Origin of the sequence: Nonomuraea endophytica (assembly GCF_014203235.1) — a bacterium.
Taxonomy (GTDB): Bacteria; Actinomycetota; Actinomycetes; order Streptosporangiales; family Streptosporangiaceae; genus Nonomuraea; species Nonomuraea endophytica.
In genome coordinates this window covers 489,428-545,508 of sequence record NZ_JACHIN010000006.1, presented here as the reverse complement: position 1 = coordinate 545,508, position 56,081 = coordinate 489,428, and the positions used below count along the sequence as shown (strand labels likewise).

The following is a 56,081-nucleotide window of genomic DNA, read 5'->3' as shown; positions in this document are numbered from 1 at the left end:
TTCTGGCGCTGTTGAGTTCGGTCTACTTCGCTTTCCAGCAGGTGACATCTATGAAGCGCGCCAATTACGTTCCTGCGTATCTGGCGTTACTTGACGTCTTCCGGTCGCCGACGTTCCACGAACACCATCGGTACGTCGTTCAGCGGCTCGGTGCCGAACACGATCCCGCTCTCGGTATCTCCGGCCTGCCCGCGGAAGCCCAGGAAGCCGTCTACGACGTCGCGTTCTTCCTGCACAACTTCGTCATCCTGGAACGGCTCGGCATCATCGACGACCGTTACCTGATGACGCTCAACGACAGGGTCGTACGGACCTGGCAGGCCATCGCTCCATTCGTACACCGGGAACGCGAACTGGTCCCACTACCTCACCTGCTGCAGATTCTTGAGGACCATGCCGCGGTGGCCGCCACGATCCCGCCCAATTCCGGCCGAAGCCTGCTCCGACCCTTGAACAAGTAACTGCGAAGCTCGTGTACGGCGGTCGCCGCTTGTCGTTTCACGGGTTTCCCTAGTATGCCGCGCATGACGATCATGTTGATTGGCCTCATCCTCCTCGTCACCGCGCTCGGGTGTCTGGTTTGGCGGTAAGGGAGCGGCGCGTGGTCTCCCGGTTACAGCGGTACGGCGTGCACGGGTCCGGAGGGATCCCGTGCTCACTCCCGCGCGGGCGGCGACCGCTCGCACGCTGAGCCTCGCCCCGGGGTCATCACATGAGCCTCCGCCTTGCTCGTTCTCCATCACTATCGCACTGTACTAGCACGCTGTGATAGCTTGGCCATGGAGTCGCTAGCACAGTGTGTTAGTCGGGGTTGTGGTGAAGCGATCCAAGGAGCATCGGCCGGATTGGCCGGGGAGCGGAGGCGAACATGGTGAAGGCATGGCGGCGCAATCGGGCGATCCGGCGGGTCAAGCAGGGCGACGGGCGTCCTCTGCAGCGGTTTCGCTGGTGGCAGTTGCCGTTAGGGCGTGCGCTGTTCCACCTTCGGCCATCATTCGACGGCCGGCGGCCGGGGGCATATGCCGTCGACGTGCGGCGGCCGGGCGGCGAGGCCACGGCACACCTCTACCTCGACGGCCGCCATCACGCGCAGTCCAAGATCCCCGCCGTGTTCCCGGTGGAGGGCGGCGTCATCGAGGTCGCGACGAGCAGCTTCGGGATCAAGCGCTGCCACTACGTCACCACCACGGGCGAAGAGCACCAACTCGTTCCCGACCCGAAATCGCGCGAGGGCAGGCGGGCCCGTCTCGAGCGTGATCATCCGACGGCGAGCCGCATGGTCGCCGCAACCTCGGTCGTGATGCTCGTGATCGGCGTGGGGCTGAACCTCCCGCAGATCATCGGGCCGATCGCGCAGGTGCCGCTCATCGCCGAGAACCTCGGCACCTTCACTTCCCCCATCCACCTGCCGCTCTGGCTCAACATCACGCTCGGCCTCGGCGCCGCGCTGGCCGGCACGGAACGGGCGCTGCGGCTGCGTTACCACTGGCTGCTCGACGCCGGTGGCAACTGACCGGCTACCCAGGCTGCGGGGCCGGGTGCGCACGCAGTGGTAACCCCCAGAGTCTGCTCCGGCAGGCGATCACCAGAGAAACGGACACGAGACTCATGAACCGCCTTCGCCGACCGTTCCAGATCATCCGTGCCGACATGCGCGCGTACCTGCTGATCAATGCCCTCGCCTACGGCGTGCTCCTCCTGGGCATGGCCCTGGCTGTGATCTTCCCCGATCTCCACGCCGCGCGTACGTCCTCGTTCGTCGACGGCGACCAGGGGGCGCTCGTCAACACCGTGATCGGCAGCCCCTGGACTTTCGGCGCGACCATCTTCTTGGTCAACGTGTTCGCGACAGCGCTGCTGCTCATCGTCCTGCCGTCGCTCGTGATCCCCTTCGCGGGCCTTCTGGCCTTCGTGATCAAGACGATCGACATCGGGATCATCCTCGCGCCCGTGAACCGGACATCGGCCCTGATCCTCATCCCGCACGCCCCGACCATCCTGATCGAGTTCCAGGCCTATGTACTGGTGATGTTCGGCGCCTATCTGCTGGGCAGGGCCTGGCTCCGGCCGGCGACCGTGGGTGCCACCACGCGACGACAGGCTTATGTGGGCGGTCTGAGTCGGCTTGGCTGGCTCTGGCTTCCGGCGCTTGTGCTCTTCGTCATCGGCGCGGGCTATGAGGCTGTCGAGATCTACTTCCTGGTACCGCTGGTGCTCGGCGCCTGACTGCCCCCATGGAAGGTGGGGACCGTCAGCTCGCGGGGACCACGGTCAGGGTGGGGTGGCAGGTGATCGGTATGGGCGCACATGAACCTCGTCTGGAGACGCTTCTCGTCACCGAGGTGACGAGACGTAGCGGCGGCCCGCTCCCGCTGGAGGCGATCGGGGAGCAGGTCGTCAACGCTGACCAGGCTCAGCGGAACGCGTTGAGGTTACGGGTGGCCCAGTCGGCGAAGGGGTGTGGGGCGCGGCCGAGGACCTGCTGGACGTCCGGGCTGACGCGTAGCTCGGCCGGGTTCGGGGAGGCGAGGATGTCCAGAGTGTCGTCGGCGAGTTCCGCCGGCATGCTCGGGGTCATGGCGGCCTTGGCCTCGTCGCGGGTGAGCTCGTGGAACCTCACCGGCGAACCCAATGCGGCGGCGATCGCCTCCGCCTGCCGGCGTGGAGCGATCACCTCCGGGCCGGTCGGCTCGTAGACGGCGCCGGTGTGCCGGTCATCCAGCAGGCAGGCGGCCGCCGTTCGGGCGCAGGTGGGCTCGGGACGGTGTCGGTAATCGACCGTCCGCGATCGCGGCGACGCGTTGCGGTGGGCCGGGCTCGAGCGGGAGAACCTTCCTTTGCACGTCGCCCTCGAGGATGTCGGACAGCGTGGTGGGGATCGGCCCAGGTCCCGTCATGGCCAGCTTGCCGATGACCTTCAGGCAGATCGGGTCGAGGGCGTCGTGCTGCTGCCGTGTTCTGGGGTGTTGCGGTTCCAGATGGATGCTCCCGCGCCGATCAGGCCGATGAGGAGTGGATATACGGCGCAGCGTTCGACCAGGCCGATGAGGACGTTGGTGCCTGAGCCGGCTAGGGCGAGGAATCCCACCAGGGCCACGAGGCCGAACACGCCGAGGACGACCATGGCCTTGCCGGTCTTCGCAGTGATGTCGACGTCTCGGCGCAGCCGTCCAAGAATGATGATGAGCACGTTGCCGCCGACGATGCCCGCGAAGGCGCCCAGTGCGTGATAGTCGATGGCCGCGTGCGCCGTTTCGCCGGATCCGGGGAAGAAGGCCAGCAGGACGCCGCCGACAGCCAGCAGGGCTGCCGGTGTGAGCACTGCCCAGCGGCGCCGGCCATGCAGCCCCCTGAGCATGGCGGCGCCGACGAACAGTGTGATCCCGAAGAGGAAGAAACCGGTGTTCATGACCCACGCGAGCGGCGAGTACATGAACTGCCCGAATGCCTCCGAGGGGCCGCGGACGCCGAGGTTGCTGATGTAGTGGTGGGTGTAGCTGTACGGAGGATTCGTCCATGCCGCGGCGGCGATGAACTCGGCGAGGAAGAAGATCGCTCCTCCGGCGATGAGTACGGCGCCGGCATAGCGACGTTGCATCATCCGATTGCCGCCTGGGGTGAGCGGCTCGGCCTTTACGTCGTTCACGGTTGCCTTCTTTCGTGTACTCACGATGATGTGCGTGGCTTTCCGGAGCACGAACGCAGCCGAATCTGGGTCCGCGGGTCCGAGGTCATCGCCTGATTGCTTCCGTCGACATCCGGTTTCTCGTACCTGGTGTCACTACATGACTGTACCGATACCAGTTTCGGTGTCAAGCCAACTATTGGCTGGATCCAGTACGATGACGGGCATGAGCGATGTGCACCAAGCGGGGCGGCGGGAGCGCAAGAAGGCCGCGACCCGGGCGTTGATCGTGGAAGCCGCGCACGAGCTGTTCCTTGAGCGTGGGTTCGACGCTGTGAGCGTGCGCGAGATCGCCGACAAGGCCGATGTGTCGCCGACCACCGTCTTCGCGCACTTCCCGCAGAAGGAGGCGCTCGCGTTCGGCGACGAGGACGAGCGGCATGAGCAACTCGTGGTTGCGATACGTGACCGAGCGCCGGGGACCTCGATCTCCGCCGCGCTGAAGGCGCACTACCTCGCTGAGATCGCCGCGCTCGGGTCCGAGCCCCAACGTCAGCTCCTCGCCCTGATGGAACAGACACCCGCCCTCATCGAGTACGCCGAACGGATGTGGTTCCGCCACGAGGACGCCCTGATCGCGGCGATCACCGAGGAGTTCGGGCTCGCCGAACCGAGCGACGAGATCCGCTTCTACGTCCGGTTCGCCCTCCAGATACAGCTCAACGCCACCCGGGACGCCGATCCGGAGGCGACGATCGATGCGGGGTTTCGACTCCTCGATGAGGGCTGGGCGCAGTACCAGGGCGAGGCCTAGATCCATCCACTGGCCCCTGTCGGGCATCGCCGTGGCCCTGCCGTAGACCCGCGCGGCCGGCCGCAACCGAGGGCTACTACTAGCTGGCTGCGATGGGTAAGGACGAAGCCGATTGCGATCCTGGCATGACCGGTGCCAGATTCAATGGTGTGGCATGAACTGTGCCGTCTTTGCCAGAATCGCCCGGTGCGATTGTGGACAGTGCAGCACCGGGCGATTCTCGACTCGCTGAAGACCGACGGCGAGCTGGTCGGCGACTGGGACCGCCTGCTGGTCTCGTCGTACCGGCCGGCGTACGAGGAGATGGTGGCGGAGATGACCAGGCGCGGCCTCGACTGCCGGGGCCGCCCGCCGGTGTGGGCGTGGCTCGGGCGGGACACCCGCGACAACGCGGTCGCCGTCACGGCTGAGCTCCTCCTCAGCCCGGAGACCGACGAGGAGTATGCCCGTTACGTCGTCCTGGACCTGGATGTGCCGGACGAGATGGTCGTGCTCAGCTCGTACGGACGCTGGAACGACTTCATGGAAGCGATTTTCCTGGGCGAAGGGCCGGCGACCATGAACTGGTCGATTGATCGGGACGAGCTCGCCGGTGTGCAGGCGTGCTCGCCACGCGTACTGGCTGGACATGTGCGCAGTGCCCGCCCTCTGGAACCGTTTGATCCGGCGCAGGACTCCTGACCTCGCGGCCGCGAGCGTCTCACGATCCGGCAACAGCGCCGCGACCACGGCGGCGCTGGGTGTCGACGATGGTGAGGGGATGGCCAGTCCGGCCGCGATCAGCTTGGTTCCGCCAGATCGGGTCCTGGCCAGCCCACCCCGGCGACTACGGCAAGCGGGTCAGAGAAGCGTCAGCGCCTTGGCCACGCCCGGGTCGCGCCCGGTGGCCAGGTCGAGGGCGGTCATGGGGGCGTAGTGGTCGACCGGCACGCCGATCGTGTCGATGATTTCGCGGGCGGGCCCGAGGTGGCGGACCCTGGGCAGAAGCAGGACGCTGCCGTCGTCGAGAAGGTACCCCTCGCCCGGTCCGGAGATGGCCCCAGCGGTCCGGGTCCCGACAAGGGTGCCCAAGCCGATGTCCCTGACCACCGCGCTGAAGTCCTCACAGGCCGAGGCGCATCCGCGGTCGGTGAGGACGACCAGGCGGGCGCCGAGCAGCGGCACGCTGTCGTCGGTCCGGTTGGGCACGCAGTCGCCCTTGAGCGGGCAGAAGTAGCTGGTGATCTTGCCGTGCGCGAACGCGCCGAGCAGCCGCGTCACCTCGCGAGGCGACCCGCCGCCGTTGCCGCGCAGGTCGAGTACCACCGCCTTCGGTTTGTCCCGCAGCTTGGCGAGGACCTGGTCGGCGGCGCCTTCGTAGAATCCGGGCAGCTGGATGTACGCGACGCCGTCGGCGAGCTTCCTTGACGTCACCGCCGGAGGCTGCCGGGTGATGGGCCCTCTTCGAGGTCGACGGTGCGGGTACGTCCCGTCGTGGGGCGCTTGAGCGTGAGCCGTACCGTGCCGGAGGCGAAGGCGTCGAGAATGCCCCGATTCACGGTGTCGCCGATGAACGCCGGCACGCCGTTGACCTTGACGACGATGTCACCGGCTCTGATGTCGGCCTTGGCGGCTGGGCTGCCGGGCAGCACGCGGGTGATGAACATCGGCGGCCGGGCCGCAGGGTCGAGCTCCGGTCCCTGCTGGGCCGAACTGCCCACGATGCCCGTTCCGACCGGCCCGCCCTCCTGCGGCGCCGGCCGTACCCAGCGAGCGTGGTTGTCTTGCAGTCCGGCGACCATGCCGGTGATCGCGGCGCGCAGAGCGGCGGGATCACCGGCGCCGAGGACCTTCGCGAAGGCGGCCCAGTCGGTGTCGCGGTTTCCGGTCAGGGCGGGCAACTGTAGGTCGGTCCGGTCGGCGCCGCGCCGCATCAGGTTTTGGGTGTAGGCGGCGAAGGCGCTCTTCAGCAGCGCCCTCGAATCCATGACCGGGCCGCTGTAGTAGTTGTCGAGCACGCAGAAGTACGCCTGCCGGAGGGTGTTCACCGACGTCGGCGGTGCCGATGGCGGCGGCGGCGCCTTGATGGCGGTGCAGCCCCCGCCTGGGGTGGTCGCCGGCTTCGGCTGGGGCGTCGGGGCGGCTGCGAGCGCGGACGTGGAGCAGGCCGTCACCAGGACGGCGGCGCAGAGAGCTCTGATCATGGCCGCCAGCGTGGCCTGAAGCCGGTCTCACGGCCGTGAACGGATGCGTAACGCCGTTGTTACCCCGGTTCGGCTAGGGCTCCGAGATGCTTAACGACTCACCCTGTGACGACACTCAAGCACTGAGGGCTCGCGCGACCGTGAGGCTGTCCTCGTAGATGTGATAGCGAATGATGAGTCCTTCCTCGACCGTGAGATGTAGCGCGAACGGCGAGGTGTAGGCGGCGCCATTGGCCCGCACCGTCTGCACGATCTCTCCGAGCACGACGGCATCCGCGCCGTCGACCAGGATCCGGGCCACCGACGTGCCGTTCAGCTCGGGCACGTGATGGGCGCTCAGCGACCGGAAATGGTCCGCCACATCGGCCCGGCTCGACCGCGGCCGGATCCACGGCACCGCCGGATGCCCATCAGCAGGCCAGTCAAGCCGCCAGTCCAACTGCTCGGCGAACAACTCGGCGGTGCGCTCATGATCGCCCTCGGCGATCCGGCGAAGCAACTCTTCCACTACGGCACGGGTGTCACGACTCATGACAGGAGTCTTTCCGGTCCCGTGCGGCCTGTCGATTACCTCCCACGTAAGCGAGACCTTGTCATGGGCGGGCACCGTCCGCGATTAACCCGCACGACAGGCGCAGGGCGCGGGCGATGGCGTCCAGGACCCTGTCCGCCAGCCGTCCCGTTTGATCAGGTCGCCGGGTGCCGCCCGTCGATCCACGACTGGCCGATGCCGCGATGTTCCTCGACCGTGGAGGCCGTCGCGCACGGGGCTGGTGTAGAGGCGGTTGTTCAGGTGGTCGAGTTCGTGGGCGACCGGCGGGCCCAGACGAGCTTGCTCTCCTTGGCCGCCATCGCGGATCAGCCGATTGGTGGTGCGAGGTATTCCAGCGCATAACCGTCGCCGGAGGGGGTCACGCGGGCGATGCCGGGTGAGTCGAGGTGGGCGCCGGCGACGAAGTGGTCAGGTTGGGTCAGTTGTTCGAGGAGGGTCGCCCGTGCGGCGCGGGCCTGGGACTGGTTGCCGTCGAGCTCCCAGGACACGTTCGGCCGCTCGAACTGGAGGGTGGGAACGTGAACGGTGTCGCCCCAGATGAGAAGGTGGCCGGTGCCGCTCCTGACGTCGTAGACGGTGTGACCGGGTGTGTGGCCCGGTGTCGGGATCGCGGTGGTCCAGTCGTTGATCGCGACCTTCTCCGACACGGGTACGACCCGGTCGCGGACCGGCTCGAGTCGCCCCGTGAACACCGAGGTGTCGCCCGCGCCGATCCACACGCGTTCGAGGTTGGTGAACGCCTCGGAACCGTCCGGCGCGATCAGGCCGCTCACGTGGTCTTCGTGCTTGTGGGTGATGGCCACGTCGGTGACCTGCGCGCGGTCGATTCCCGCTTCGTCGAACGCATCGTAGATCAATCCCATGGTGGGGTCGTGCCAGGCGTTGGACGCGCCGGTGTCGATGAGAACCGACCGCGTGCCGTCGGTGACGAAGAAGGCGTTGACCGACAGCCGCAAGTTGTCGCCGGCCAGCGGGACGGCGGCCGGCAGGTCATCGAGCGTGTGCCCATCCTCGTCGCGGAGCCGTGTCGGCGGCATGTCGATGTACCCGTCTCGCAACGAGATCACCTGCAGATCGCCGAATTCGAACGTGGCATGGTGCCGGCCACTCGAGATCAAACGCATGGAACCTCCGTAGTGTTGGGCGCACATCGCGCGTCTCCAATAGAAGACCATATCTTCTTTAGAAGAAACCCTACACTGTGGGCGGTGAGGACCAAACGATCGAGGAGCACGGTGGTTGACCAAGACGCGAACGCGGCCGAACCGCAGCACGGTGACGACCTGGCCGGCGCGTTCGGCGGCAACGTACGGCGACGCCGCGAGGAGGCGGGCCTGACGCTGGAGCAGTTGTCCACGCAGTCGTCGGTCAGCCGGGCGATGCTGTCCAAGGTCGAACGCGGCGAGAAGAGCCCGACGATCGGCGTCGCGTCCAGGATCGCCCACGCGCTCGACGCGTCGCTCTCGGACCTGATCGGCGCGCCGGCCGCCGCCGCGAGTGGTGTGGCCATCGTCATGCGCAAGAACGATCGCCCTGTTTTCCGTGACCCGGAGACCGGCTTCGAGCGGCACATCGTGTCAGCGGCCCCAGGCGCGGGAGGAGCCGAGATGGTCGCTCACTACCTCCCCGCGCAGGTCTCTACCGGGCTGCTGCCCGCATATCCGCCGGGTACGGAGAAACAACTCGTGGTCCTCAAAGGCACCCTCACCGTCGCGATCGGCGGGATCAGCGAAACCCTGAACGCCGGCGACTCCCTGTTCTTCCAGGCCGACGCGGACCACGGCTTCGCCAACCGAACGAACGCTCCCTGCGAATACATCATGGTCATCTCGCGCAGAACCTGATCGGTCGCAGCTTGCTCGCCTGGGCAAACCCCGCCAGCGGCGCTCCGGCGGCCAATGGGGAAAGTATGGGCCCAGCTTCGGGACGGCCACGTCGATCGAGTCTGCGGGGATGTCACCTGTTCGCCTACAGCGACGATGACGTGGTACGCGCCCGGTGGACGAGCGGTGCAAGCCGGGATTGGGGCCCAGGATGCTAGTGCTGAAGATCGGAAGTGGGGTTCAACCGTGCTCACGCGGCCCGGCATGGGGGAGTCCCGACCTTGCAAATCTACATTGTAAAGGCGGTCGCTGACGGAGCCAACCGGATCGCCGTCCGCCAGGTCCGTGGCCACGCTGGAACTCCTCGCGCCGCGAACCACCTCTGCGACCCCCTCGGAGGTGAGCGGTTCATCGCGCAGGGCTCAGGTGATCTCCTGGGTCAGGCGCGGTAGATGGCGCGATTCCGTCAGGCAGACCTGCATGGCTGTCTCCATCGCTAGCGACCAGGCGCGACGCCGTCCGGAAAACATCAGTGCTCAGTGTGAGTGTCGGCGGCCTATCATGCGCTATAAATGTAGCGATACAGATGTAGCGAATGGAGGAGTGTCATGTACGACGTCGTCATCGTGGGAGCCGGTCCCACTGGGCTGATGGCCGCCTGCGAGCTCGCACTGGCAGGCGTTTCATGCACGATCGTGGACAAGCGCGGCAGCGAGTCCAACATCACGAGGGCCTTCGGTCTGCACGCCCGAGCCCTGGAGTTGCTCGACGCCAGAGGTATGGGGGACGAACTGGTCGAGGCGGGCAATCCGCTCAGGACGGTGTATCCCGCCTACGCCTCACGGGTCGACTTCGGGCGGCTCGACACGCGGTACCCGATGCTGCTGCTCGTGCCCCAGAACGGCACCGAGAAGCTCCTTCAGCGGCGTGCCGCCGAACTCGGAGTGCAGATCCGCCGCAACGCCAACGTGGTAGGCCTCACGCAGGACGCCCAATCGGTACGGGTGAGGCTTGAGGACGGAGGCGAACTGGAGACCAGGTACGTCATCGGGGCCGACGGCGCGCACAGCACCGTCCGTGACCTGGTCGACGTGGGCTTCGCCGGTGCGGCCTACAGCATGCCCATGTTGCTGGCCGACGTACGCATCCCCGCCGGCGAGCCGCCCATCACCCAGGTCGGCACGCAGGGGGTGGTGGTGACGCTCCCGTTCGGTGACGGCTGGTTCCGGGTCGGCGCGTGGCTGCGCGAAGAGCGGAAGGACGCGGACTTCGCCCAGATCCGCGGGGCCTTCCGCCAGATCGCCGGCACCGACTATGACATGAGCGAGCCGCGCTGGTTCTCCCGCTTCACCGCCGAACGCCGCCAGGCCCGCAGCTACCGATCGGGCCGGGTCTTCCTGGCCGGGGACGCAGCCCACGTGAACTCGCCCATCGGCGGCCAGGGCATGAACACCGGTATCCAGGACGCCGTCAACCTGGGCTGGAAGCTCGCCGCCACGCTGAACGGCTGGGCCCCGCCCTGGCTGCTCGACACCTACCACGCCGAGCGGCACCCGGTCGGCTCCGCCGTTCTGGCCATGACCGATCACCTCACCGGGCTGGTGCTCAGCGGTTCGCGCGTGCGCCTGGAGATCAACCGGCGCATCATCGCGACCCTGCTCCACACCGCTGCCGGCCGTCGCCGCATCCTCGGCAGACTGTCCGGCCTGGAGTTCGCCTACCCGCCCGGCAAGCCGCACGCGCCCGGCAAGCCGGACACGCCCGGCAAGCCGCACACGCATGGCGGGCAGCCCGGCGAGCCGGACGCGCACCCGCTGGCCGGGCGCCGCGCCGCAGACGGCCCGACGGATGCGGGCCGGCTGTATGAGGTGCTGCGCGCGGGCGCGTTCGTCCTGCTTTCCGACAGGGGAGTGCCGACCCCTTGGCATAATCGGGTACGGCACGCCAGACCCCTCAGCGGCACCAGGCCGGAGGCGACGCTGATCCGCCCGGACGGCTACGTGGCCTGGGCCGGAGATCACACCGGTATCCAAGCGGCTCTGCTGAAATGGTGTGGCCCGGCCGACCACGTCAACAGGAAAGGAAACCGTGCCGCCGCCTAACCCACAACGCCGCGACCACCTGGCGGACGCGGCCATCACGGTGCTGGCCGAGCAGGGCTCACGCGGGCTGACCCACAGAGCCGTCGACACCGCCGCAGCCGTACCGGCCGGCACCACCTCACGCTACTTCCGTACCCGCGACGCGCTGCTCAACGGCGTCATCGAGCGGATCACCCGCAGGCTCGGCGAACGCGTGGACGCCTACACCGTCCGCCCGATCTCGCCGGCCGACCTGGAGGAAGCGCTGGTCGCCGTCCTGACCACGATGCTGGCCGACGACCGGCACGACCCGCTGGCCCTGTTCGAGCTGCACCTGGAGAGCACCAGAAACCCCCGCCTGCGGCACACGCTGACCGACGCCCTGCACGGCCGCAGCGACCTCATCATCCGCCAATGCCGCGCCGCCGGCATCGACATCAGCCAGGACGACGCCATGCTCCTGGAGATGAGCGTGCTGGGCATCCTCTTCACCGCTCTGACCACCGGCGTGCCCGAGTCGCCGAGCCGGCTGATCCGCACCGCCGTACGCACTCTCCTGGACCACCACCAAAGGCACACCAAGATCACTGCAGGCTAGGGCTCCCAGTGAGCCTCCATCCAGACCGCGTCGGCGCCGGTCAGCGCTTCGACGCGGACGCCCCGCGCGGCCGGTGCCGACACGTCGATCTCGTCGCAGTCGGCCACCACGCTGACCGACACCGACGCCGCGCTGCCCACGACCGTGACGCGTGCGCGGCTGGTCGCGGTGGCGAGTGCGACGAGGGCCGCGTCGGTGAGGTCGCGCCGGACGGCCACGGGCGGCGTCGGCCACTGGCCGCGTGAGTCCAGTTCCACCACGACGCCCTTGCGGTCAGCCACGTCGATGCAGTGGCGCAACTCGTGCAGCAGGGGGTTGGCGGCGCCGTCGGACTCGGCGAACAGCCTGCGCATGCGGGCCGCCTCGATGGCGCAGCGCCGCTGGACCAGCGGGTCCTCGGGGCGCAGTGAGCCGTCGGCGAGGCCATCCAGCAGCGGGACCGTGGTGGCCGACAGTTCGGCGAAGCGCGCCTGCCTGCGGTCGTGCGTCTGCGCGGCTACGGCTTCCGCGACGCGTACCTGTTCGAGCTCTCGGCGCGCGGCCACCGCGGTCGTGCCGACTCTGTGCAGCGCGCTCGCCACCACCGCCAGGCACAGCGGGAAGCCGGCCACGGTGACGGACCCGGTCGCGAACCGGGCCAGCGTCACCGGCGTGGCCCCTTCGAGCACGACCAGGTGGAACAGCGCGGTGAGCTCGTGGCTCAGCAGGAACAGCGCCGCGGCGCGCAGCGGGCGGTCCAGCACCACGACGAGGCCCGGCCAGGTGGCGGCGGCGAACATCCAGTCCTCGCCGGTCGAGGTGCGGCCGTCCGGCATCGTCACGTACGCCAGCATGGACGCGGCGAGCACGGCCGCGATGACCGGGACGCGCCACCGGCCCCACGATCGCCCGCGCACGAGCAGCACGGCCTCCGCGATCAGCACGACGCCGAGCACCGCGAAGGCGCCGATCTGCGCGAGCGGCGTCTGGTAGGTGGGGAGGTTGGCCACGAGGGTGGCGAGCGCGACCCCGAACACGCACGCCATGGCCACGACCAGCGTCGCGATCCGCATGCCGCGCCCGAGCCGGGTTCGCGCCGACTTCTCGACGGCGTCGTTGACGCCGGCCCAGCCCGCCGCGGGGCCGCGTTTCGCCCCGCCGTCGCGCGCCGCGCCGTCGCCGACGGGGGCTTCTCCCTCGGCGCGCCATCCGAGCCGGACCCGGGTGCCCTCGCCGACGGCCGAGGTGATCGTGGCCGTGCCGCCGGCGCGCTCCATCCTGGCGCGGATGGACTCGCGTACGCCGCGCCGCGTCCCGGGCACGTCGTGCGGCGCGAACCCCTTTCCCCGGTCGGCGATGTCGAGGTGGAGCGCCCGCGCGTCGCCGCCGAGCCGGACGGTCACCTCGGTCGCGCCGGAGTGGCGGCGCACGTTGGTGAAGGCCTCGCCGGCCGCGTCGGTGATCGCGCGGGCGACGGGGTACGGCAGGCGGAGCCGTTCGGGACCGTCGAAGTCCACGGTGAGATGGGTGAGGGCCAGATCGGCACGCAGCAGGTCGACGAGGTCGGCCTCTTCGGGGGCCCGTCCGCTGACGGTACGCAGCCTGGCCAGGTCGCGCCGCGCCTGCGGGGCCAGCCAGCCGGCGTCCGAGCGTACCTGCCCGAGGCCCACCATCAGCAGGGTCGTGGCCGCGGTGTCGTGCAGCGAGTTGACCTGCTCGCGTTCCTCGGCGCGCACGCCCGCGGCCAGCAGGGCCTCGCCCCGCGCGCGCAGGGCCTGTTCCGCGATCTGGTCGGACTGTCTGGCGGCGCGCCTGACGAGGATCCAGGCCGCTCTGGCGAACACGGCGCCCGGCAGCGCGTACATCGTCCCGGTGGCGAGGCTGGCGTCCACCTCCCACGCCCCCGCGGCGGTGAGCAGCGCCACCGCCCCGCCGGTACTGACGGTCGCGGCCGTCAAGCCCACCAGCCATGAGGTGTGCCACTGGTAGGTGGCGCAGGCGAAGATGACCAGCAGGCGTAACCAGCCGGTGTTCTTGGCGTCCACGGCGTCGGTCCAGAAGATGGTGCCGAACAGGCCCACCAGGACCGCCACGTCGACGGCGACCAGCGCGCTGCCCCGCCCTGCCCGCAGCCACCACGCGAACCCGCAGGTCCAGGCCGCCGCGACGACGACCACGACCAAGGTGCTCGCCAGGTGCTCGGCGGGGGCCCGGAACGGGGCGATGGCGCAGATCGGGACCAGCGTCGCCAGTCGCACCGCGGCGGCGTACGTGCGGCCGAACCGCACCAGCAGCCCTTCAGCCTCCCCGGCCAACCGCCACCTCTTGAGTCACTCACGCCTCCGCTGTCACGGCAGCCTAACGGATCCTTATGATCTCCTAACATCTATAGATCTAAAGTACTAGGAGACTAGATAAATGGAGAAGCCGGTGATCTTCGTGACCACCCTTCGGACCACCTCTCAGGAGGACATGGCGTGAACGCTGTCCTGCAGGCCCAGGGACTGGGCAAGAAATACGGCAGACGCTGGGCGCTGCGCGAGTGCACGCTCGACATCCCGGCCGGCCGCGTCGTCGGGCTGGTGGGTCCCAACGGAGCCGGCAAGACCACGCTGCTGAAGCTCGCCAGCGGCCAGCTCGAACCGACCTCGGGCGGCATCACCGTGCTCGACGGCCGGCCGGCCGCCACCCCCGCGCAGCTGGCCAGGGTCGGGTTCGTCGCCCAGGACACCCCCGTCTACGCGGGCCTGACCGTCTCCGATCACCTGCGGCTGGGCGCCCGGCTCAACTCGCGCTGGGACGCCGCCATGGCGGGGGAGCGGATCGCGCGGCTCGGTCTCATCCCCGCCCATCGGGCAGGCAAGCTGTCGGGCGGTCAGCGCGCCCAGCTCGCGCTCACGTTGGGCCTGGCCAAGCGGCCCGAGCTGCTGATCCTGGACGAGCCGGTCGCCTCGCTGGACCCGCTGGCCCGCCGCGAGTTCCTGCAAGGGCTGATGGAGGCCACCGTCGAGCACGAGTTCAGCGTGGTGCTCTCCTCCCACCTGGTCTCCGACCTGGAACGGGTCTGCGACTTCCTGGTCGTGCTCGTCGGCTCGCGCGTCCAGGTGGCCGGGGAGGTCGACACGCTGCTGGCCACCCATCACCGCCTCACCGGCCCGCGCCGCGAGCCTGTACGGCTGGCCGCGGACCAGCACGTGGTCTCCGAGAGTCACACCGACCGGCAGAGCACGTTCGTGATCCGGGCCGACGCCCCGATCCACGACTCCGCCTGGACCGTCACCCAGCTCAGCCTGGAGGACCTGGTCCTGGCTTACATGGACAAGCACGAGGTGCGGCGATGATCTGGCTGACCTGGCGCCAGTTCCGCGGCTCGGCCGCGATGATGGCCGCCGCGCTCGGCGTGCTGGCCGTCGCCCTGGCCGTGACCGGCCCGGGACTGGCCTCCACCTTCTCCGCGGGGATCGCCGCCTGCACCGCGGACAACACCTGCGACAACTTCTACAACCGCTTCTTCGGCGAGTACCAGCTCCCGTTCATGGCCATGACCCTCGTCGTGCTGCTCCTGCCCGCCCTGGTCGGGCTCTTCTGGGGGGCGCCGATGATCACCCGCGAGCTTGAGGCGGGCACGCATCTGCTGGTGTGGAACCAGAGCATCACCCGCGGCCGCTGGCTGGCGGTCAAGCTCGGGCTCACCGGCCTCAGCGCCGTGGCCGCCGCGGGTCTGTGCGGCCTCATCGTGACGTGGTGGTCGGGCCCGCTGGACGAGTCGGCCGCCGAGGGCATGGCGCTGATGGCTCCGCTGGTGTTCGGCGCGCGGGGGATCGCTCCGATGGGGTACGCCGCTTTCGCCTTCGTCCTCGGGGTGGTCGTGGGCATGCTGGTGCGGCGCACGCTGCCCGCCATGGCCCTCACGCTGGCCGTCTTCGCCGCGATCCAGCTCGCCCTGCCGACGATGGTCCGTCCCCATCTGCTCGCCCCGGTGACCGCGACGTTCGAGCTCAGCATGGCGAACGTGGACAGCATCAGCATCCCCCGGGAGGGCGGCGCGGCTCCGCGGCTGACCTTGCGGGACGCCGTTCCCGGCCGTGCGGGTTCGTGGGTTCTGACCAACGAACTGCTCGACTCGGCCGGTCGCGTGGTCTCCGCCGGCAGCGGCGGCTCCGGGGCCGTGATCAACGTCTCCTCGACGTCGGGGCCCTGCGCGCCGGGGAGCGCGGCGGCGGGCGGCGGGGACGGCTGCCTGGGCGAGGTCAACCGGCTCGGCTACCGGCAGCAGGTGACGTATCAGCCCCTTGAGCGTTTCTGGCTGTTCCAGTGGATCGAGACCGGGATCTACGCCCTGCTCGCCGTCGGCCTGACGTGGTTGTCGTTCTGGTGGATCCGCAGGCGGCTGTCATGAACGTCATCAGGGCCGCGACGGCCGGGCTCGTGCTCTTGCTGGTCGCGGCCTGTACGGCGCCGACGCCGCGCAGCGAGTCGAGCACGGCGGCGAGCACGGTCTGCGCGGCGCCTCAGGGCCGCATCCCGGCGCAGACGCCCACCACGATCGAGGTCGTCGAGCAGGCCTACCACTGCATCCTCGGCAACTATTACAGCGGCGCCACCCTGGACGCCCGGTCCCTGCTGAGCGCCGGGTTCGCCGCGTTGACGCGGGAGCTCAACCTCAACGGGCGTGACCTGCCCGAGGCGAGCATGCCGGCGCTGACCGGTGACCGCACGGCCGACTGGACCGCGTTCGAGGCCGTCTACCGGAAGATCGCCGACCGGGTTCCCGGCCTGCGCGAACGGCTGGCCGTCGTCACCCTCGAAGCGATGGTGGCCGCCCTCGGCGACAATCACGCCAGGTGGGTGTACGGCAGCGGCGGGCCGCCCCCCGGCTACTACGACGGCGACGGATACGGCCTGGGACTCCAGGCGAGCGTCAACGGTCCCCAGGTGAGCGGCAACCCCGGCGCCGCACTGCCCCCGCTGTTCGTCACCACCGTGGAGGGCGGCGCGGCGAAGGCCGCCGGACTGCGTCCGGGCGACGTCATCGAAGCGATCAACGGATCGGCGCCCTTCATCGACGACAAGCCCACCCCCGCGATCGCCGCCCTCTACCCGCGCTACCCCGAGGCCGGCCCGGTCGAGCTGCGGCTGACGCGGCAGAGCACCGGCCGCCGCTGGAGCGTGACGCTCAAGCCCGCCGTCTACCAGCGGGATCTGGCCGCCCTGCAAGGGGTGACGTCGCGACTGCTGAAAGACGGCATCGCCTATGTCAAGTTGCGCGGGTTCGCGCCCGACGCCGCCGACCGGGTCTTCAAGGCGATCTCCAGGCTGCGCGCCGGCCGTACCCTCGCCGGCGTCGTGCTGGACCTGCGCGGGAACGGCGGCGGCCGCGCCCCCGAGGCGATCAGGCTGGTGAGCGCGTTCGTCCATGGCAAGGTCACCGCCTACCTGTGCACGGTCGACGCCAGGTGCGAAGCCCTGCGGACCGACGACACCGTCGAACCGCTCAAGCTGCCGCTCGCGCTGCTCACCGACCGTAGTTGCGCCTCGGCGTGCGAGCACTTCACCTCCGCGGTCAAGGACCTGGGCATCGGCCACCTGGTCGGCACCAGGACCGCCGGCGTCGTCTCCGGCCCCGCCGAGCCGTTCCAGCTCGGCAACAACACCACGCTGACCTTCCCCACCCGGCACCACCTGGGGCCCAACCGCGAGACGCTCGACCGGATCGGCGTGCCGCCCGACCACCACGTGCCCCCGCTGCCGCGCGACGCCGCCGCCGGGCGCGACCCCGCCCTGGCCAAGGCGCTGAGCCTGCTGGCGAAGTGAAGGGACCTCACGATGAGACAGATTCTGGCCGTCGCCGCCGGACTGGTCGTCCTCGCCGCGTCCGCCTGCACCGCGCCCGCGCCGCCCCGGCCGGCCGCCAGGGCGTCGGCCACGCCCACCGGCCCTGCCGCCCTGCCCGCGCCCACCGGCGACCACCGGGTCGGGACCACCATCCTGCACGTGAACGACAAATCCCGCCCCGACCCCTGGAACCTCGACGTCAAGACCAGAGAGCTCAAGGTCACCCTCTGGTATCCGACCGAGCGGGAGGACGGGCGGCGGGCGCCGTACATGACGCCCAAGGAGTCTGAGCTCTTCCTGAAGGGCTCGGAGATCGCGGGCATGCCGTACGACACGCTGAGCAAGACGCGGACGAACGCCATCGAGGACGCCGAACCCGCGGGGGAGAAACTGCCCCTGGTGGTGCTCTCGCCCGGCTTCACCAAACCGCTCAGCTCACTCACCTCGCTGGCCGAGGACCTGGCCAGCCGGGGCTACGTCGTGGCAGGCATCGACCACACCTACGAGAGCTACGCCACCACCTTGTCCGACGGGCGGGTGGTCGACTGCATCGCGTGTGACAGCGACACCGATCCGGGCTTCGGCCCTCGGGTGGTTCAGGGGCGGGCGGCCGACGTCTCGTTCGTGCTGGACCAGTTGCCGGCCAAGTGGGACGGTTCCGGCCTGATCGACCGCTCCAAGATCGCGATGGTCGGTCAGTCGATCGGCGGGGGCAGCGCCCTGGGGGCCATGGTGAAGGACTCCCGCCTGCGCGCCGGGATCGACATGAACGGTAGCACCTACGCCCGGATTCCGAAGGGCGGGCTGTCCCGGCCGTTCATGTTCATCGGCTCGGAGGAGCATGTCCCCTCCGGCGGCGGTAGCTCGTGGGACCGTGACTGGAAGCTGCTGACCGGGTGGAAGCGCTGGGTCGTGGTGACGGACACCGAGCACCAGACGTTCACCGACATCCCGCTCATCGGGCCCTCCCTCGGCGTCGAGCCCGTCTACGGCATGCTGCCCGCGCGGCGTGGTGCCGAGATCGCCCGCACCCTCGTGGCGGCCTTCCTCGACCGGCACCTGAAATCGCGGCGGCAGCCCGTCTTGGACGAACCATCCTCGCGTTTCCCCGAGGCCAAGCGGTGCCCTGAGGCCTGCGGTTCATCATGAATCACACACCGTGGAGATCGGCAGGCTCACCGTCGCGCGGCGGCGAGGTTGGCGATCAGCTCGGCGCGGGTCTGGTGTTCGTGCGCGGTCCACGCTGGCTGACCGGGGCCGCTGCGCCACGACTCGCTGAGCGGGCTGTTGTCGACGGTGTCGAACCCGAACTGGTCGTACAGCCGTGTCACGAGTTCCACGGCTTCGGGAAAGTCGCTTGATGCCGACAGCGCGATACGGCCGGGGGCGCCCGCCGCTCTGCCCCTGGTGGTGATGCGGGGGCTTGGATGTGGGTGAAGGCCTTGACGATCTTGGACCGGGGAAGGTGCTCTTGGCGTAGCTCATGCACCGTCTTCTCGCCCGAGTCGATGACCGGGATGTGGCCGTCGCGCCAGACCATGTAGTTGTTGGTGTCGAGCACGATCTTGCCTGCCAGTTCCTCGGCGGGCATGTCGTGGACGACCTTGAGGGGGACGGCCACGATCGCGAACTCTCCGGCGGCGGCGATCTCCTCCGGGCCGGCCCGCGGCTGCGGATCGTGTCGTAGAGCCGGTCGAGGTCGGCCAGGTTCGAGATGTCGCCGATCACCGCGGTGGCCGCTGGGCCGATCGCTTCGACGGCCGCGTCGAGTTCGGTCTTGCGCCGGCCGGTGATGAACACGTGTGCGCCCTCGGCCGCCAGCCGTACGGCCGTGGCGAGGCCGATTCCGGTGCTGCCGCCGGTGACGAGCGCGGTCTTTAGCCACTTGCGACCACGTGTCATCAAGATCTTGGCCAAGTACACCTAGGCTCTGGGCATGGCCCGTATCCCGTACGCAGACATGTCCGCTTTACCCGATGACCTGCGGGAGTGGCATGCGAAGTTGCCGCCGAACTCTCATCTGTTCATGATGGTCGCCCACGCCGAGGCGAGCGCGGCGACGCTCATGCAGGTGGGTTTGCAACAGATCAGGGAGCTGGAGCTGTCGGCGCGGCTGCGCGAACTCGCGGCGAACGCCACCGCTTGCGTGCTTGGCGCTGACTATCTGCGCGTTCGGCACAATCCGCCCGGTGTGCCGATCACGGCGGACGAGCGCGAGGCGGTCTACCTCGGCGACCATTCCGGGTTCAGCGGCATCGACCTGGCCGTGCTCACCTTCGCGACGGCTGTGGCGCGCGGGCTGCCGGTGGACGACGCGGAGTTCGCGCCGGTCCGTGCCGAACTGAGTGACCGCCAGATCGTCGAGCTGATTCAAGTCATCGGTTACTACTGGATGTTCGGACAGTTCGCGAACGTTCTGCAGATCGACGCGGAGCCGTACGAGAAATGATCACAGGTCTCCGGGCGATGTGCGGGGCAGCATCGCAGAACTCCGAAACTCCGCGCCTTTGCCGATGAACCTGGCGGTCAGGCCGGGGCGATGACGTGGTCGATGGTGGTAAGTATCGCGTCGCTCCAGGCTTCCTCGGTCCGGCCGCGTGGGTTAGGCCCGGGTGCCGGGCGGCCGCAGGGTCAGGCCGACAGTGAGCATGGTTTCGGCGCACCGAGCTACCCACGGTGATCGACACGACGGCATCGCGGAAACATGGAGCGCACCTGCCCGCAGCCGACACCGGCAGAGTCTGCCTTTCTGCCACCACCGCCAGTGGTATGGGCCGTTGCCCCGGTTGTCCGTCGCCGGTTCCACCGGCGCAAACGGCCGATGCGCCACTGGCGGTGGTCTGGGGTGACGCTACGTCACCGGCTTGTACGTCCATGGATAGCAGGACGACTCACCCGAATGCCACGCCGCGGATCAGGGGTAGAGCGTGTAGGTCTTGGTGTTGTTGCACACGATCGTGCCCGGGAGGCAGCGCTTGGCCCTGATCGTGATCCGGTCGAGGTTGGTGCGGGTCGTGGACCATTTGAAGCTCTTGTGGCCCTTGTTCCGGCCGGCCTCCTTGTATCCGCCGTAGATCTCGTCGCCGTTGCTCTTCTTGAAGGAGACCTCGACCACGCTCGTCCAGGAGTCGTTCTTGGTGTCCGTCACGCTGCCGCGCGCCTCGCCGTAGCCGTTGCTGCAGAGCTTGAGGACGTAGCTGACGAAGCCGTCCTTCGTGTTCAGCTTGCTCCACTTGTCCTTGCAGCCGGCCGAAGAGGTGCTCGAGGAGGCGGTGGTGGTGGAGGCCGTGGCGGTCGTGGCCGGCGTCAGCACGGCGAAGGCCGCAGAGACCCCTACAACGGTGGCGAGCATCTTCGTGGGGGAGAGCTTCCGCATGGAATTCGATCCTTGTCAGTTAGCGAGAACTTCGCGGTGCTCCGCCTGTGGTCAGAGCACCGCGAGTGATGCTAAACAGCGGCGGTATGGCGGTGGTATGTCCACGGCATGTCCTCAGGTCAGGGACGTGGCGTGGGTCGTCGAGCGTGGCGCTGGGTGTGCCTACACCCCTTCGCTGGTGGCCTTCGGTGGCGCCGGCCGTCCTTGACCCCGGCGCCGCCTGCGCTGGCCGCCGGGGTCAGGCCGGTGGTCCGGGGGGTGCCGTGCCGTACCGTCTGGGGGATCTTGTGGTGGGCGGTTGCGACGTCCTAGCTCATACGAAGAAGCCGATGATGCTGCTGATGCGGTCGCCGGTGAACTCCACCACGTCGTAACCGGTGGCGACCGTGCCGAGGCGCCAGAGGAATAGGGCGCGGTCGTGGTGGGTGCTGATCACGGTGTCGAGGGTGAAGCGCAGGTCGCCGAAGGACGGCTGGGCCTTGCCGATCGCCTGTGAGAGTTCCGCGTGCCCATGTAGGCCCGCGTTGTCGGGGTCGGAGTAGAACGAGTCTTCGGTGAGGACGGATCGCATGAGCGCCTCACGGGCGACGGCGTCACGTTCGTTCCAGATGTCGAGGTACTTGAGGATCAGGTCGTTGGTGGTCATTTGGCTACTCCTTCGCGCGTGGGGGATCGGGAGGGTTCGAGGGCCAGGGCGATGAGGCCGCCGGCGATGGTGAGCGCCGCTGCTGTCCAGCCTGCTATGTGCAGGCCGTCGAGGAGGTCGGGCGTGGCGGTGGCGACGGCGACGATGACGGCCAGGCCCATGGCGCCGCCGATCTCCTTGGCGGTGGTGGCGATCCCGGAGGCGACGCCCTGCTCGTGTGGCTCGATGCCGGATCCGGCGGAGGCGAACAGGGCGACGAAGGCGATGCCGCCGAACAGGCCCCAGACGACGGTGCCGGGCAGCAGGGTCCAGAAGCCGCCTGCCGGCGTGGCGCCCATGATCATGAAGGCGATGCCGACGCCGGTGCCGACGGTCGAGGCTGACAAAGTGGTGCGGATCCCCCAGCGGCCCAGCGCCATCGGGGTGATCTTCACGGCGGCGAACATGCAGACCAGCGTGAGTGGCAGGAAGCTCAGGCCCGCCTCCAGGGAGGTATAGCCGAGGACGGGCTGCAGGTAGGAGGTGAGGATGTAGTAGCCGCCGCCGAGGGTGGCCTGGAAGATGGCGATCACGATCATCGTGGTGGACAGGGAGCGGCCCCGCGCCAGCCGTAGCGGGATCAGGGGGTCGCGGGTGCGTGACTCCACCACCAGGAGGGCCGCCAGCAAGAGGGCGCCGGTGACCAGCGAACCGGAGACGCGGGGCGAGTTCCATCCGGAGTCGGGGCCGCTGGCCAGCCCGAACACCAGCAGAGCGGCGCCCCCGGTGGCCAGCAGTGCGCCGGGTACGTCGAAGGAGCCCGGGGTGCGGTCGGGGTCGGCGGGTAGCAGGCGGGGTGCGGCCAGGGCGCAGATCAGTGCCAAGGGGACGTTGACGTAGAACACCCATTCCCAGCCGAGATAGTTGGTCAGTACGCCGCCGAGCAGGGATCCGGCGGCCAGTCCCGCGCTGCCCGCCATGCCCCACGCGCCCAGGGCCCGGTTGCGGGCCGGTCCCTCGGCGAATCCACGGTAGATGAGCGTGAGGGTGGCGGGAGTCAGCAGTGCGCCGCCGATGCCTTGGACCGCGCGGGCGGCAACCAGCAGTTCCGACCCGGTCGCCAATCCGCCGGCCAGCGAGGCGACGCCGTACAGGGCCAGGCCTGTCGTGAACATCCGGCGTGGTCCGATGCGGTCGACGGCCCGTCCGCCGAGAAGCAGGAGTCCGCCGAGACCGATCGCGTAGGCGCTGACCACCCACTGAACCGACGACGGGGTGAAACCGAGCGCGTCCCCGATGTCGGGTAGCGCCACGTACACGATGTTGTAGTCGAGAGCCACGATGAGCTGCGTCAACGCCAGCAACCCAAGGCGCAGTCGAGGTGATTCCATCCGAACCTTCCTACATGCCGTTGATTTACTACACGGCGTTCACCATAGGGCACGGTGTTCAATATTCAAACCCTGTAGGCTGATGGTGTGGAAGCGACCATGAGCCGACGCGAACGGCTGCGCGCTCAGACCAGCGACGAGATCAAGGCGATCGCGCTCAAGCTCATGGCCGAGGGTGGCCCCGACGCGATCTCGCTGCGCGCCATCGCGCGGGAGATGGGTATGACGGCGGGCGCTATCTACAGCTACTTCGCCACTCGCGATGACCTGGTGACGACGCTGATCGGCGACGTCTACACCTCGCTTGTCGAGGCTGCCGAGGCGGCGCGGGACGCGGTGTCCGAGTCCGATGCCGGTGGGCGGATCATGGCGTGGGCGCAGGCCGTACGAGAGTGGGCTCTGGCCAATCCTGAGGGGTTTCGGCTCATTTACGGTGACCCGGTGCCTGGGTATCAGGCGCCGGAGGACAGTCCGGGCATTGCCGCCGGGGTACGCGCTTGCGCCGGTATTACCGGGCTCGTGGCTGCTGCTTGGCCGGTGGCGGGGGTTGTACTCCGGGATTATGACTGGCGCGATTTTGATGCCGGGCTGGTCGCGCACACGCGAGAGGAATTTCCCGATCTGCCTCCTGCGGGGCTGGCCCTGACCATGCGCGTTTGGGGGCGCATGCATGGGTTGGTGGCGCTGGAGATCTACGGGCATCTGCGTGGGCTCGCGCACGATCCGGCGACTGTTTATCGCGATGAGATGCGTGACCTCATTGCGTCGCTCGGGCTTTAGCGTCTGAAGCGCGGGCCGGTGCGGTCGGCTTCTTGGCGTATCTCCGCGCTTGGGCAGGTGTCGGCGCACATGGTTGGCGGGATGTTGTGACGGTGGAGGCTCTTGGGCTGGCTCGTCGCCGTATCTGTTCTGTCGGGCTGGGTGGTGGACGTCCTTTCGGCGGCCCTGCCGAGGTGGTTGGCTGGTTTGGTGCGTTGCAGTCGCAGGACTTCCAGCCGGCGAAGTGGGCGGTCGCTCAGCGGCTCGGCCCCGGTGTCACCGACGCGGACCTCGATCGGGCGGTTGACGACGGCGTCATCCTGCGCACGCACGTACTGCGGCCGACGTGGCACTTCGTGGCCCGCGCCGACCTGCGCTGGCTGCTGGAGCTGACGGCGCCGCGGGTGCACGCGCTCAACGCCTACGCCTACCGGCGGGGCGAGCTCGACGGCGGGCTGCTGTGCCGTACCGCTGACCTGATCGCTGACGCCGTCGCCGGCGGGAACCACCTGACCCGCACCGAGATCGCGGCGTTGCTCGCTCGCCACGGCATCGTCGCGGAGGGGTTCCGGCTGGGCTACATACTCATCCATGCCGAACTGGAGCGGGTGATCTGCAGCGGCGTGCTGCGGGGGAAGCAGCACACGTACGCGCTGTTCGAGGAGCGGGTCCCGCGGGCGGGGAGTATGGAGCGTGAGGCGGCGCTGGCGGAGTTGGTCCGCCGGTTCTTCGCCAGCCATGGGCCGGCGACGGTCAAGGACCTGTCGTGGTGGTCGAGCCTCACACGCGCTGACATCGACATCGGGCTGTCACTCGCCGGCCGGGCGCTGGAAAGCACTGATGTCGACGGCGTCACCTACTGGTTCGCGCCGGGCAACGACGCCGCGACGGCTCCGTCCCCGTCGGTGCGGCTGCTGCAGGCGTACGACGAGTACATCGTCGGCTACCGGCAGAGCAAGTACCTGATTGACCTCGGCGGGCTGATGGCAACGACGCCGGACAAGTCAGGCTTGCCGAACGGCGTCATCGTGGTCGACACGCAGCTGGCCGGTCGTTGGAAGCGCACGGTTCGGGCCGATGTCGTCGTGCTTGAGGCGGTGCTGTATCGGCCGTTCGGCGCTGCCGAGAGCGCCGCGTTGCAGGTCGCGGCCGATGAGCTGGGCGTGTTCCTGGGGGCACGCGTTGTCGTCTCGGCGCGACTGCTGTGAGCCTGGAAGTCGCATCAGCGCCGATCGGTTCGAACTCGTCTCGCTGACGGTGGCGACGCCGGGGAACTGCTGGACTGGAATGCCGCATCTCCCCGCAGCGCGAAGCCGAGGTCGTTCAACGCGTCGCCGTGCTTCTTAGGTCATCGTTGGCAGGCTCAGGCGGGCTGTTCGGCGTCTTTTACGCTCACCCGGTGGCCGATGTCCTCCTCCTCGGCCGCGGCCAGCACCGCTTGCAGTAGTCCGGGGAAGCGGGCCTGCAACTCCGGCCGGCGCAGGATCACGAAGCAGCGGGTGCCTTCCTGGCGGGTGCGGGTCAGTCCGGCATCGCGCAGTACCCGCAGGTGGTGGCTGAGGGTGGACTTGGCCACCGGCGTCCGCAGTTCGCCCCAGCCGCGCTCGCGACCGTCTGCCAGTACCCGCACCAGCCCGACCCGGATCGGGTCACTGAGGGCAGCCATCACCGCGGTCAGTGCGATCTCACCCATTTCGGGATGATGTGCCGCTCTCATTCCTCCATCAGCGACCTGTTCGCACTCAACGTCACCGCGCCCAGCCTGCTCGCCGCCGCCGCACTGGCGCACCTGCGCGCGACCCGTGGCGCGATCGTCAACATTTCCAGCACGTACGGTCACCGCCCGTTGCCCGGCGCCGCCCACTACGCCGCCTCCAAAGCCGCCCTGGAACAGCTGACCCGAACCTGGGCCATGGAACTGGCAGCCGACGGCATCCGCGTCAACGCCCTGGCCCCCGGACCCACCGAGAGCCAGGCCCTGACCGCCGCCGGTCTGCCCGACGCCGCCGTCGAGCAGATCAAGCAGGACGAGATCGCCCGCATCCCCCTCGGCCGCCGCGGCGCCCCCGAGGAAGTGGCTGCCTGGATCGTCCACCTCGCCGACCCCGCCGCCACCTGGATCACCGGCCAGATTCTCACCATCGACGGCGGCCTGGAACTCACCTGACGGCCCTGCTCCGCGCGTACCCTCGCAGGGCGTTGAGCATCGCCCAAACGGGTACGGGGGCTGATGCCCCTGCAGGGCAGGTGATGCTGGTCCCCGCCGCCGCCGCCGGGCGGCTGGCCGACCACGTCCGTAAACCCACCCGAGGCCCGCTGAGCCGCCGCGAACTCGACGTGCTGCGCCTGATCGCCGCCGGAGCGAGCAACTACGAGGTCGCCACCCAGCTGTTCATCAGCGAGACCACTGTCAAGACCCATATCTACGCCTGACTCGACGTCAGGGACCGCGCGGGCGCGGTCGGCGAAGGCTACCGGCGCGAAATCCTCTGACACCCGCATAAGCGGTGGAAGAAGGGGACCTGGCGTCCATAAGACCCCCGGGAAAACCGTGGCGCGTGGCTGGTTCCTCGGGCAGCATCAGGATGTCTGCCACATTTACCCCCTGATCCGGAGCCGCGATGTCCGAGGGGCACGATTTCTCACTGCGGATCACCCCGGCCGGGGCCGGTGTGGATCAGGCAGAGGTCGAGCAACTGGCCATCCAGCTCCGCCGGGACCTGCTGGCGTCGGGGATACCCGGGGTCACGCGCGTGGTGGAGGGGCAGGCTCCCGACGGGACCCGGTCGATCGAGCTGATCGCCACCGGGATCGACTTCCTGGTGACGGGACTGTCCGCGGCGGCGTCCGTGGTGCAGATCACGGACTACGTCCAGCGGTGGCGGGAGGCGCATCCGCGTCGTCGCAGGGTCGTGGTCTCCGTCGAGGCCGGCGCCACGTCCGGTGGTTCGCGTGTTTCCGGTACGGCCGGCCGGCGCACCGCGCTCCTCGTGGCCAACGCGGCCTACCGGGATCCCGGGCTGAGCAGGCTGCGCTCGCCCGTCTCCGACATCAGGGCGCTTGCCGAGGTTCTCGGCGAGCCGGGCATCGGCGCCTTCGACGTCGAAACGCTCACCGATGCCGACGAGTCCGTGCTGCGCCGCCGGGTCGCGGCGCTCTTCGCCGACCGGCAGCCCGACGACGTCCTGCTCCTGCACTTCTCCTGCCACGGGCTCAAGGACCAGCGCGGCCGCCTCTACCTGGCGGCGGCCGACACCGAGCTCGGCTCGCTCGCGGCGACCGGGCTGCCGGCGTCGTTCGTCTCCGAGCAGATGAGCGAGTCCGCGTCGCGATCGGTGCTGCTCGTCCTGGACTGCTGCTACAGCGGGGCGTTCGCGCGGGACACTCCGGTGCGCGCCGACCGTACCGTCTACCTGGGCGAAGAGTTCCGCGGGGGAGGGTCTGGGCGTACGGTGCTGACCGCGTCGAGCGCCACCGAGTACGCGTTCGAGGGAGGCCAGCTCACCTCCTACGAGGCGGAGCCATCCGTGTTCACCGAAGCGCTGGTGCACGGGCTGCGCACCGGAGGTGCCGACCTGGATCACGACGGCGAGATAACCGTCGACGAGCTGTTCGACTACGTCGCCCGGCGCGTCCGCGAGGCCGGGGTCGGGCAGGTGCCGCGCAAGTGGAGCTTCGAGACGACCGGCGCGCTGGTGGTCGCGCGCAGCGTCCGCCCGGCCACGCTGCCGGAGGAGGTCCGCGCCGATCTCGGCAGCGATCGGCCCGTCCTGCGACTGGAGGCGGTCCGAGCGCTGGCCGAGTTGCTCGCCGGGGGACGTGAGGGTTATCGGCGGGCGGCTCGCGAGGCGCTCGTCCGGTTACGGGACGACGATGACAGCCTGCAGGTGCGGCGTGCCGCCGCGGCCGCTCTTGGTGACGTCGCGCCGCCCCGGCCGCCCGCGCCTGCCGTACAACCGCCCGCGATTGAGACGCCCGCGATTGAGACGCCCGCGGTCGAGACGTTCGTGATGGAGACACCCGTCGTGGAGGCGTCCGCGATAGAGACGTCCGCCACCGAAACGCCCGTGATCAGGACGCCCGCGGTCGAGGCGCCCAGGGTCGAGGCACCACCGCGGCCACTGCAGGTACAACAGCCACTACCGTCAGCTCGCGCCGCCCGGGTGCCTGTCATGAAATTTCGGCGCTTGTTGGTCGTTGGCGTGGTCGGCCTCGTTGTCGCCGTCTCCGTGACGATCGCCATCGTGTCCAACCAGCGCCAGAGCTCGGACTCTGCCAGCAGTGGCGGGCCGGGGCTCGGGCAGATGCTGACGTCGGTCACGCTGAGTCACAACGGTTCGATCGAGTACGCCGGGCTGAGCCCCGACGGACGCTGGGCGGTCACGCTCGACGCGCCGAAAGATCGGGCCGCCGCGCAGGTCGCGGGGTTGTGGGACGCGTCTTCCGGTCTGAAAGTGGCGACGTTCGACACGGACCGCGGCGTCGTCTTCAGCCCGGACGGCAGCGCCGTCGCCGTCGCCCACTACGAAGGCAAACGCGAGGTCACCACGGTGAACGGCGAGCAGATGGGCGTCCTCATCGGCGGCACGACGACCGTCTCGCTGCGCAAAACGAGCGGGGGCGAGGTCGTGGCCTCGTTCACCGACCACAAGGGTTCCGCGATCATGGCGTTCAGCCCGGACAGCAAGACCGTCGCCACGGCCGGCACGCTCGCCTCAGAAAAGTCCTTCGCCTCGCCGATCCGCCTGTGGGACGTCTCGACCGGCAAGCAACTGGCCACGTTGACCGGCCACGAGAACGGCATCCAGAGCATGCGGTTCAGCAAGGACGGAAACGTGCTGGTCACGGGCGCCGCCGGCGGCGTGACGAAGGTGTGGGACGTGGCCGCCGGCGAAGCCACGGCGACACTGGACAACGCGTGGTTCCCGGTGTGGGTGAGCCCCGACGGCAAGACATTCGCCGACACGCGGCCGGGCGACAAGGACGGCTTCGAGCTGAGGCGCGTGCCCGACGGGAAACGGCTGGCTCTGGTCACCAAGGCCGGAACGTTCGCCGGCTTCACGCCCGGCTCCGAGGCGTACGCGACCGGCAACGACGGGAACGTCCGCCTTTTCGACCTCGCGACCAGGAAGGCCCGCGTGAATCTGACCGCGAGGGTGGAGGGCGATCCGGTGTTCAGCCCGGACGGCAAGCTCATCGCCGCCGTGACCAAGGAGGGCGCACCGGCCTTGTTCGACGCGGTGACCGGTCAGGGTCTCACGCAGCTGACCGGCCACGGCGGCACCGTCACCGACCTCACGTTCGCGGCGGACGGACAGACGCTCTACACCATCGGGACCGACAAAACAGTGCGAAAGTGGAGCGTGACGCGCTGACCCTGAGGACACGAGGACGTCAGGGAGCGACTGTTCGTCGTGCAGGGTGGCCAGGCGCGTGCCGCCTCCAGCGCCCGCTGAGGCTCCGGTGCCAGGCGACATGGAGGACTCGGCGATCATCAGGGCGTCGCCGCGTGAGCCGGAGCGTTTCGATCGGCACGCCGCCGTGCTGCACCGCTACGTCGACCAGGCGGAGCAAGTCCCGTAGCGGTAGGCCGGTCAAACCCGCGCACCCGCTTTCTGGGTACGCGCCAGGATGAGGCCTACCGCGCCGGCCGTCATCAGGCAGACAGGTGTGTAAAGCACGAGGTTGAGCCAGTAGAACAGGGTGCCCGTGCCGAGGCCGAAGGCCCAGACCAGGCCCAGCAATCCGCGTACCAGCAATCCCGCGAAGAGGGCGAGCACGACCGACTTCGCCGGCCACCCGCCCCGGCCCCTGGAGACCGCTACGATCGCGGTCGCCGCCGCGGTCAGCAGAAGGATCAGTGGCAGCAGGATCCGGGGGGTGAAGGGCACGTCCATGTTGAGGACGGCCATGGACAGCGCACGGGGGTCGGACGCGGGCGCGATGAGCCAGTACAGGTGGGCCAGGGCGTCGACGCCCAGGATGGTGGCGACGAAGGCGGCGAGTCGGGTGGTGTTCATGCCCTCAAGGAGGCGGCGGATTTCCCGATGGTTCCATGGAACCTTTGAGAACTTCGCCGCCTCTGGACGTAAGAACCTGCGCGGGCTGCGCGAGCCCGGGGCGCTGTACGGCTGGGCGCGGGCGATAGCCGTACGTGAAGCGGTGAGAATCGCCAGGCGTGACGGCCGCAGCAGCCCCGCCGAGCTGGCCGAGCTGCCGTCGCGGCAGGACGTGGAGAGCGCGGTGGACATCCGCGACGTTCTGGAACGGCTCTCGCCGGAGCACCGGGCCGTGCTGATGCTGCGTGACCTCGAGGGCCTGGAGGAGGCGGCCGCCGCCCGGCTGCTGGAGGTGCCCGTGGGCACCGTCAAGTCGAGGCTGGCGCGGGCGCGGCGGAGTTTCCGCCAGGCGTGGCAGTCCTGAGAGAAAGCATCTATAGTCATATTCATGAGTAGTCATGGACATGACTAGATGGCTCTCCGGCACGCGGTGCTGGCGGCACTGCTGGACGGCGAGCACAGCGGCTATCAGCTGACCAAGATCTTCGACGTCGGCGTGGCCAACTTCTGGTACGCCGCCCCCCAGCAGCTCTACGCCGAGCTCACCAAACTCGAGGCCGACGGCCTGGTGGCCGGGCGCGAGGTGGTTCAGCAGGGCCGGCCCAACAAGCGGGTGTTCACCGTGACCGAGGCCGGGAGGGCCGAGCTGGTCGCCTTCGCCGCGGCGCCGGGCAGGCCCCTGCTCATTCGCGACGACCTGGTGGTGAAGGTGCACGCGGCCGACGTGGCCGACCCCGGGCCGCTGATCGACCAGTTGCACCAGCGGGCCGAGGAGGCCGCGGTCAAGCTCGCCCTCTTCGACAAGATGCTGGTCAACCTGCGCGGCGGTCTGGATGAGGAGACCTTCCTGGCCAGGGGAGAACGCATCGGCCCCTACCTGACCTGTCTGGGCGGCTGCCGCCTGGAGCGCCAGATGCGCGAGTGGTGCCTGCGGACCGCGCACACGCTGAGCGAACGTGCCGCGCACGACGGAAGGACCCGGCCATGACCACCTATCACCGCTACGTCGCCCTCGGCGACAGCCAGACCGAGGGCCTGGGCGACGGCGACGACGTGCGCGGCCTGCGCGGCTTCGCCGACCGGTTAGCCGAGATGCTGGCCGCCGCCAACCCCGACCTGCTCTACGCCAACCTGGGCGTGCGCGGCCGTCTGGCCGCCCAGGTCCGCGACGAGCAACTGGAGGCGGCTCTGGCGCTCCGGCCCGACGTGGCCACCGTCATGGCGGGCGTGAACGACCTCATCCGGCCGGGTTTCGACGCGGCGGTGGTGGCGGGCGTACTGGAGGAGATGTTCGCGGCGCTGACCGCCACCGGGGCGCGGGTGGTCACCGTCACCTACCCCGACATCGGCAAGATCGCGCCCATGGCCCGCCGGCTGGTGCCCCTGGTGATCGACTTCAACGAACGCATCCGCGCCGCCTGCGCCCGCCACGACGTCATCCTGGTCGACACCTTCGGCCTGGAGTTCGCCACCGACGCGCGCATGTGGAGCGCCGACCGGATCCACGCCAGCCCCGAGGGGCACGCCCGCATCGCCGCCGCCCTGGCGTACGGCCTGCGGTTGCCGCGCAGCGACGACGCCTGGATGGCGCCGCTGCCCGCGTTGCCCCGGCCGCCGGTCTGGCGGGTGGCGGCGACCGAGCTGCGCTGGGTGGCGGGCTTCGCCGGGCCGTGGATCGGCCGCCGGCTACGTGGCCGCTCCTCGGGCGACGGCCGTACGGCCAAGCGGCCCGAGCTGGGCCCGGTGACACTCAGCTGAGCAACCGACCCCGGGGGGCTTCTCGCAAAGGGCTCTGACAGGAATCCGCGCCGCAGACCATGTCGAGGGTACGGCTGAGCGCCGGAGGTCGAGTACCGGTCGGGCTGGTGGGGCGGCTGACGAAGCCGTCCCACCAGGCCGCGTTGCTCAGTCGTCCGGCGGCTCGCAGTAGATGGGCGGGCTGCCGGGGGGTGGGTTGGTGACGCCGCAGGTCTGGTACGGGCTGGCGCTTCCGGTGGGGCGTACCGGCTGGTTGTACTCTTCGACGACTTCGGGGTCATGCGTCAGCCCCGGGTCGTTGCCCTCGGACTTGAAGAACTCGTCCCAGATTCTCAGGACGAGCCGCTTGGCCTGCCCCGGCAGTTTGCTGAGGTCGATGTCGAGCGCATCGACGACCACGTAGATCTGCCCGGCGATGGGGATCTTTTCGAACACTTCGCCGAAGATCGCGCGCATGCATTGGTCGCTGGTCAGGCCGGTGTCGTAGCACTCGATTCCCACGGCGATCGCGCCGGGGATGTCGAGCGGGGTGAAACCGGCGACTGCGGGCAGTTTGTCGGCGAGGGAGGTGACCTTGGCGCAGATGTCGCGGCGGCAGATCTGGAGTCCTACGTCGCTGACGTCGAGGGCGGTGTCGGTTGTCCCGAGGGCGTCGTGGACGTCCTGGACGGCCTCGGGCAGGTCGGATTCGGTCTGCAGTTCCAGCTTGTCCGGCCCGCACGTGGGGTGGTTGCTCCCGGAGGAGCCGGGGGTGCAGATGTCGGAGGGGGGCGGAGTGGGTGTGGCCGGATTGGTCCAGCCGGTGCCGTTGTGCTCGCATTGCATCTCCCCGTTGCGGCAGGCGTCGGGAATCAGGCCGCTGGGGTCGGCGTAGGCGACGGGGTTGCTCAGGCCGTAGGTGTAGGGGTTGATGGTTTGCGGGCGGGTGTAGTCGAAGAGGGGATCGGGGGAGATGAAGCGGCCGATGCCGGCGTCGTAGTAGCGGGCGTTGAGGTAGTTGAGCCCGGTGGCGGTGTCCTCGATCTGGCCGATCCACCCTCGGTCGGTGGTGGTGGTGTCGGTGGTGCGGGGCTTGCCGTAGGGCTGGTAGGCGCGGATCTTGCTGGGCGCGGTCCCGGCGGTGGGGACGCTCAGCTGGACCGAGCCTTGGTTGTCGGTGGCCAGATATTCCACGCCTCCGCTGCTGCGGGTGGCCAGGATCGCGCCGGCGAAGGAATAGGTGCGGACGGCGGCGGTGCCGGTGATCTCGTGCCCGTCGATGTACCTGGTGGTGCCGGCCGGGGTGGTGCGCTGGAGCCGGTTGCCGTCGGCGTCGTAGACGAAACTGGAGTTCCCGGTCGAGCTGAGCAGGCGTTCGGGGCTCCAGGTGAGGTTCTCGGCCGTGCCCGACATGGTACGGCCGGCCAGGTCGCCGTTGGCGTTCCACGTGTAGGTGTTGCCGCCGACGGCGGTGGGGGCGTGCGGCCGGGGGCTGCCCGGTGGCGGGTAGGTGTAGGTGGTCGTGGCGGTGCCGTCGGTGCGCTGTGTCAGGTTGCCGTCGGGGCTGTGCTGGTAGGTCTGGTTGTAGGGGTTGGCGCCGGTGTCGGGTGTGCCCGTGGCGCACGTGCCGTTGGTGGTGAAGGCCCGGGTCAGGCGCTGCCGTTCGTCGTAGCCGAAGCATTCGCGCGCGGTCTGGCCGCCCAGCGTGCTGAGGCGTTCGCGGATGGCGCCGAAGGTGGGGTCGTAGGTGAACTGCAGATCTTGCAGGACGGTGCTGCCACCACCGGCCTTGATGGCCTTGACGCGCTGGTCGGTGTCGTATTCGCGCACCTGCCCGAACGGCACCGTCCGTGATCCGGACAGGGTCCAGGTGGGCCGGGCCCGATCGTCGTAAACGGTCGCCCAGACGTATTCGGCGGCGCCGGTCATCGTCTCCGGCCGGCCGAGTGCGGTGTAGCCGGTGGTCACGGTTTCGGCGGGCAGCCCGCCGACCGCCGGGTAAGTGATCTTGGTGGGGTGGTCGGCGGCGTCGTAGCCGTAGCCGACGCTGTAGGTGGCGCCGGGGAAACTCCAGGCTCGGCCGGTGGGCCGGGCCCGGTCGTCGTAGCCGGTGACGTCGACCACGTAGGTGCCGGTGCCGTCGAAGCGGGTGGATCTGTTGGGCAGGCCGCGTTCACCGGGTGCGTCATACTCCCAGCTGGCCAGCAGCGGCCCGGTGGCGGAGTCTTTGCGGCGTTGGAGCTGCCGGTTGAGCGGGTCGTAACTGGTGTGCACCTGCTGGCCGGTGGCGGAGGTCACGCGGGTGGGGTTTCCGGCGACGTCGTAGCCGTAGGTCCAGGTGCCCATGTCCGGATCGGCCATGCGGGTACGCCGACCGGCCAGGTCGAAGGTGTTGGTGATGATGTTGCCTGCCGGATCGGTGACGGAGACCAGCCGGTCGGCGCTGTCATAGCCGTAGCGGGTGGCCCGCCAGGTGTTCCCCTCGCGTTCCTCGACCCGGATGACGCGGTCGTACGCGTCGTTGACGCTGCGGGTGATGCCGCCGGAGGGCGGATGAGGGGTGCGCGTCGCCGCGTCATGGCTGTACTCGGTGCCGAACGAGCGACGGTAGACGCCCGCGCTCCAGGTGATCTCCCAGAAGGGGCGCTGCAGTTCGTCGAAGGCGGTGGTGATCTCATTGGCCCACCCGGAGCCGGGCTTGGCCACCAGAGCCTGGCCCGCGGCACCGTCGAGGGCCTGGGGCAATGTGGTGGCGGCCACCAGGCCCCGCTCGTCGTAGCGGGTATCGGTGACGATCACCTTGCCCTGGGTGGGGGAGGGGACATGGACCTGGCGGGGCCGTAACCACGCATCGGTGATCATCCAGGAGTCCAGGTAGCGGTTGCCGTCTTGCAGGGTACGCGTGCGCACCACCCCCGGCTTTGCCTTGGCGGGATCGATGTCATAGAGGAACTGGTAGGAGGGCGGGGCGCCGGTGCTCTGTTCGGTGGGGCGGTGCACGGTGGCGGTACGTCCCAGGGCGTCATAGGTGAAACCGGTGCGTTTGCCGCGCGCGTCGGTGACACGTTCCGGCGCCTGGCGGAGCCGGAACCAGGCGGTGCTGGTCACATGTCCCAGGGCGTTGGTGATGGTGGTGGTGGCCGGATAACGGATGGCCGGCGTGTAGGCGGTCGTCGCGGCGTGGCCGTTGGGGTCGGTCACCGTGGTGGGCCGGCCGAGCTTGTCATAGGTCGTGGTGGTGGTCGCCCAGGTGGGTGCGGCGGTGATCTTCACCCGGGTGCCGGTGCGGTCGCCCTTGACCGGGGCGGCTCCGAACGCGGCGCCGTCGTAGGCGTACTCCTCGCGGGTGGCCTCGGCTCCGTCGCAGCTGGCGTTCGCGTATCGGGTGACGGAGGCGGGCAGGTCCAGCAGCCACGCGGAGGCGTTGGCGGTGGGGACGGTGAGAGTGCACCGCTCGTCGCCGGTGGATGCCAGCCACCCGTGTTCGACCACCTTGTCCACGGTGCCGAGCAGGCCGTTGTAGACGGTCTGGGTCCGGCGCCGGGCGAAGGTGCCGTCGGCGGGATCACGGCGCCGGTCCACCACGTCGTTGGCCGCCACGAACCACACGTCGTCCAGCGGGTCGGGTCCGGGCGCGTCCAGGGTCCGCTGCGCGTGGTAGCCGTTGACCCGGCCGGTCAGCACCGTGCCGTCGGCGCGCAGGGACTGCTGATCCAGGATCGCCCCGGCGAGCCAGTTGTCATCGCTGACGTTCACCACGGTGCCGTCGAGGCTGGACGTCCTGGCCACCCTCGAACCCGGGCCGGGGAAGGGGTCGCCGGCCAGCCGGTCGGCGTTCATGCCGCGGAAGACCCTGTATTGGGTACGGCTGGCGCCCTGGCTGACCAGCACGTCGGCGTAGCCACGCCACTCCGACCACGTTTGCACGCTGTTGGTGATGAATTCGTCCCGATCGTGATGCCAGGCGCCGTTGGGCAGCCCGGCGGCCACCGCGTCGCCGTACTTGTAGGTGGTGATCATGGGCGGGCTGCCCGCCACCGGATCGCGTTGCTCGACCTGTGTGACCACGTACTTGTGGAACACGGCGAAGCCGCCGGCGCTCCCCTCGGGGGCATACCAGTGCGGGTAGCAGTTTCGCGTGTTCAGGTGCCAGTTCGGGGGGTTGGGCAATGGGCCGGCGCACGGGTGCGGTTGCCCGTAGGTGACGATCGTCTGGCCGCCGTACTCGTTGGTCACCACCCCGACCCGGTAGTGCGGCATGGCCGACAATCCGCCGCCGACGTCGACCCGGTTGTTCAGCAGCACGGGCCAGAACGTGACCGCCGGCAGGGTGATCGGCGGGCTGCTCGTCCTGCCCTTACGCTGGATCGCCGTCAGGTACAGCTTCTGGTCTCCGGGCCGGTTGGCGTCGGGATCGAGGAATCCCTGGGCCAGGGAGATGGTGTCGACGTCCGCGAAGTCGCCGTTGCCGACCTCCACCTGGGTGGTCAGTGACACGTAGCGCAGGGCGGTGAAGAACGTGGGCGCGTGCGGGGCGCATACCGCGGTGAAACACATCAGGTCCACCGGCGTGTCGGGATATTCGGCCGCGGTGGCCGGAGTGGGCTCCTGACAGCCGGCCGCCAGATTCACGCAGCGGTAGTCGACTTCGAAGTCCACCCTGGCCGAGGGCTCGGTCTCCCCGGGGGCGCGGCGCTTGCCGTACTTGATCATCTTGAGGAGGCCGCCGCGCACGTATTCGGTGTGCTCGAAGCCGGGCCAGCCGTTGAGCGCCGCGTAGTGGTTGACCTCACGCACGTATTCGTACTGCTGCACGTTGTCGTGTGGGTCGATCACCAGGTCGAGGTTCCACCGCCAGGCCTGCCGGCACCAGTTCACCGGTGTCACGGTGTTGCAGGGCTCGCCGGGGTCGTCGCCGAACACCGGGACGGTGAACACGGAGTTGGTGTGTGACCCGACGTCGGGGTTGACGCCCCGGCCGAAGTAGTGCTGCACGCCGTCCGGGGTGGTGACCCGCCAGTGTTCGCCGTCGTTGTCGCCGTTCTCGGCCACGCCGGTCAGTTGCTCGATACGCCAGCGTGGATCGTCTTTGAGCCGCCACTGTCTGGGGCTGGTTCCGGGCATGGGCACCAGTTCTCCCGCCCTGCCGTTGAGGGAGATGGTCGCGTTGTCGGACTTCCAGCACAGGTCATCGGTGCCCTGCCCGTCGCTGCGGCAGGAGTTGTAGCGTCGTTCGATGAAGGAGTCGGCGAACGTGCCCCAGCCGAGCCCGATGGGCCCGCTTTGAGTGTTCTTCCCCGACACCAGGCCGTCCACGGCGCCGGAGGAGTATCCCAGCCGCACCGTCGGTGTCGGCCCGGCGGGCGCCTTCGGGATCGGCACGTCGTAGTTGTAGGAGAAGTCACCCGAGCCGGTCCGGACCTGCCAGTCGTCCGACAGTGCCAGCGGAGTGGCCTTGAACGATCCTTCCTCGCCGTCGGGCGCGGCACTCACCGCCAGCACCACCGGATCGCCGCCGCTGCCGGTCGTCACCCTGGTCAGGTCGTCGATGCCGGCGACCAGGCGGGTCCGGTGTCGCTCGTTGCGGCTGGGCAGGGGGCGTCCGCCGAGGGCGCAGCCGTCCGGGACCGGTGTGGCCGCCGCGCACGCGGGCAGCGCGAGGAGCCGGAGCCGATCGGCGTAGCCCGCGCCCCAGCGCTCGGCATAGGCCGCGTAGTCGACCGATACCGTCACCGGCAAGGGCGCGGCGCCCAGCGCCGCGCCGCCCGGCCCGGAGATGCGCATGGCGAACCCCGCCACGCCCAGGCGCTGCGCGATGGCCGCGTCGAGCACCTCCACGCGCAGCGTGCGGCCTGCCGCGGGGGCTCCGCCCGCGCTCAGCTCGACGGGCAACGCGCCCACCCGCTGGGAACGGCCCGGCTGGCCCATCCGTACCTCGGCGAGCGCCGGGGCGGGCAGCAGCCGCGCGGACGGCGTTGCGGCGCGAGTGCTGGTGACCGCCAGCGCCGACCGGGCCGGGACGAGTGGCGGCGAGGCCGGCGGATCCCTGAGCTCCCGCACAGCGGCGCGCCAATCGAGCGGGGCGGGGCTCGCCTGGGCGGCCGGCTGCCACGCGGGCGCCGCCAGGCCTGACAGCAGTAACGCGATCGTGGTCATCAGGCGGAGGGGGATCGTGTGGGGTAATCGCCTGGACATGGGTTCTTCTCCCTGAGGGTGCGCCGGGCAGTGGGAAGTGCGGGTGACTGGGCGGGCGCGGTTGTCCTCTGGTGACAAGGGCGGTCGCCGCATCTATCAGCTGATCGCTGTACACGGTTGGAGCCCGCTGGCAGGCTGGCCGCGTCACCACCTCCACCGCCTGGTGGAAGTCCTGCCGCGACCCGGACACGCAGGTTCCTGGCCCAGAGCGCGCCCGTCCCAGAGGGCAAGATCGAGATTCGCCGTCATTATCCGCATCCGTCGGCGAACCCGACACGGTGGTGGGCCGCAGCCGGACGGCAGGCCCTGGTCACGGCATGACCGCGGATTTTCCGGACCGGAATCGCAGCGCGGGGGAGGAGGACGGCAGGTGCCATCGGGAGCACGCGCGAGGTTCGCCGAGCGGTTCGCGCTGCTGTACGCCGAGGCCGGAACTCCCCCGCTGAAGCAGGTCGCGGCGGCGGCCTCGCGTGCGCGGCGCGTCGACGACCGTGGCCGTCCGGTGCGTGTATCGGTGCAGCGGGTCAGTGACTGGCGGCTGGGCCGTACGGTCCCGGTCCGGTTCGCCGTCCTGGCCGCGGTCCTGGACGTGCTCATCGGCCGGGCGCGCGACAGCCGGCCGCGCGCGGTGGTGGCGGACCTGTACGACCTGGCGTCGTGGCACGCCCTGTGGGAAAGCGCGCTGGCCGACCCGGCTCTCGCCACAGACCCCGCGCCGGAAGCCCTTGAGGACGCCGATATCCGCCCGTATCCGGGCCTGGCGCCGTTCGGCAAGGACGACGCCCCCTGGTTCTTCGGCCGCGGGCAGGCGACCGGCGCCCTGCTGGACCTGCTGGCCGGCACACTGACCACGGGCGGGATGATCGCGCTGGTCGGCGCGTCGGGTTCGGGCAAGTCATCGCTGCTGCGGGCCGGCCTCCAGACGGCGCTGGCCGAGGAAACACCCCAGCTCCAGGCCTGGCCGGTGCTCCTCATGGTCCCCGGGGCCGACCCGGTCGCCGAACTCGCCGACCGGTTCCCCGGCATGTCGCCCGCCCTCGATGCCGCCCTGCACGCGACCGGCCAGACTGAACTGCCAGACGACCTGGCCGCCGAGATACGCACGGCTGTCAACGCCCGCGCCGGGCCGAACACCCGGATCGTGCTGATCGTCGATCAGTTCGAGGAGACCTTCACGCTGTGCACGGACGAGGCGCGGCGGCGGGTCTTCATCCAGGCCCTGCACGCGGCCTGCAGCGCGGGAGGGCGTGCCCTGGTCGTGCTCGGGCTGCGCGCCGACTTCTACGGTCACTGCCTGCGATACCCGCAGCTCGCCGACGCCCTGCGGGAGCGACAGCAGCTCCTGGAGCCGATGACGGCCGACCAGCTACGGGAAGCGATCCTCGCACCGGCCAGAGCGGTCGGCCTGCGACCGGAACCCGGCCTGGCCGAGATCATGCTGCGGGATCTGGGCGAGCGCTGCACCGACGGTACGGCAGGCCTGGAGCCAGGCGCACTGCCGTTGCTTTCGCACGCGTTGCTGGCCACCTGGCGGCGACGCCACTCCGGCAAACTCAGCGTCGCCGCCTACCTGGCCACCGGCCGCATCCACGGCTCGGTGGCCACCACCGCGGAACGGGCATGGACCCGGCTGCGCCCCGATGAGCAGCAAGCGGCGCACCAGCTGCTGCTCCAACTCGTGCGCATCGGCGAAGAAGGACACGACACCCGCAGGCGGATGCCAAGCTCCGACCTGGCCGCGCGAGCGGCCAACGGCGCCGCCACGGCGCGGGCCCTGGAGGTCCTGGCCCAGCAGCGCCTGATCACGGTGGACGCCGCGGGGGTGGAGATCGCCCATGAGGCCCTCCTCTGGGCTTGGCCGCGGCTGCGCAGGTGGATCAACGACGACCGGGCCGGGAACGTGGCACGGCAACGGCTGGAGGAGGATGCCCGCACCTGGGAACGGCACGGCCGCGACCCCTCCCTGCTCTATCGGGGAACCCGCCTGGACACCGCCCGCCTGCTGACGGACGTGACGCCGGCGGCCCGGCAGTTCCTCGCCGACGCCCTCCGGCACCAACGGCGCACGCAGTGGGGCCGGCGCGGCGCCGTCACCATGGTCGCCGTGCTGGCGATCCTCGCCGTGGGGGCGGCCGCCGTGGCCGTGCACCAGCGGGACGAGGCCACCTTCAGACAGGTGCTGGCGGAGGCCGATCGGATGCGTACCACCGACCCATCGGTGTGGGCGCAGCTGAGTCTGGTCGCGCGGCGCATGCGACCCACCGACATGAGCGTGTCCACCAGGTTGATCTCCACACAGCACGCGCCCCTGCAGACCCCGCTCTACGGGCATGCGGGCGCGGTGTACCTGACCTCCTACAGCCCGGACGGGCGGCTGCTCGCCACTGCCAGCTACGACGGGACCGCGCGATTATGGGACCTGCGCGACCCGGCACGTCCGATGCCGCTCGGCCGGCCGCTGGCCGGGCACCGCAGCTGGGTCACCTCCGCGGTGTTCAGCCCGGATGGCGACACGCTGGCCACCGCGGGCGACGATCAGACCGTCCGCCTGTGGGACCTGTCCGATCCGGCCCGCCCGTCACCGCTCGGCGCCCCGCTCACCGGCCCGCGCGGCACGATCTACCTGGTGGCGTTCAGCCCTGACGGCCGCATCCTCGCCACCGCGAACGAGGACCACACCACCCGGTTGTGGAACGTCGCCGACCCGGCCCACCCTGCGCCTCTCGGCCACCCGCTCGGCGGCCACCGTGCCGCGATCCGCTCCCTGGCGTTCAGCCCTGACGGGCGACTGCTGGCCACCGCCGGCGACGACAAGACCATCCGCCTCTGGGACGTCACCGACCCGGCCAAGGCCAAGCCCCGCGCGGCACCTCTGACCGGCCACCACGCGCTCGTCCACTCCATCGATTTCAGCCCCGATGGACGCCTGCTGGCCAGTGGCGGCAAGGACAAGACCATCCGCCTGTGGGACCTGTCCGATCCGGACCACGCCAGGCCCGCGGGACCACCCTTGACCGGACACGGCGGCCCGGTGTGGTCGGTCAAGTTCCACCCCGATGGCCGGACGCTGGCCTCGGGCAGTGTCGACAGCACGACCAGGCTATGGAACCTGGCCGACCCGGCCGCTGCCGTACAACTCGGAGAACCGCTCACCGCACAGACCGGCATCGTCTTCGCGGTCGCCTTCAGCCCGGACGGGCGCACCCTCGCGACCGGGCACGCCGACAGCTCCGTACGCCTGTGGTCGATGCCCTCGGGCGTCCTCACCGGGCACACCGCCAGCGTCGTGCGCGTGGCCTTCAGCCGAGATGGCCGCACCCTCGCCTCGGCCGGCGACGACCAGAGGATCGGGGTGTGGACCGCCCTGCGCTCCGGACGCCCGGCCGTGCGGTTCCTCACCGCACACGCCGGCCTGACCTACTGGGCGGCGTTCAGCCCGGACGGGCACACCCTGGCGACCACCGGCAGCGACAAAACCCTGCGACTGTGGGACGTCACCGACCCCACCGCCCCCAGCGCCCTCGGCAAACCCATCACCACCCGGCACAGATACGCCGCGCCCGTCGCCTTCAGCCCCGACGGGCGAACACTCGCCGCCGCCGGCGACGACATGGAGATCCGGCTGTGGGACATCCGCGATCGCCACCATCCGATCATGTACGGCCGGCCGCTTTCCGGGCATGCGGGCTACGTCAATTCCGTGGCCTTCAGCCCCGACGGACATCTGATCGTCACGGCCAGCAGTGACAAGACCGCCCGCCTGTGGAGCGTCACCGACCCAGCCTCGCCCCGCCTGGTCGCCAAGCCTCTCGGCGGGCACTCCGGCCCGATCCAGCAGGCCTCGTTCAGCCCGGACGGCCGCATTCTGGCCACCGCCGGCGATGACAAGACCGTCCAGTTGTGGGATGTCCGGCACCCCGAGCGTCCGGCCCCGCTCACCTCGCCACTCACCGGCCATTCCGAGGCGGTGAGCTCCGTTGCCTTCAGCCCCGACGGGCACACCCTGGCGACCGGGAGCTACGACAAGACCGTCCGCCTCTGGAACGTCACCGGCCCGGCCCGGCCCGAGCCCCTCGGCGAGGCCCTCACCGGGCACACCGCCGGAGTCCGCTCGATCGCCTTCCAGCCCGGCGCGGACACGCTCGCCACGGCAAGCACCGACGGCACCATCAGGCTGTGGGACCTCGACGTCAACCACGCCGTCCGGCGAATCTGCGCCACCACCCGCGGCGTGCTCACTCCTCGGCAATGGCGCCGGCACCTGCCCCAAACTCCCTACCTGTCACCCTGTGACTCGTGATCTGGTCAGGGGAGGGGGAGGGAGTCGGCTTGGTGCTGGAGTTCGGGCAGGTGGGAGGGGTCGTTCAGGAGGGCGGTGAAGGCGAAGTCGATGATCTCCGGCGGGCTGACCGCGAACTCCGGCAGCGCCATCGCGTCGAACAGCACCAGCACGAGCCGCGCCCCCGTCACCGGGTTGATCGGCCGCACGTCGCCCTCGCGCAACCCCTGCGTGATCATGTCGGTGACCTGCCGTTCGAGCTGTTCGATCAGCGCGCGTTCGGCCGCGAACCGGTCGCGTTCCAACTCGGGCGTGGTGAGGATGGACGCCAGCACGTACGGCGAGTCGAGCAGGTGCTGCAGCGACTCGCGCAACCACCGATGCAGTTTGACCGCCGCCGGGGCCGCGACGACCTCCAGCGAGGCGGCCACGGCCAGCGGCCGCTCCAGGCCCAGCTTGACCAGCGCGGCCAGGATGTCGTCCTTGGCGGCGAAGTGCTTGTAGATGGCCGGCTGCTGGACGCCGACGGCGGCGGCGATGTCGCGGGTGGAGGTGGCGGAGTAGCCGTGCACCGCGAAGAGCCTGGCGGCCGTGCGGAGGATGCGCTCAGCCGACGGGCTCCATTGCGATGCGGGCATGCGGGCCAGACTAGCCGGTCACAGTTCGGTGGCCGCCCGGATGCGGGCCATCGCCGCCTTGAACTCGGGCGCGTCCATGACCGGCATGAGCGTCATGGCCCTGACCATGCTGCCGGTGAACTTCATCGTGCCCTGGGCGAAAGCGGCCTCCTCGGTCAGTTCGCCGCGCTCGATGCGGACGCTGTCGTCGTAGGTCATGGTGATCGTGTAGTCGGGTTTGTCGAGGGTGCCCAGTGCGACCTCGGTCACCCGGCCGTGCTCCAGCGTCCAGTAATAGTGCACGTCGTTGTCGCCGGTCAGGACGTACTGCAGGCGGGCGTTGGCGCCCCGGCGTTCGGGAAGGTCCCGGGTCTCCTGCAGCACGAGTTGTGTCCATTCCTGGGTGAGATAGCGCGCCATGTCACAGCTTCCCGGGCCAGGCGTCGCCCTCGCGGGTCAGGGCGCGTGCCAGGTTCTGGTAGAAGACGATCACGCCGGGCTCCTTGGGGCTGAGGTGGCCGCGCTCGGCGAAGCGTGAGGTGACGCCGCGCTGCACGGCTTCGAGCCCCACCTTGTCCTCGTTGTTCACCATCGCGGTGATCGTCTGCTGGGCTCGGGCGAGCGCCTCGGGATCCACGGAGGCCACCAGTTCGGGCGGCATGAGCACGCCGCCGACCACCTGGACCCTGTCGATGGACAGCGGGATGAAGCTGAGCCAGACGACCTGGTCGCCCATGGCGAGGAAGCCGCCGGTCGGGAAGGACAGCAGGGCCATCCCGTGCGCCTTCTCCAGCTCGCTCAGGTCGAGCGCCTCCGGCTCGATGGGCGCGGCGAACGGGGTGCGGGCGTGCAGGACCCAGGGCGAGTACTGCTTGATGTGGGGATCGCCGCCGCCGGGCAGGAACGGCTCCAGGGTGTTCCGGTGCAGGCCGATGACGTGGTAGTTCTCGGAGCCGTTCTCCAGCGCGAGCTTCCAGTTCGCCTGCCACTCCTCCGCCACGGTGATCACCTGGACCAGATCGCCGAGCCGGTAGTTGACGAAGTCGGGCGCGGCCAGGTCGAGGTGCGCGCCGATGGGCTCGGCGGCGGCGTCGAGGTTGACGTAGACGAGGCCGTTCCACTCCTCGACCGCGAAGCCGGGCAGCCGGCAGTTCTTGACGTTGAAGTCCTTGTTCCCGCCCATGTGCGGCGCGCCGCGCAGCCGCCCGTCGAGGCCGTAGTTCCACCGGTGGTACGGGCAGGTGAAGGAGTCGGTACGGCCGGCGCCCAGCTCCACCAGCGGCATCAGCCGGTGCCGGCAGATCGGCGACATCGCACTCAGCGTGCCGTCGGCGCCACGGGTGACGACGACCGCCTCCCCGGCGATGGACAGCGCCACGTAGTCGCCGGTCTCGGCGAGCTGGCCGGCGTGGGCGACGAGCATCCAGGAGCGGCCGAAGATCCGTTCCCGTTCCAGCTCCCACAGCTCGGGCGAGGTGTAGGCGCGCGGCGGGAGGCTGATGGCCGGCGGATCCTCGTCGAGGTAGCGGCGGAGCTCGTCGAGGATCTCCCCGGTTCCCTCCGCAGTGATCACAGTCATGGTGAACCCTCTCATCGCGAGGTTATCGGCCGATAACCTCTGAGATCAGGGTATCAGTTGATAACCGCTAGTCAATGGGTGAGAGCGACCCGCTCCAGGAGCGGGTCGCTCTCGCTCCTACTCCCTGACCAGCGGGAGCGTCGCGCAGTGCAGGCCGCCGGGGAAGCGGGTGACTTCCGAGAACTCCACCGGCACCGGGGTGATCCCGCGCCGGGACAGCTCGGCCTCGAGCCGCTCGTGCCCGGCCTGGATGATGAGCCGGTCCGGCCCGAGCGCGACCGTGTTGACCGCGAGCGCCCGCACCTCCTGCGGTGTCACGGTGATCAGCTCGAAGCGGTTCTTGAGGTGGTCGAGGCTCTCGGCGTCGAAGGCGGCGGGGCTGACGAGGCCGACCTCGGGCGAGGCGAGGGTGAAGTGCACGTCCAGGTGGACCACGCCCCGGTGGGTGAAGCGCATCGGCACCACCTCGCGTGACAGGCCGGCGTCGGCGATGGCCCGGCGCAGCGCCTCCACGCCCTCCTCGTTGGTGCTGTCGCCGATCCCGACCAGCACCTCGGAGGGGGTGACCAGCACGTCGCCGCCCTCGATGAAGCCGGCGTCCAGCGCGCGTACCTTCGACATGCGCGAGTGCAGGCTCAGCAACGCCGACTGCTCGCGCCGCCGGGTGGGGGTGGCCGGGCGGGCCAGGAAGAAGACGTCGTCGATGGCGAAGCCCATGTCCCGGGTGTACATCTGGGTGAGGCAGTCGACGGGGTCGGCCCAGCGGACCGTCACGTCGTGCTCCTCCAGCACCGCGACGAGCTGGGCGTGCTGCTTGGCCGCGATCGTGGGGTCGGGGGCCTCGATGGAGTAGCGGGCGAGCAGCTCGGTGATGAGCTCCCGGTCGCCGGCATCGCCGTCGGCCTCCGCCTCAAGCACGAGGCCCTCCAGGGTGAACGCCTTGACCGGGCCCACGATCACGTCCCGGAGCCGGCCGACGTCGCTGGTGACACTGATTTCGAGCATGTTGTCCTCTTCGTGTTGGTGTGGAGGCGGTGATACAGCTCGCCCCAGCCCGGGTTCTCCCGGACGAGTTCGTGGAGCAGGCTCTCGTCGAGGCGGCCGTCGGCCGAGAGCGCGAGGCATCGCCAGAAGGCCGGCTCCCGGTTGCCCGCGCCGAAGGCCCGCTGGGCCAGGTCGAGATCGGTCAGGATCGGCTCCGGCTCGCCGCCCGCGAGCATGGCGGCGATGGCCGAGCGCATCAGGCGGTCGCCGCGCCAGAGCCCGAGCAGCCGCTCCAGCTCGGCCAGCGGGTCGGGGTGGTCGTCGACGCGCAGGTCGAGCAGGATTCCGCCCTCCGGCGTCGCGTCCACGACCCGCAGGCCGGCGGCCTGCCCGCCGCGCACGTCGCCGCCCACGTCCTCGGCGGCGCGCAGGGCGGTCAGCAGCCGGTCGGCCAGGTCGCCTGCGGCGCCGGTGAACCGCTCGACCATGAGGTCCCACACCCCGTCGGCGGTGAGCATGTTGCCCTGGGCCACGACGCCGGCGCCGGCTCCCCATCCCGCGTGGGCCACGCAACCGCCGCCGGTGTGCCCGGCGGTGCGGCCGCGGACGTCCACGAGGCCGATCTGGCGCAGCGCGGCGCCTTCGTCATAGGTCATGGCGAGCTCCAGCGCCATCACCGGCGTCAGGCCGGTGGCCAGCAGTTCCGGCAGCTGCCTGCCGTACCGCTGATCGGTGAGCGCCTGGGCGACGCCGGCGCCCAGGCCCGCGCGGGCCCACGGCACCACCCCGCCGACGGCGAGGGCGTGCGAGGCCACCGCGACGCCCATCTGGCCGGTACGCGCGCAGCGGGCGGCCACGGAGAAGGTCATGACCCGCCCATGACGCCGGGCTGGTGCGGCGAGCCGTGGTAGTGGACCATCTTCCAGTCGCCGTCGCGCCGCTGGTAGACCTCGGTGGCGCGGTAGCGCTGGTCCAGGTTGCCGCCCGCCTCCTCGCCGCGCGGCCCGAAGTCGACGCTCAGCCGGCACAGGTAGCTGACCACGGCCAGCTCGCCGCCGACCGTGATCCGCTCGTCCCACGCCTGCGAGACGACCTTCCGGGGTACGGCTTCGCCCGCCATCGCGATCAGCTGCTTCCACAGCTCGACGATGCCGTCGAGGCCGAAGAAGTTGCTGCCCAGCGTGTTCCACATGACGAAGTCGTCACCGGCCAGATGGGCACGCAGCCAGTCGACGTCACCGGTGCCGTTGGCCGTCACCCAGCCGTCGTGTAGTTCGCGGACGCGCCGCTCGTCGTCGCTCATGTCACACTCCTTCGATTGGTCCGCCGTCAGGTGAGGCGGCGGATGGCCTGGACGGGGCAGGCCTCGATGGCCTCCCCCGTCACCACCTCCAGGGCGGCCGGGACGTCCTCCGGCGTCGCCACGGCGTAGCCGAAGTCGTCAAGGTCGAACACCTGAGGCGCGATCTCCGCGCACAGCGCGTAGGCGGCGCATTTGGTGCCATCGACGTTCACACGCATCTGTCAGCCCTCCTCGGGTTCGATGGGGTGCACCCGGAAGCGGGTGTCGGCGCCCACCGGCAGCCGGGCGCAGCGCGCGCACGGTTCGGCCAGGTGGTTCCGGATCTCGTCGGGGAAGTGGAGCAGGAGGCTGTCCGCGGTCAGGCAGGCGGCGTCGAGGGTGCCGCAGGCGCCGCGGCCGCGCAGCTGCCGCGCCCACTGCGCCAGCCGGTCCACCTGCTCGGCGACCGCCGTGCCCGCGCGCAGCGCCTCAACGGCCCCGGCCATGGCGCCCGTGCCCCGGAAGCAGCTTCCGCACTGGCCGGCGTTGGCCCGGTCGAAGAAGGCCAGCACGTCGGCGGCGGCCGCCACCGGGCAGTCGTCGCGGCCGATGGCCACCAGCGCGCCGCAGCCGAGCGTGCTGCCGATCGCGCGCATGGCCTCGTGGGTCAGCGGCGTGTCGCCGGCCGAGGGCGGCAGCAGGCCGCCGGAGAAGCCGCCGGCCAGGAAGCCCCGGCCGGCGTCGAAGCCGTGGCGGGCGGCCAGGTCGGCCGGCCGTACCCCATGCCGGATCTCCGTCAGGACCGGCGCGCGGCCCGAGCCCGAGAGCGTCACCAGCAGGCCGCCGCGCCGGAACCGGGTCAGCAGCGCCATCCTGGCCAGCGACTCGACGTTGAGCACCAGCGTGGGACGGCCGGCGACGCCCTGTTCGAAGGGCCGGGGCGGCTTGGCCGTGGGCTTGGCTGGGCCGCCGTCGATCGCGCGCACGAGCGCGGTCTCCTCTCCGCTGACGAATCCGGGCTCGGCGTCGAAGACCTCCGCGCATGGCGAGCCGCGTTCGTTCAGCGCCTGCCGGACTGAGCGGGCGGAGGGGGCGTCGGAGACGTAGAGGATCGCCCGGTCGGCCCCCACGAGGCGGCGGGCGAGGAGCATGCCCTCGATCACCAGGTGGGGGCGGGTGCGCATCAGGTAGCGGTCCTTGACGCTGGCCGGCTCGCCCTCTTCCCCGTTGGCGACGAGCACGCGTGGCCCGCTCGCCGCGCGGACCGCCTCGATCTTCGCGGCGACCGGGAAGCCCGCGCCGCCGCGGCCGCGCAGCCCGGCGGCGCGGATCGCGGTCAGCACCGCCTCGGGGGAGTGGTGCAACGCGCTGTCGCCACCTGCGGCGAGGTGCCGGGCGAGGTCCTCCCTGACATTTCCCCGTACGGCCATGCCGCCCCCGTCCGGTACGGCCACGCGGGTCGCGATGTTCATCGTTCAGCACCTCCTGATCGGCAGGCGTTCGAGCGTGCGCAGCGCGCCGGCCGGAGCCGCTCGGACCGGCTCGTCCGGACCGAGCTCGAAACACGGCCAGGCGGCCAGGAGTGCGCCGAGCGCGACCTGCGCCTCCATGCGGGCCAGCGGCGCGCCCAGGCAGTGGTGCATCCCCATCCCGAACGCCAGGTGCCTGCCCTCGCTGCGGGTGATCAGGAAGCGTTCGGGGTCGGGGAACTCGGCCGGATCCCGGTTGGCCGCCGCGTTCAGCAGGACGACCGCGGCGCCGGCCGGGATCGTGACCCCGTCCAGCTCGATCGGCGCGCGCGTCACCTTGAGCCCGAACTGGAAGGACGGCTCGAACCTGAGCACCTCCTCGACCGCGCCGGTCAGCAGCGACGGCGTCTCCCGCAGCAGGTCGAGCTGGCCGGGATGCCCGAGCAGCACGTGCACGGCGTTGGCGATGAGCGCGGTGGTCGTCTCGTGCCCCGCGTTGAACAGCAGCAGGGCGCTGGAGACCACCTCCTGCGGCGTCATGACCGCGGTGAGCGCGGTCAGCAGGTCGTCGCGCGGCTCTGTCCTGCGCCGCTCGACCAGGTCGAGGAAGTAGCCGGTGGACTCGGCCAGCGACTCGGCGGCGGCCTCCAGCACGGCGGGCGGCACGATCGGCGCGAGCGTGCGCCCGGTGATCTCGGCCCTGCGCACGCAGGTGGCGCGGTCCTCCTGGGGCACGCCGAGCAGTTCGCCGATGAGCGTGGTCGTCAGCGGCAGCGCGAACTCCGACACCACGTCCATGGACGTTCCGGCCGCCTTCACCAGCTCAGCCGCCTCCGCCTCCAGCCGGGGCCGGAGCGCGTGCACGGAGGCGGGGGTGAACGCCTGCTGGAACAGCTGCCGCAGGCGCCGGTGCTCGGGGTCGTCCATGAAGACGAACATCGAGCGCTGCCAGCGGGCCACCGGCCCGTCCACCCCGTCGAGGTGCCGCTCGGCCCAGTCCCGGTAGTCGGGCCGGGCCGCCGGGTCGCTGGTGGCGCGTGGGTCGAGCAGCAGGGCCCGCACGTCCGCGTACCTGCTGATCAGCCAGAGGGCGTCGTGGATCCGATGGACCGGCGCGCGCTCACGCAGCTCCCGGTAGAGCGGATAGGGGTCGGGCACGACCAGGCCTTCAAAGGTGTAGGTCATGGCCTGGCCTGCCCGAGCGACTCCAGCAGGCCGGGCACCTGCTCGGGCGGGTTGACCAGGCCGAGCGCGACCTCGTCGACCCCGGTCGCGGCCAGGCGGGCCAGGGCCCGCGGGAGCGTGTCCGGCGTCGCGACGAGGGCCAGTTCGGACAGGGCTGCGGTGGTCAGCAGGTCGGCCATCGGCAGCCGGCCCGTTTCGGCCTCCGCCAGGGCGGCGGGGTCGAACAGGCCGGGCGCGGTCACCGCGTACCCGGCGGCGTCGAACGTCCGCAGGATCGGCCGGAGCATCGCCGCGGCGCTCTCCTCGTCGTCGCCGATCGCGCCGAGCACGGTCGCCGAGATCCGGAAGTCCGAGCGGTCGCGCCCGGCCTCGGCCAGAGTCTTGACCACCGCGTTCACGGCTCCGGCCAGGTAGCCGAGGGAGGCGCCGGCGGTCAGTGACACGCCGTCGGCGACCTGCCCGGCAAGTTCGAGCATGCGCGGGCGTACGGCGAGCAGATCGATGGCCGGCTGTGCGGGCGGCGCGACGATGGCGCATCCGGCGAACCGGTGTCCGGCGAACTCCCCGTCCACCTGTTCGCTGTCCAGCAGCTGCCGCAGCGCGTTCACGTACTCCCCGGCGACGCGCACGCCCCGGCGGTGGTCGCCGCCGAGCATCCCGGCCAGCCGGGCGTCGCCGAGCCCGACCTGGACCCGGACCCGGCCGGGGGCGAGCGCGGCCAGCGAGGCCAGCTCCATCGCCAGCAGCGCGGGATGCCGGGCGATCGGGGCGGGCCCGACCAGGCCCACCTCGATGCGTTCTGTACGGGCGAGCACCGCGGCGGCGGGCACGACGGCGTCGGTGAAGCCGAGGTGCTCGCACATCCACACGCCGTCCAGCCCGGCCCCCTCCGCGGCGGCGGCCGCGCGCAGCGTGGGCGGCAACGGCCCGAACCCGCTGAAGCTGAGGCTCAATCGCACGGTGTACTCCTTCGGCTAACGGATCGCGGTGATCCGGGTGACGGTGAAGGCGGCGCCGGCCATGCACAGCGCGGCGGCGGCGAAGAGGCCGGTGAATCCGGCGCCGGACAGCATCACGGCGCCGAGGACCGGTCCGGCCAGGCTGGGAAAGGTGTTGGCGCTCTGCAGCACGCCCAGGTCGCGGGCGTACTCGTCGGCGCGGGGAAGCACGTCGGCGGCGACGGCGAGGTCCATGGTCGAGTAGACGCCGAACGCCAGCCCGGTCACGGCGGCGACGACCAGGATGCCCGTCCACGTCGGCCAGGCAAGATTGGCCACCGAGCACGCGCTGAGCACGAGCCCGGCGCCGACGACGAACGCCTTCCTGCGCATCAGCCGGTCGGAGACGATGCCCGCGATCACCCCGGAGACCACGGCCACCAGCGCGTACATGGACGTGGAAACCGCGATGTAGCCGGCCACCTCGGCCGGTCCGGCGCCGGGACCGAGCACCTCCTGCACCCAGTAGAGGCTGAAGCCGAGCGAGAGCGCCAGCCCGAGGAAGACCAGGAAACGGGTCAGCCACATCCAGCCGAGGTCGGGGTCGCGGCGCGGGTTGAGCCGGACGCAGGCCAGCCACTCCTGCCAGTCCCACGGCCGGACCAGGTCCGAAACGCTGGACGGCTCGCGGACGGTGACCAGCATCAGGAGCCCGCCGCCCAGCATCAGCACGCCGAGCACCAGGTAGGCGCCGGGCACGTCGCCACCCAGCAGGCTGAACACCCAGGCGCCGAAGACGGGGGAGAGCGCGCCGGCCACCCCGAACACCGCGGAGATCTCGCCCCGCTGCCTGCTCGGCACCTGGTCGGCGACGAGGGCGAGCGAGCCGGCGATCACGCCGCCGATGCCGATCTGGAGCACGCCGAAGGCCAGCATCAGCGCCGGTACGCTGGTCGCCGCGGCCAGGCCGGCCAGCCCGAGCGCCCCGGTCACCGCACTGGCCAGCACCCAGGCGCGCCGCCTGCCGTACCGGGATCTGGTGCGGTCGGAGACCATGCCGACCAGCGGGGCGGCGACCACACCGGCCAGGCCGCCGAGGGAGGAGACCAGCGCCAGCGTGCCCGCCTTGGACTCGCCGCCCAGCTCGGCGGCCTGCAGCGGCAGCAGGATCTGGGCGGGGGTGAGCAGCGCCGCCAGCACGCCGAAGGAGCTGGCGCCGAGGCCCAGCCGGAAGGCCACACCCACGCGCGCCTCGGCGGTGGTCATGCTTCCCATGGCCGAGGCGCCGGCCCTCATCGCCGCCTCCAGGAGCTCGCGATCAGGGCCGCGGTCAGGTCCGGCGCCTCGGCCATGGGCAGGTGACCGGCGCCCGCTACGGTGTGCGGCTCGATGCCCAGCGCCGCCGCCGTCTTCGCGGCGACCTCGTGCGGGCAGGTTCTGTCGTGCTCGCCGCGGGCGAGGAGAACGGGGCAGTTCACCTCCGCCGCCGCCGGGCGGAAGTCGGCGGTGAACCCCGCTTCCAGCAGCCGGGCCACGGTCGCCGGCGAGTTGGCGGCGGCCACCCGGTTGGCCTCGGCCACCAGGCCGGGATCGGCGCCGGGGGCGAAGGTCCACTCGGGGGCGATCGCGGCGAAGAAGCCCGCGACTCCTATGCGGGCCAGCAGGTTCAGGGCCGGTTCCAAGGTCCCGGGAGCCGGGTCCAGCGCGGTGCCGAACAACGTGACCGTGGCCGCCCGGCCGGGGTGTGCGGCGGCCACGGCCAGGGCGAGGCCGCCGCCGTACGAGGAGCCGACGAGGTGGGCCCTCGGCCAGCCGAGCCAGTTGACGACGGCGAGCACGTCGGCCGTCTGACGCTCGACCTCGAAGGAGCCCTCCCGGGTGGAGCCGCCGTGCCCCCGCAGGTCCATCGCGGCCAGCGCGCGTTCGCGCGGCAGCCGCTCGAAAACGGCGGTCCAGACGTCGGCCGAGCTGTTGAGCCCGTGCAGGAACAACACGGGCGTCGCCGCGCCGCCCTCCCGCACCACGACGGCCAGCCGGCCGCCGGGCACCGTGACGATCACCGGCCCGTCTCCAGCGGCACGTAGTCGAGGACGTTGCGCTGGAAGGCCTGGATGCCGCGCTCGTAGCGGTAGGCGATCGGGCCGACGGAGAAGAGCGGTGACTTGATGCCCACCTGTACGGCTTCGCAGCAGAAGACGTCCTCCTCGATCAGGTCGTACCTGCGCTGCTTGCGCAGGAGCCGCCTGGTCAGCCCGCCCACGGCCGCCTTCAGCCCCGCCACGGCGAGCTTGCCGTTCTGGCCGGGCATGAAGCGGGTGCGCATCTCGAACGTGGTGGTCTCGGGGCCGGTGGGGATCACCTCGATGCTCGACCACATGACGGCCGAGGACAGCACGAACAGGTTCGGGAAGAACAGGCCGAACGCGGAGCCGTACCAGCGGGGTTCGGTGGCGATCGGCTTGAGCCCGGCCTCCATGGGGGTCAGCTCGCCCGGCTTCAGCGGCGGCTCGTAGAAGAACCAGTGCCGCTCGCCGCAGGCGTACTGTTCCTGGCGTTTGTGGTCGTAGCCGACGAGCGTGTCCTTGTGCACGTAGCCCAGGTGGTAGTTGTCCAAGGCGTTCTCCATGAACACCTTCCAGTTGGCCTTGATGTCGTAGCGCTGCGGGGCCATCACCTCGGCGAGCTGTTCCGGGTCGTAGGGCGGCATGCGGTCGGGCAGGTCCGCCAGCCAGCCGGTCAGCGGCTCCGGTTCGGGATCCGGGTGGACGAACACCAGGCCGCGCCAGACCGCCACGGAGGCCGGGTGCAGGCCGAGCGTGGAGCGGTCGAGGTGACGATCGACCTCGTTGCGCTGGGTGACGGCCAGCAGGCAGCCGTCGAGCCCGTACGTCCAGTTGTGGTAGGGGCAGACGATCTGCTTGTCCACCACCCCGCTGCCGGACAGGACGGCGGTGCCGCGGTGACGGCAGACGTTGTGGAAGGCGCGCAGCTCACCGTCCTTGCCGCGGACGACGACCAGCGGGTGCCGCCCCACTTGCGTCGACCTATAGGAACCCGGTGTCTTGAGGTCGTCGATGGTGCCGGCGTAGCGCCAGGTGCGGCTGAACAGGTGCAGTTGCTCGCGTTCGTACCAGTCGGTGTTGAAGTAGGCGCTCGGCGGGAGCAACTGCGTCGCGGTGTCCGGCATGCACGTCACCTCTTTCTTGGACCGTTGTCCAATTTCTGTTGCTGAACCTTCGTTCAAAAACAGCCCATGGGGTTGACCTCAGCCGAACAGGCGGTCCAGCTGCCGGTCGACCAGGCGCTCGGCCCTGGCCGGCGGCAGCCCGGCGGGGTCCGCGCAACTGTGCAGCGCCAGCCCGTCGACCAGCGCCCACAGCGACGCCGCCTCCTCGTCCGGATCCCTGTCGCCCGGAATGTCCCCCTGGGCCTGCGCCTGCGCGATGGTCGCCGCGAGGTCGGCCCGGGCCGTGGAATAGACCGCGACCTGCACTCTGCGCAGGGCCGGATTGTTCACTGCCCTGCCGCAGAAGACCTGATAAATCCTGATCTCGGCGGTGCGTTCGTCGTCCAGCGGAAGCAGTTCGAGCAGGCAGCGGCGCAGGCGGTCCTTGACCGGGCCGCCCGCCTCCCAGACGTTCTTGAGCCGCTCCACCAGCCGTGCGCCGAGGAACTCGAAGGTCAGCAGCAGCATCTCGTCCTTCGTCGGGAAGTAGCGCTGCACCAGCCCGACGGAGACCCCCGCCTCCGCGGCGACCTCGGCCACCGTAGGCCCTTCCATTCCCCGGGCCGCGATGACCCGCATCGTCGCCTCCACCACCTGGCGGCGGCGCTGCGCGTGATCGGCGACTCTCGGCATGAGAATAAGTGTATGGCAGTATTTTTATCTTGTCGAGCCCACAGGCCCTGAAGGGAGCTGGTTCAGCCGGTCCACCGCCGACTGGCTCTCGTCGTCCGCGGCGCGGCAGATCATCAGTCGCTGGTCCGGATCCTGAAGTGGTGAGAGCACCTCGAACTGCAGGGCGATCGTGCCGACGTCAGGGTGCCGCAGCACCTTGTGCCCGCGGCCGTTGACCATGACGTCCCGCTCGGCCCACAGCCTCGCGAACTCCTCGTCGCGCGTGATGAACTCGGCGATGAGCCCGGTCAGCGCCTTGTCCTCCGGATGCGCGGCCCATGCGGCGCGCAGGTGGGCGACGCCGTCCCGCACGACGCGTTCGCGGTCGACAGAGAACTCCCGTATCTCCGGATGTATCAGGCACAGCCACATCGCATTGCGCCGCGACGGCGGCAGGGTGTCGAAGTCCAGGAGCAACCTCGCCATCTCCCCGTTCCAGGCCAGGATGTCGAAGCGGTGGTTCATCAGCATGGCCGGCAGCGGCGACCGGTCGGCGACCAGCCGGGCCAGCGGCGGCGCGGCTGTGGTGGCGGGCTCGCCGGCGTCGCGGCGTCGCGGCGTCGAGGAGGTCCTGCGCGGTATGGACGATCTGGTACGGCAGGGCAAGGTCCTCGACGTGGCGATCTCCAACCCCCCGCCTGGCAGGTGTCGCGCATGCAGGCGATCGCCGACCTGCGCGGCTGGTCGCCTCTGGTCGCGCTGCAGATCGAGCACAACCTGATCGAGCGCACCGGGGAACGTGACCTGATCCCCATGGCGCGCGAGATGGGGCTGGGCGTGGTGCCGTACTCGCCGCCGGCCGGCGGGGTGCTCACCGGCAAGTACAGCCGCGCCGACCTGACCGCGCCGGACGCCGTGGCCGGCGACGGCACCCGCAGGGACTTCAACCTCGCCAACGGCGGACTCACCGGACGCAACCTGGACATCGCCGATGTCGTGAAGGAGGTCGCCGGCGAATTGGGTCATACACCCGCCCAGGTCGGGCTGGCCTGGAGCCTGCACAGGCCAGGTGTGACGGCATCGCTCATCGGCGCCCGCACTCTCGCACAGCCGAAGGACAATCTGGGCGCCCCGGAGGTCGACTTCACGCCCGCCCAGCTCGCCCGCCTCGACGAGGTCGGCGCGATCGAGCTCGGCTTCCCGCACGACATGCTCGCCAGTGACAGGATGCGCGCGGCGACCCACGGCGGCCTGAAGGTCGAGACCCGTCGCCGATAGGCAGAGACGATCGGTCAGATAGGTAGCACCTCTTGGACGGCGACCCGGTTGAGCTGCTCAAATCGGTGCCATGCACTTCCATCGTGCCCAAGCTCCTTGAAGGAAAGCATGAGCGTCCCGCTGCCCAGCACGTTCCAGTCACGCACCGTCGACGTGGACGGCGTCGCCATCCACACGGTCATCGGGGGTGACGGGCCGCCCGTGCTGCTCCTGCACGGCTACCCGCAGACGCACCTCATCTGGCACGACGTCGCCCCGGCGCTGACGTCCCGGCACACGGTCGTGCTGACCGACCTGCGCGGGTACGGCGACAGCGCCAAGCCGGACCCGGTCACCGACGACGTCTACTCCAAGCGGGCGATGGCCGCCGACCAGATCGGCGTGATGCGGGACCTGGGATTCGACCGCTTCGCCGTGGTGGGCCATGACCGGGGCGCGAGGGTGGGCCACCGGATGGCCCTGGACCACCCCGACGCCGTCGAGGCGCTCGCCGTCCTGGACATCGTGCCGACCCGGCACACGTTCGCGCACGCCGACGCCGCCTTCGGCCTCGGCTACTACCACTGGTTCTTCCTCGCCGCCGGGAACGGCATCCCCGAGCGGCTGATCGGCAACGATCCCGAGTTCTGGATCCGCAGCCGGATGACGGCACGCCACTCCGGCGGCTCCGCGTACGACGAGGCCGCGGTCCGGGACTACGTGCGCTGCTTCTCCGACCCCGCCGCGATCGCCGCCTCGTGCGCCGACTACCGGGCGGCGGCCGGCGTCGACCTGGAGCACGACGAGGCCGACGCCGCGGCGGGCCGCCGCGTGCGCTGCCCGGTGCTCGCCCTGTGGGGCGAGCACAGCTTCGTCGGCCGCGGCTACGACGTGCTGAAGGTGTGGCGCGAATACGCCGACCATGTCAGCGGTACGGCGCTGCCGAGCGACCACTACCTCCCAGAAGAGGCCCCCGCCCTGGTCACCGCACAGCTACAGACATTCCTGGACAGAACCTGA

The 56,081-nt window shown here is 70.2% G+C and carries 54 protein-coding genes and 1 pseudogene (1 of these 55 cut by a window edge); 24 read left to right on the top strand and 31 right to left on the bottom strand.

From position 1 onward, the window contains the following. From HNR40_RS24665 to HNR40_RS24655, 3 genes are all read left to right on the top strand, one after another. Positions 1-461 carry the 3' portion of a hypothetical protein gene (locus HNR40_RS24665; RefSeq protein ID WP_184965153.1) on the top strand. Its footprint begins 34 nt before the window's first position, so the window shows 461 of its 495 coding nt (coding positions 35-495); its start codon lies off the left edge, out of view; its stop codon occupies positions 459-461. Between the two features lie 407 nt (positions 462-868). Continuing rightward, positions 869-1,513, top strand: coding sequence for a hypothetical protein (locus HNR40_RS24660; RefSeq protein ID WP_184965151.1), 645 nt, complete (start codon positions 869-871; stop codon positions 1,511-1,513). 95 nt (positions 1,514-1,608) lie between these two features. Then, on the top strand, positions 1,609-2,226 hold the full coding sequence (locus HNR40_RS24655; RefSeq protein ID WP_184965149.1) for a stage II sporulation protein M: 618 nt from the start codon (positions 1,609-1,611) through the stop codon (positions 2,224-2,226). Positions 2,227-2,413: 187 nt separating this feature from the next. Here the strand turns inward: HNR40_RS24655 and HNR40_RS24650 are convergent, their stop codons facing one another. Then, on the bottom strand, positions 2,414-2,674 hold the full coding sequence (locus HNR40_RS24650) for a Rossmann-fold NAD(P)-binding domain-containing protein (protein ID WP_221340758.1): 261 nt from the start codon (positions 2,672-2,674) through the stop codon (positions 2,414-2,416). 243 nt (positions 2,675-2,917) lie between these two features. Continuing rightward, positions 2,918-3,646, bottom strand: coding sequence for a DUF998 domain-containing protein (locus HNR40_RS24645; protein ID WP_312896497.1), 729 nt, complete (start codon positions 3,644-3,646; stop codon positions 2,918-2,920). Positions 3,647-3,851: 205 nt separating this feature from the next. Here HNR40_RS24645 and HNR40_RS24640 point away from each other — a divergent pair, with 205 nt between their 5' ends. Both HNR40_RS24640 and HNR40_RS24635 read left to right on the top strand, forming a co-directional pair. Continuing rightward, positions 3,852-4,439: a TetR/AcrR family transcriptional regulator gene (locus HNR40_RS24640; protein WP_184965147.1), complete on the top strand. Its 588-nt coding sequence runs from the start codon at positions 3,852-3,854 to the stop codon at positions 4,437-4,439. 186 nt (positions 4,440-4,625) lie between these two features. Next, complete coding sequence (locus HNR40_RS24635) at positions 4,626-5,120, top strand: DUF3841 domain-containing protein (RefSeq protein WP_184965145.1); 495 nt, start codon at positions 4,626-4,628, stop codon at positions 5,118-5,120. Between the two features lie 159 nt (positions 5,121-5,279). Here HNR40_RS24635 and HNR40_RS24630 read toward each other — a convergent pair whose 3' ends face one another. From HNR40_RS24630 to HNR40_RS24615, 4 genes are all read right to left on the bottom strand, one after another. Beyond that, positions 5,280-5,852, bottom strand: a complete 573-nt coding sequence (locus HNR40_RS24630) for a S41 family peptidase (RefSeq protein ID WP_184965143.1) — start codon at positions 5,850-5,852, stop codon at positions 5,280-5,282. Further along, positions 5,849-6,622: a S41 family peptidase gene (locus tag HNR40_RS24625; protein ID WP_184965141.1), complete on the bottom strand. Its 774-nt coding sequence runs from the start codon at positions 6,620-6,622 to the stop codon at positions 5,849-5,851. Before HNR40_RS24625 ends, HNR40_RS24630 begins: the two co-directional genes overlap by 4 nt. A 115-nt stretch (positions 6,623-6,737) precedes the next feature. Continuing rightward, on the bottom strand, positions 6,738-7,154 hold the full coding sequence (locus tag HNR40_RS24620) for a nuclear transport factor 2 family protein (RefSeq protein ID WP_184965139.1): 417 nt from the start codon (positions 7,152-7,154) through the stop codon (positions 6,738-6,740). A 326-nt stretch (positions 7,155-7,480) separates the two neighbouring features. Continuing rightward, positions 7,481-8,350 (bottom strand): MBL fold metallo-hydrolase, encoded by an 870-nt coding sequence (locus tag HNR40_RS24615; protein ID WP_221340757.1) that lies wholly within the window; start codon positions 8,348-8,350, stop codon positions 7,481-7,483. A 60-nt stretch (positions 8,351-8,410) separates the two neighbouring features. Here HNR40_RS24615 and HNR40_RS24610 point away from each other — a divergent pair, with 60 nt between their 5' ends. From HNR40_RS24610 to HNR40_RS24600, 3 genes are all read left to right on the top strand, one after another. Then, positions 8,411-9,019, top strand: a complete 609-nt coding sequence (locus HNR40_RS24610; RefSeq protein WP_184965137.1) for a helix-turn-helix domain-containing protein — start codon at positions 8,411-8,413, stop codon at positions 9,017-9,019. Between the two features lie 587 nt (positions 9,020-9,606). Beyond that, the gene (locus tag HNR40_RS24605) at positions 9,607-11,100 is read left to right on the top strand and encodes an FAD-dependent monooxygenase (protein ID WP_184965135.1); all 1,494 of its coding nucleotides are present in this window, start codon (positions 9,607-9,609) and stop codon (positions 11,098-11,100) included. Continuing rightward, positions 11,087-11,677 carry a TetR/AcrR family transcriptional regulator gene (locus tag HNR40_RS24600; protein WP_184965133.1) on the top strand — a complete coding sequence of 197 codons (591 nt, stop codon included), beginning with the start codon at positions 11,087-11,089 and terminating at the stop codon, positions 11,675-11,677. Before HNR40_RS24605 ends, HNR40_RS24600 begins: the two co-directional genes overlap by 14 nt. Here HNR40_RS24600 and HNR40_RS24595 read toward each other — a convergent pair. Next, positions 11,674-13,971: an ATP-binding protein gene (locus HNR40_RS24595; protein WP_184965131.1), complete on the bottom strand. Its 2,298-nt coding sequence runs from the start codon at positions 13,969-13,971 to the stop codon at positions 11,674-11,676. The two genes, HNR40_RS24600 and HNR40_RS24595, sit on opposite strands and share 4 nt — an antisense overlap. A gap of 162 nt (positions 13,972-14,133) precedes the next feature. On the opposite strand from HNR40_RS24595, the gene HNR40_RS24590 reads away from it, so the two are divergent. Genes HNR40_RS24590 through HNR40_RS24575 form a run of 4 tightly spaced genes read left to right on the top strand, consistent with a single transcriptional unit; the run spans position 14,134 to position 18,640 of the window. Next, positions 14,134-14,997 (top strand): ABC transporter ATP-binding protein, encoded by an 864-nt coding sequence (locus HNR40_RS24590; protein WP_184965129.1) that lies wholly within the window; start codon positions 14,134-14,136, stop codon positions 14,995-14,997. Then, entirely contained in the window at positions 14,994-16,055 is a 1,062-nt protein-coding gene (locus tag HNR40_RS24585; protein WP_184965127.1) for an ABC-2 membrane transporter-related protein, read from the top strand. The genes HNR40_RS24590 and HNR40_RS24585 overlap by 4 nt, the downstream gene beginning before the upstream one ends. Further along, positions 16,052-17,470, top strand: a complete 1,419-nt coding sequence (locus HNR40_RS24580; RefSeq protein WP_184965125.1) for a S41 family peptidase — start codon at positions 16,052-16,054, stop codon at positions 17,468-17,470. Before HNR40_RS24585 ends, HNR40_RS24580 begins: the two co-directional genes overlap by 4 nt. Before the next feature lie 12 nt (positions 17,471-17,482). Further along, complete coding sequence (locus tag HNR40_RS24575) at positions 17,483-18,640, top strand: alpha/beta hydrolase family protein (RefSeq protein WP_184965123.1); 1,158 nt, start codon at positions 17,483-17,485, stop codon at positions 18,638-18,640. A gap of 26 nt (positions 18,641-18,666) precedes the next feature. Here HNR40_RS24575 and HNR40_RS57350 read toward each other — a convergent pair whose 3' ends face one another. From HNR40_RS57350 to HNR40_RS57340, 3 genes and pseudogenes are all read right to left on the bottom strand, one after another. Continuing rightward, entirely contained in the window at positions 18,667-18,831 is a 165-nt protein-coding gene (locus HNR40_RS57350) for a hypothetical protein (protein WP_221340814.1), read from the bottom strand. Further along, positions 18,819-19,112 (bottom strand): NAD(P)-binding domain-containing protein, encoded by a 294-nt coding sequence (locus HNR40_RS57345; RefSeq protein ID WP_221340813.1) that lies wholly within the window; start codon positions 19,110-19,112, stop codon positions 18,819-18,821. Before HNR40_RS57345 ends, HNR40_RS57350 begins: the two co-directional genes overlap by 13 nt. Before the next feature lie 98 nt (positions 19,113-19,210). Next, positions 19,211-19,393: pseudogene (locus HNR40_RS57340) on the bottom strand (SDR family NAD(P)-dependent oxidoreductase); the annotation flags it as partial. Positions 19,394-19,427: 34 nt separating this feature from the next. On the opposite strand from HNR40_RS57340, the gene HNR40_RS24560 reads away from it, so the two are divergent. Beyond that, the gene (locus HNR40_RS24560; protein ID WP_184965121.1) at positions 19,428-19,940 is read left to right on the top strand and encodes a carboxymuconolactone decarboxylase family protein; all 513 of its coding nucleotides are present in this window, start codon (positions 19,428-19,430) and stop codon (positions 19,938-19,940) included. A 465-nt stretch (positions 19,941-20,405) separates the two neighbouring features. On the opposite strand, the gene HNR40_RS24555 is transcribed toward HNR40_RS24560, so the two are convergent. The 3 genes from HNR40_RS24555 to HNR40_RS24545 all read right to left on the bottom strand — a co-directional run bounded on the left by HNR40_RS24555 (position 20,406) and on the right by HNR40_RS24545 (position 22,883). Continuing rightward, positions 20,406-20,867, bottom strand: a complete 462-nt coding sequence (locus tag HNR40_RS24555) for a hypothetical protein (RefSeq protein ID WP_184965119.1) — start codon at positions 20,865-20,867, stop codon at positions 20,406-20,408. Positions 20,868-21,180: 313 nt separating this feature from the next. After that, positions 21,181-21,513 carry a nuclear transport factor 2 family protein gene (locus HNR40_RS24550; RefSeq protein WP_184965117.1) on the bottom strand — a complete coding sequence of 111 codons (333 nt, stop codon included), beginning with the start codon at positions 21,511-21,513 and terminating at the stop codon, positions 21,181-21,183. Then, the gene (locus tag HNR40_RS24545; protein ID WP_184965115.1) at positions 21,510-22,883 is read right to left on the bottom strand and encodes an MFS transporter; all 1,374 of its coding nucleotides are present in this window, start codon (positions 22,881-22,883) and stop codon (positions 21,510-21,512) included. Before HNR40_RS24545 ends, HNR40_RS24550 begins: the two co-directional genes overlap by 4 nt. 87 nt (positions 22,884-22,970) lie before the next feature. On the opposite strand from HNR40_RS24545, the gene HNR40_RS24540 reads away from it, so the two are divergent. Together HNR40_RS24540 and HNR40_RS24535 are read left to right on the top strand one after the other, a co-directional pair. Beyond that, positions 22,971-23,663: a TetR/AcrR family transcriptional regulator gene (locus tag HNR40_RS24540; RefSeq protein ID WP_312896496.1), complete on the top strand. Its 693-nt coding sequence runs from the start codon at positions 22,971-22,973 to the stop codon at positions 23,661-23,663. An 86-nt stretch (positions 23,664-23,749) separates the two neighbouring features. Beyond that, positions 23,750-24,850 carry a winged helix DNA-binding domain-containing protein gene (locus HNR40_RS24535; RefSeq protein ID WP_312896495.1) on the top strand — a complete coding sequence of 367 codons (1,101 nt, stop codon included), beginning with the start codon at positions 23,750-23,752 and terminating at the stop codon, positions 24,848-24,850. Positions 24,851-25,005: 155 nt separating this feature from the next. Here the strand turns inward: HNR40_RS24535 and HNR40_RS53700 are convergent, their stop codons facing one another. Further along, a complete protein-coding gene (locus HNR40_RS53700; RefSeq protein ID WP_221340756.1) occupies positions 25,006-25,359 on the bottom strand; it encodes an ArsR/SmtB family transcription factor in 354 nt (117 codons plus the stop codon). Here HNR40_RS53700 and HNR40_RS24530 point away from each other — a divergent pair. The 3 genes from HNR40_RS24530 (at position 25,342) to HNR40_RS24520 (ending at position 29,017) form a co-directional block, all read left to right on the top strand. Next, complete coding sequence (locus HNR40_RS24530) at positions 25,342-25,809, top strand: SDR family NAD(P)-dependent oxidoreductase (RefSeq protein WP_221340755.1); 468 nt, start codon at positions 25,342-25,344, stop codon at positions 25,807-25,809. The two genes, HNR40_RS53700 and HNR40_RS24530, sit on opposite strands and share 18 nt — an antisense overlap. Before the next feature lie 83 nt (positions 25,810-25,892). Beyond that, positions 25,893-26,075 carry a LuxR C-terminal-related transcriptional regulator gene (locus tag HNR40_RS24525; RefSeq protein WP_184965384.1) on the top strand — a complete coding sequence of 61 codons (183 nt, stop codon included), beginning with the start codon at positions 25,893-25,895 and terminating at the stop codon, positions 26,073-26,075. A gap of 188 nt (positions 26,076-26,263) precedes the next feature. Continuing rightward, on the top strand, positions 26,264-29,017 hold the full coding sequence (locus HNR40_RS24520; protein ID WP_184965111.1) for a caspase, EACC1-associated type: 2,754 nt from the start codon (positions 26,264-26,266) through the stop codon (positions 29,015-29,017). A gap of 219 nt (positions 29,018-29,236) precedes the next feature. Here HNR40_RS24520 and HNR40_RS24515 read toward each other — a convergent pair whose 3' ends face one another. After that, positions 29,237-29,662 (bottom strand): DUF3995 domain-containing protein, encoded by a 426-nt coding sequence (locus tag HNR40_RS24515; RefSeq protein WP_184965109.1) that lies wholly within the window; start codon positions 29,660-29,662, stop codon positions 29,237-29,239. Between HNR40_RS24515 and HNR40_RS24510 the strand changes: the two genes are divergently transcribed. From HNR40_RS24510 to HNR40_RS24500, 3 genes are read left to right on the top strand one after another with little or no spacing between them, the layout of a single operon-like run. Then, entirely contained in the window at positions 29,661-30,065 is a 405-nt protein-coding gene (locus tag HNR40_RS24510; protein WP_221340754.1) for an RNA polymerase sigma factor, read from the top strand. The genes HNR40_RS24515 and HNR40_RS24510 overlap by 2 nt on opposite strands. A gap of 48 nt (positions 30,066-30,113) precedes the next feature. Beyond that, on the top strand, positions 30,114-30,689 hold the full coding sequence (locus HNR40_RS24505) for a PadR family transcriptional regulator (RefSeq protein ID WP_184965105.1): 576 nt from the start codon (positions 30,114-30,116) through the stop codon (positions 30,687-30,689). Next, positions 30,686-31,459, top strand: coding sequence for an SGNH/GDSL hydrolase family protein (locus HNR40_RS24500; protein WP_184965103.1), 774 nt, complete (start codon positions 30,686-30,688; stop codon positions 31,457-31,459). The genes HNR40_RS24505 and HNR40_RS24500 overlap by 4 nt, the downstream gene beginning before the upstream one ends. A gap of 147 nt (positions 31,460-31,606) precedes the next feature. Here the strand turns inward: HNR40_RS24500 and HNR40_RS24495 are convergent, their stop codons facing one another. Continuing rightward, entirely contained in the window at positions 31,607-37,633 is a 6,027-nt protein-coding gene (locus HNR40_RS24495; protein WP_184965102.1) for an RHS repeat-associated core domain-containing protein, read from the bottom strand. A gap of 370 nt (positions 37,634-38,003) precedes the next feature. Between HNR40_RS24495 and HNR40_RS24490 the strand changes: the two genes are divergently transcribed. Beyond that, on the top strand, positions 38,004-41,933 hold the full coding sequence (locus HNR40_RS24490) for an NACHT and WD repeat domain-containing protein (RefSeq protein ID WP_184965100.1): 3,930 nt from the start codon (positions 38,004-38,006) through the stop codon (positions 41,931-41,933). 5 nt (positions 41,934-41,938) lie between these two features. On the opposite strand, the gene HNR40_RS24485 is transcribed toward HNR40_RS24490, so the two are convergent. From HNR40_RS24485 to HNR40_RS24415, 15 genes are all read right to left on the bottom strand, one after another. Next, entirely contained in the window at positions 41,939-42,550 is a 612-nt protein-coding gene (locus HNR40_RS24485; RefSeq protein WP_184965098.1) for a TetR/AcrR family transcriptional regulator, read from the bottom strand. A gap of 18 nt (positions 42,551-42,568) precedes the next feature. Next, on the bottom strand, positions 42,569-42,949 hold the full coding sequence (locus HNR40_RS24480) for an SCP2 sterol-binding domain-containing protein (protein WP_184965096.1): 381 nt from the start codon (positions 42,947-42,949) through the stop codon (positions 42,569-42,571). 1 nt (position 42,950) lies between these two features. Continuing rightward, a complete protein-coding gene (locus HNR40_RS24475; protein ID WP_184965094.1) occupies positions 42,951-44,108 on the bottom strand; it encodes an aromatic ring-hydroxylating oxygenase subunit alpha in 1,158 nt (385 codons plus the stop codon). A gap of 117 nt (positions 44,109-44,225) precedes the next feature. Continuing rightward, positions 44,226-45,113: a dimethylarginine dimethylaminohydrolase family protein gene (locus tag HNR40_RS24470; protein ID WP_184965092.1), complete on the bottom strand. Its 888-nt coding sequence runs from the start codon at positions 45,111-45,113 to the stop codon at positions 44,226-44,228. Beyond that, entirely contained in the window at positions 45,065-45,961 is an 897-nt protein-coding gene (locus tag HNR40_RS24465) for a DUF1028 domain-containing protein (RefSeq protein WP_184965090.1), read from the bottom strand. The genes HNR40_RS24470 and HNR40_RS24465 overlap by 49 nt, the downstream gene beginning before the upstream one ends. Further along, positions 45,958-46,395, bottom strand: a complete 438-nt coding sequence (locus HNR40_RS24460; RefSeq protein ID WP_184965088.1) for a YybH family protein — start codon at positions 46,393-46,395, stop codon at positions 45,958-45,960. The genes HNR40_RS24465 and HNR40_RS24460 overlap by 4 nt, the downstream gene beginning before the upstream one ends. 26 nt (positions 46,396-46,421) lie before the next feature. After that, on the bottom strand, positions 46,422-46,613 hold the full coding sequence (locus HNR40_RS24455; protein WP_184965086.1) for a ferredoxin: 192 nt from the start codon (positions 46,611-46,613) through the stop codon (positions 46,422-46,424). A gap of 3 nt (positions 46,614-46,616) precedes the next feature. Continuing rightward, the gene (locus tag HNR40_RS24450; protein ID WP_184965085.1) at positions 46,617-47,846 is read right to left on the bottom strand and encodes an NADH-ubiquinone oxidoreductase-F iron-sulfur binding region domain-containing protein; all 1,230 of its coding nucleotides are present in this window, start codon (positions 47,844-47,846) and stop codon (positions 46,617-46,619) included. A 3-nt stretch (positions 47,847-47,849) separates the two neighbouring features. After that, the gene (locus tag HNR40_RS24445) at positions 47,850-49,028 is read right to left on the bottom strand and encodes a cytochrome P450 (RefSeq protein WP_184965082.1); all 1,179 of its coding nucleotides are present in this window, start codon (positions 49,026-49,028) and stop codon (positions 47,850-47,852) included. Beyond that, a complete protein-coding gene (locus HNR40_RS24440; RefSeq protein WP_184965080.1) occupies positions 49,025-49,987 on the bottom strand; it encodes an LLM class flavin-dependent oxidoreductase in 963 nt (320 codons plus the stop codon). Before HNR40_RS24440 ends, HNR40_RS24445 begins: the two co-directional genes overlap by 4 nt. 15 nt (positions 49,988-50,002) lie before the next feature. After that, positions 50,003-51,262, bottom strand: coding sequence for an MFS transporter (locus tag HNR40_RS24435; protein ID WP_184965078.1), 1,260 nt, complete (start codon positions 51,260-51,262; stop codon positions 50,003-50,005). Then, positions 51,259-52,026 (bottom strand): alpha/beta fold hydrolase, encoded by a 768-nt coding sequence (locus HNR40_RS24430; RefSeq protein WP_184965076.1) that lies wholly within the window; start codon positions 52,024-52,026, stop codon positions 51,259-51,261. The genes HNR40_RS24435 and HNR40_RS24430 overlap by 4 nt, the downstream gene beginning before the upstream one ends. Beyond that, entirely contained in the window at positions 52,023-53,153 is a 1,131-nt protein-coding gene (locus HNR40_RS24425) for an aromatic ring-hydroxylating oxygenase subunit alpha (protein ID WP_184965074.1), read from the bottom strand. Before HNR40_RS24425 ends, HNR40_RS24430 begins: the two co-directional genes overlap by 4 nt. A gap of 78 nt (positions 53,154-53,231) precedes the next feature. Beyond that, the gene (locus HNR40_RS24420) at positions 53,232-53,825 is read right to left on the bottom strand and encodes a TetR/AcrR family transcriptional regulator (protein ID WP_184965072.1); all 594 of its coding nucleotides are present in this window, start codon (positions 53,823-53,825) and stop codon (positions 53,232-53,234) included. Between the two features lie 24 nt (positions 53,826-53,849). Continuing rightward, positions 53,850-54,494: an MmyB family transcriptional regulator gene (locus HNR40_RS24415; RefSeq protein ID WP_246509389.1), complete on the bottom strand. Its 645-nt coding sequence runs from the start codon at positions 54,492-54,494 to the stop codon at positions 53,850-53,852. 24 nt (positions 54,495-54,518) lie between these two features. Here HNR40_RS24415 and HNR40_RS24410 point away from each other — a divergent pair, with 24 nt between their 5' ends. Both HNR40_RS24410 and HNR40_RS24405 read left to right on the top strand, forming a co-directional pair. Continuing rightward, positions 54,519-55,082: an aldo/keto reductase gene (locus HNR40_RS24410; protein ID WP_221340753.1), complete on the top strand. Its 564-nt coding sequence runs from the start codon at positions 54,519-54,521 to the stop codon at positions 55,080-55,082. A 108-nt stretch (positions 55,083-55,190) separates the two neighbouring features. Continuing rightward, positions 55,191-56,081, top strand: coding sequence for an alpha/beta fold hydrolase (locus HNR40_RS24405; RefSeq protein WP_184965070.1), 891 nt, complete (start codon positions 55,191-55,193; stop codon positions 56,079-56,081).

Bases quoted from the DNA above. Each gene is read 5' to 3' on its own strand.
- HNR40_RS24660 (WP_184965151.1), top strand. From the start codon at position 869: ATGGTGAAGGCATGGCGGCGCAATCGGGCGATCCGGCGGGTCAAGCAG.
- HNR40_RS24655 (WP_184965149.1), top strand. From the start codon at position 1,609: ATGAACCGCCTTCGCCGACCGTTCCAGATCATCCGTGCCGACATGCGC.
- HNR40_RS24640 (WP_184965147.1), top strand. From the start codon at position 3,852: ATGAGCGATGTGCACCAAGCGGGGCGGCGGGAGCGCAAGAAGGCCGCG.
- HNR40_RS24625 (WP_184965141.1), bottom strand. From the start codon at position 6,622: ATGATCAGAGCTCTCTGCGCCGCCGTCCTGGTGACGGCCTGCTCCACG.
- HNR40_RS24620 (WP_184965139.1), bottom strand. From the start codon at position 7,154: ATGAGTCGTGACACCCGTGCCGTAGTGGAAGAGTTGCTTCGCCGGATC.
- HNR40_RS24615 (WP_221340757.1), bottom strand. From the start codon at position 8,350: ATGGTCTTCTATTGGAGACGCGCGATGTGCGCCCAACACTACGGAGGT.
- HNR40_RS24605 (WP_184965135.1), top strand. From the start codon at position 9,607: ATGTACGACGTCGTCATCGTGGGAGCCGGTCCCACTGGGCTGATGGCC.
- HNR40_RS24585 (WP_184965127.1), top strand. From the start codon at position 14,994: ATGATCTGGCTGACCTGGCGCCAGTTCCGCGGCTCGGCCGCGATGATG.
- HNR40_RS24580 (WP_184965125.1), top strand. From the start codon at position 16,052: ATGAACGTCATCAGGGCCGCGACGGCCGGGCTCGTGCTCTTGCTGGTC.
- HNR40_RS24575 (WP_184965123.1), top strand. From the start codon at position 17,483: ATGAGACAGATTCTGGCCGTCGCCGCCGGACTGGTCGTCCTCGCCGCG.
- HNR40_RS24560 (WP_184965121.1), top strand. From the start codon at position 19,428: ATGGCCCGTATCCCGTACGCAGACATGTCCGCTTTACCCGATGACCTG.
- HNR40_RS24555 (WP_184965119.1), bottom strand. From the start codon at position 20,867: ATGCGGAAGCTCTCCCCCACGAAGATGCTCGCCACCGTTGTAGGGGTC.
- HNR40_RS24550 (WP_184965117.1), bottom strand. From the start codon at position 21,513: ATGACCACCAACGACCTGATCCTCAAGTACCTCGACATCTGGAACGAA.
- HNR40_RS24545 (WP_184965115.1), bottom strand. From the start codon at position 22,883: ATGGAATCACCTCGACTGCGCCTTGGGTTGCTGGCGTTGACGCAGCTC.
- HNR40_RS24530 (WP_221340755.1), top strand. From the start codon at position 25,342: ATGATGTGCCGCTCTCATTCCTCCATCAGCGACCTGTTCGCACTCAAC.
- HNR40_RS53700 (WP_221340756.1), bottom strand. From the start codon at position 25,359: ATGAGAGCGGCACATCATCCCGAAATGGGTGAGATCGCACTGACCGCG.
- HNR40_RS24525 (WP_184965384.1), top strand. From the start codon at position 25,893: ATGCTGGTCCCCGCCGCCGCCGCCGGGCGGCTGGCCGACCACGTCCGT.
- HNR40_RS24520 (WP_184965111.1), top strand. From the start codon at position 26,264: ATGTCCGAGGGGCACGATTTCTCACTGCGGATCACCCCGGCCGGGGCC.
- HNR40_RS24510 (WP_221340754.1), top strand. From the start codon at position 29,661: ATGCCCTCAAGGAGGCGGCGGATTTCCCGATGGTTCCATGGAACCTTT.
- HNR40_RS24515 (WP_184965109.1), bottom strand. From the start codon at position 29,662: ATGAACACCACCCGACTCGCCGCCTTCGTCGCCACCATCCTGGGCGTC.
- HNR40_RS24505 (WP_184965105.1), top strand. From the start codon at position 30,114: ATGGCTCTCCGGCACGCGGTGCTGGCGGCACTGCTGGACGGCGAGCAC.
- HNR40_RS24500 (WP_184965103.1), top strand. From the start codon at position 30,686: ATGACCACCTATCACCGCTACGTCGCCCTCGGCGACAGCCAGACCGAG.
- HNR40_RS24495 (WP_184965102.1), bottom strand. From the start codon at position 37,633: ATGTCCAGGCGATTACCCCACACGATCCCCCTCCGCCTGATGACCACG.
- HNR40_RS24485 (WP_184965098.1), bottom strand. From the start codon at position 42,550: ATGCCCGCATCGCAATGGAGCCCGTCGGCTGAGCGCATCCTCCGCACG.
- HNR40_RS24480 (WP_184965096.1), bottom strand. From the start codon at position 42,949: ATGGCGCGCTATCTCACCCAGGAATGGACACAACTCGTGCTGCAGGAG.
- HNR40_RS24475 (WP_184965094.1), bottom strand. From the start codon at position 44,108: ATGACTGTGATCACTGCGGAGGGAACCGGGGAGATCCTCGACGAGCTC.
- HNR40_RS24470 (WP_184965092.1), bottom strand. From the start codon at position 45,113: ATGCTCGAAATCAGTGTCACCAGCGACGTCGGCCGGCTCCGGGACGTG.
- HNR40_RS24465 (WP_184965090.1), bottom strand. From the start codon at position 45,961: ATGACCTTCTCCGTGGCCGCCCGCTGCGCGCGTACCGGCCAGATGGGC.
- HNR40_RS24460 (WP_184965088.1), bottom strand. From the start codon at position 46,395: ATGAGCGACGACGAGCGGCGCGTCCGCGAACTACACGACGGCTGGGTG.
- HNR40_RS24455 (WP_184965086.1), bottom strand. From the start codon at position 46,613: ATGCGTGTGAACGTCGATGGCACCAAATGCGCCGCCTACGCGCTGTGC.
- HNR40_RS24450 (WP_184965085.1), bottom strand. From the start codon at position 47,846: ATGAACATCGCGACCCGCGTGGCCGTACCGGACGGGGGCGGCATGGCC.
- HNR40_RS24445 (WP_184965082.1), bottom strand. From the start codon at position 49,028: ATGACCTACACCTTTGAAGGCCTGGTCGTGCCCGACCCCTATCCGCTC.
- HNR40_RS24435 (WP_184965078.1), bottom strand. From the start codon at position 51,262: ATGAGGGCCGGCGCCTCGGCCATGGGAAGCATGACCACCGCCGAGGCG.
- HNR40_RS24425 (WP_184965074.1), bottom strand. From the start codon at position 53,153: ATGCCGGACACCGCGACGCAGTTGCTCCCGCCGAGCGCCTACTTCAAC.
- HNR40_RS24420 (WP_184965072.1), bottom strand. From the start codon at position 53,825: ATGCCGAGAGTCGCCGATCACGCGCAGCGCCGCCGCCAGGTGGTGGAG.
- HNR40_RS24410 (WP_221340753.1), top strand. From the start codon at position 54,519: ATGCAGGCGATCGCCGACCTGCGCGGCTGGTCGCCTCTGGTCGCGCTG.
- HNR40_RS24405 (WP_184965070.1), top strand. From the start codon at position 55,191: ATGAGCGTCCCGCTGCCCAGCACGTTCCAGTCACGCACCGTCGACGTG.